Below are 57,671 nucleotides of genomic sequence, written 5' to 3'. Positions count from 1 at the left end.
TTAATTGATTTTGCAGAATATAATTTAATATTTTAAACAGCACAGCATGTCGTGGAATATTATTTAACTAAAGAATCGGCAGGAAAGGATATGAGTAGCGAGCGTTACATTTGAATAATTAAATGTAATATATTTAATTTGTAAATACGAAATAAAATATCATTTCAAATAAATATACTTTTCGCGGTGTTGACGAATTCACGGGAGGTATATTTGGTGGACCAACTAGTGTAATTGAACCTATTGCGCCAATCCCAAATCCCCACCAGCTCTTTTTATTTTAAACAAACTGTTTTGCGAGGCTAGTAGTCGCAAAAATCAAATCCGAGCGTTACGAGTGCCAAGGATATATTATTATAAGTATAAGTTAAGGTAATACCAGAACTTAGAAACACTTGCTTGGATTTAACAAGCACCTGATTATTCGTATTTTCTGGAGACAATTCTTCTACTGAGGGAGCAAAATGAATTCCTGCTGCAAATTCCTGCGTTGAATTATTCCCGCTTGAAAAATAGCGGTCAATTGTATATTCAGGAAAAGTAATATTAAGACCAATATTGGTTAAGCCCGATGTCGCATTTGAAGGCAGTCCCTTTTCTAATGATTATATTGTATTGTGGCGTTTTTTATATGACAAAACGCGTTCTCCCCTCTCTGGCTTTCAGCCATCTCTGCCAAAGGGAGAGAGCCGTATGGCGTATAAACTAAACACGAATAGTTAAGTTATTGAAGATCAATCAAAAATCATTTTGATCGATCTTCAATAACTTTAACGCAGATGCGGCATATTCTCGAACCAAATTCCAAGTATCATCTAATTCGAAACTCTTATCCGTTTTATACTCTTCGATAGTAAGGTTTAGTTCTATAAGATTATTACATTTCAAAATTTGTTTGACTACCTCATAAGAAATAATTTTTTCATCCATCAAGTCCGGCAACCACCGAAAGGCATCATCAAAGTCTGAAATAACCTCATCAAAGACATCTACAAACTCAGGTAAACCAAATATTTGTTCTTGATATGAGCTTGACAATTGTTTCAAACTATCAATCAAAAGTGACAATTTATTCGCTATTTCGGTCTTCATGGTATAACTTTTATTTAACCAACCAATATCATATATAATTTTTATCAGGCAACTCTATTGGCTCTCCTAAAAGTACTAATAACTCCTTAGCTTGTTCTCTAATTCTATTCCATGAAACATGAGTACCAAACTGATCCTCATCAAGATCCTTCAAATCAGATCTGCTTGCTGTAAAATCAATCATATTATGTAATCTTAATAATGATGCAATTTCCATGTTTGAAAATCTACCATCTTCTATTAGTTCTGGTAAGTGTAAGAATGCATTATCAAAAGTATCTAAAACCTCAAATGGTGCGTCCACAAAATCTTCGAAGCATTTTTTTTGGATACCAAAAGGCATTGCCAATAATTTAAGGCTTTCGAGTATTTTCCTATAAAAAAAATCTAAATGTTCCATATGTGATATCCTAAACAGGATAGTTAAATTTTCTTTCTATGTCTCAACACAGACCATTCAATACCTTGCTCATTGGCTGCAGGTTGTTCCAGTTTATTATAGCTAATATTTCCAAATAAATCAAACATCTGATAAAATGGTTACCCTTAATGATTTCATAATTGTGGCAAATTTATTAATTTTCCTATCGTCGCTTTTGAGAAAAAAGCCAATCAAACAAACCAGGTTCTTCATAAGCCTTTGTCCAGCTGTTGTGTTTAACGCCCGGATATTCTGTATATTTTGGTGTTCCGTTCCATTTTTTAAGTGCATCGATCATCAACCTGGAATATTTCACATCGTTCACATCATCTTGATCACCATGAAAAGCCCATATCGGTACTTTATAGATCAATTTGGCTTTAGCCGTATCTGATACTGAGCATATCGGAACCGCCGCTGCAAATAGATTTGGCCGGCGAATTAAAAAATCCAGAGCCCCTTCTCCCCCCATGGAGTACCCTGTGACGTACACGCGCTTGCGATCAATGGGAAGACTTTTAATCAGTAAATCGAGCGTCTCCAAGGTTAAGGCCGCACTCGGTGTAGCCAGCTTCGTCGTCGCTAAACTTGCCGGAAAACCCGGAAACTTCACCCAAACATCCTTCTTATTGCACTGCGGTACCAAAATAAAACAAGCATATTTAGCCCTACCCTGGTCGTCTGTTAACCGTTTAGGCACCCCAATCAACTGAGATTCATTATCACTACCACGTTGCCCGGATCCATGTAAAAAAACAACAATCGGATACTTCTTGTGCTGATCATAATTTAAAGGATACAAAAGTCGGTAAGGCAAACTGTCTGCTGCGCTGATAAAAACATCTTTTCTGTAATCCAAAACATGCTGGGCCCTTATAGAATGGCTAACAAAAATCAGGGTAAATAGTGTAATGACCTTCATTCTTTTCTTACATATTTTGTGGTAAAAACATGATCCTGCACTTGATTGGTATATTTTTCTACCCATTCTTTATAATAATATTCTGCATATAAAGTTTTGTCTTTAAGTACAAATTTTGCAAAGGGCTTACCAATCTGGGGAACTTTTTTCAGGCCGAAAGTTTCTCTGGTTCCATTGTCAAATTTGCAATCCATATCCCTCGCCCATATCATTTCAAATTCGGTATCGCTTATTTTTTTCACGGGATAGAAATACACGCATTGGCCGTGGTACTCAAAAGCCAGCGAGGATTCGCCAATATTAAGCACCACCATATCGTTTTGCCATTTACCCGTAAAACCTATTTGCTCTTGAATACCGCGCACAAAACTATCATAATCAAAGCCCTCCATATAGTTTATTTTCCACTGGTTATTTTCTTTAACGGCTTTAATGTTATACGGTGTGCCACCACTGCCATCGCCCCAGTTGTAAAATATACCTTTATCTTCTGCCTGTAAGTGCATAATGTATAGCTTTGTTAAAAAATCATCCGGTACATCCTGGCAGTTGCACCAGGGGTTTGCACCATTGCCAAAAGGTGGCAGTTCGCCAATGATCCATTGCAGGGTGCCATCTTTCATTTTCGCATCAATCAGCAAGGCAATTTTGTTGTAGTTGGAAATAAAGGTTGCTGTGAAAAGCCCCGAACGCTTTATGTCCTGGAGCTTTTGCCTGTGCAAATTCAGGTCAAGGCCTGCATATACCGTATCGGTTGTTTCTTTTTGTAAGGGGCTGAAGAAATCATCGTTGTTACCGGCTTGGTTCCACTGGTAAAGGTTTTTGGTGAGCTGTAGCAATTCAATGCTATCTTGTGCAGAATAGGGCATTGACTTTTGGGGCACAACTGCAGCATCCTGCTTAACCTGCTGAGGCGATGCGGGCTGCTTATTTTTGCCGTTTTCATTACAGCTAAAAATTGTGAGGAGTATAAGGGGAACTAGCCAGCAAAATTTCATTTCCATTCTCATTTTGTTATTGCTTTTTACTTAGCCAATCAATATCCAAAAATATTTGTTCAAATTCCGTGTTTTTATCACAATTGTGAGATAAAAGTAGAGACCGAGCTTGCGCACCGTCATGATGCTCATTTTTTTGCATTACATGAACGAGGTGAAATGGAAATTGATTTTGAACGCTACAAAGCAGATACCCCCTCGCTGTTATATATCCATCCAAATCAGGTGCACCGGCCATTTCAAGTTGGAGCAGATGTGGTAGCTTACATTTTAGCCATAGGCAATGAAAGTATAATTGCACAGTACCTGACCCTATTGGAGGGAATTACGCCGACAAAACCCATACCATTGGATGATCGTAATTTTGCTGATCTGCGTCAGGCGATGTTGTTGTGCATCAGCCTATTTGAAAGAAAAAAAGACAGGCTCCATAACTCCGTATTGAAAGACAGTTGCAATGCATTTATCGGGCTCATCATTTCCCAATATTTGGAAAGCTCCGCCCCTGTTGATAAACTTTCTCGTTTTGATATGGTAACCCGATCCTTTAAAGTAGCACTGGAGCTGCATTTTCTAAAAAAAAAGCGCCGGGCAGATTATGCAAATGAGTTGAATATATCCATCGCCTATTTAAATGAATGTGTGAAAAACACAACCGGATTGCCGGTATCGCAACACATCCGGCAACGCCTCATTTTAGAGGCCAAACGTTTGCTTTACCATTCCAACAAATCGATCAAAGAGATTGCCATTGAATTGGGTTACGACGACTATGCGTACTTTTCCAGGTTATTTAAAAAAGCAAGTGGGATGACCGCCCAAACATTCAGAAACAAAAACCGCGATTAGTCCAGTAAGCACATCTTTGCGTCCTTTTCTCTAAAAGTACTTTTCCCGTTCTTTGGCATCAAACTTCAACATTATGCCAAGTGCACCTAAATGGTTATAACGAGAGTTTCTGTGCTTAAATACTATCATTGACAGCGGCCCCAGAGATGAAAAAACGGCCATTCTTATCCGTGACTGCACTGATGTTCTTGCCTTTTACCTTAACTGTGGCACCAGGCAATGGCTTATCTGTTTCATCCAAGACCCTTCCCGAAACCTCGAACCACCAGCCTATTTTCAAAAGTATCGGATCGCTATCGTCTTTTTTAAAAGCAGAACGACCTGTATAAAACACAAAGCCAATTAGTCCAACATAAATCAGACCCCAGATTGAAAATGCATAACCTGCAGGAGTAAAATAATTGAAATATTGATCTGACACCGTTTTCATCGTATTGCCATTTAACGCTCCGGTATTGGAAAGATAATTAACCGCAATAGTGATGATCAAGGCCATACCATTGGTCAAAGCAAGTATTTTTTTCATCGTTCGTTTGTTTAATGTATGCAATAGGTTTAACTAGGAGTGCCAGACCCCAAGCATAACATCAAAAGAGGCCATTAGGTTTCCAGATTTACGCCGTACTTATTTTACAACCGATACCGAAGTTTGATATTTCTTCCTATGGCTTTCAGTAATCCCGGATGATCGCTTACTGTTTCATCAATCGCATCCCAATCTCCCTTTGCATTGCAAACAAGCTGGTAGTCTTTGTCATTTAAATTAATGTGGATTGTACTGGTATCTTTTGTGATCCCCTTGGTGAGAATCGTGTAGGTATAGTCTTTTTCATCAAAGTTGATGCGCATAGGTAGATTCATAGTCAAAGTATAGCGTTGAAAATGCGCTTTTATTGTACGTAATGCGATAAAGTAACAGAATTACAATGATTTTCTTCGTACCGAAACCCATATCTCATGTTGCAACAGAAGACATTTATTTATATACTTGCAATAGACAAATCATACCGTCTATAACGCAACTCAAAACCAAATATGAAACCCCATCAACCGCTCAGGCTATTTCTAACCAAACGCTTAGCCTTAATAAATAAATTATGAGAACTCAACAAATGTTATTAGCATTATTTTTGCTACCTGTTAGCCTTTTTGGGCAATCTATTAAGTTTCCATTGGTATCCAGTTCAGAAGATCCCACAACCATGATAACCGAAATAGAAACCACCAATCAACATACCATAGTCTCTTTTAGACATGTAGGTGCAGAAAAAGGCAGTTGGATACAATTGAATAAAAGCATGTATTTACAGAATGCCAAGGGAGAAGAAAGATATAATTACGTCCGATCAGAAGGGATTCCATTAAGACCAGAGCGTTTCGTTGCTACAAAAGACAATCAGGAAGTAAATTTCAAAGTATACTTTGAAAAATTAAAACCAGGCACTCAGGAAATCAATGTAATTGAGCGGGCACGATCACAGGCCGAATTAAATGACGGGGTTAACTTCCTGAATTATTTTAGCGTAAACCTAAACAAGTCTAAGCTGGAATTGGCAGATCATAAGGTATCTAAAGTCGAGGTAGTGGTAACTCCACCTCCTCCGGTGCCGGTGGGAACTGACTTTTCAAGTTCATTTGTTAATGGAGAAGCAGCAAACTTCGGCCCGGCATTAAAAGATATGTATATGGGTATGTTTACCGCACAGCTGAATGTGTATAGCAATCCTGCAATTATAGATCAGCTTGCCAAGAATATGAAAAGCTATTATGACGCATTGATTAAGGTAGGGTTTTCTGCAGATGCTGCATTGAAAATTATTACTTCTAAACCTTTGGTTTCGGCAGGTGGAAACTCAAACAATTAGGAAGTACCTGATTTAGCTATCAACCCAACAAAAGCAAGACAACAGAAAAAAAAGCGGTGAATCTCAATGATGCAAAAGGATTTTATCTCTTTCAATCCTATGCAAACTTAATTTTCCACTTAGATCGCCAACTAACTTACGGTTTTCTGGCAGCTCAGCCACGTTATTGTTTTCTTCAGAATTTAGACGCAAATCATAAAGCATCCGGGATTTAAATTTTCCTTGCTGATCAAAAAATTCGGTGTAGGAATGCGTTTTGGTGATGATGGTCTCGCCACCCAAGTTCGTTCTGCTGTAAACAGCTTCTTTGCCCTCCAGCTCCGGATGATCCAATAGCGGCGCAAAACTCCGCCCCTGCAAGTGAAAGGGGTTAACCAATTCGGCTAGATCACATAAAGTTGGATAAAGATCCACTGATTCCACCAATCCATTTTGACGAACATTGCTTTTTTTACCAGGGACCTTCAAAATTAAGGGAACCTGTAAAGCGTTTTTGTAATTGACGCCTTTCCCCCAGAGGCCATGTTCACCCAATTGCCATCCATGATCACCCCAGAGCACCACTATCGTATTTTGAGCTAAACCGAGATCTTCCAGCTCATTCAGCAGCCTGCCAATCTGGCTATCTACATAGCTTACACAGGCATAATACCCATGAATGAGTTTACGGGCTAAAGTGTCTGGCAAAGGTCCATGCGCTGGAATTCCATAGTAGAACCTGAGTTCGCCGAAATCCGGCGCAGACACGTCAGGTGCACCTTTGGGTTGATGTGGATTTTGAGCCAATTTGATTTCTTTCTCATCATATAGGTCCCAATATTTGGCTGGAGCATTAAAGGGTAAATGAGGCTTATTAAAGCCTACAGCTAAGAAAAAAGGGGCGGACGAGTTTTTAAGTTGCTGAAGATTTTCTATCGCCCGGTCTACAATCCTCCCATCTTCGTAAGTTACATCAGTTACATCTGCCCGTTCAAACGGCACTCCTCTTTTTGGAAGATTTTTGTTATTCCTTAGCGCAGTATCTTCGGCTGCTGCTGCATTTAATTTTTCAAAGATTTTGATCCCCTCCTGCGTTTGATAATCCCATTGGGTAGTAGATACCGATGGCCGCCAGATTTCATCCCAACTTCCCTTTCCATCTTCAAAATTATTGTAAACTTTTCCTAATGAAATCGTTTTATAGTTATTGTTCCGAAAAAGCATTGGCAAACTCACTACTCCAGGAACATCCACATCCTGGGAACAATTCCAACGGTCAAACCGGGTTCGGCTCGCATACAGACCACTCAGCAAACTAGCTCTTGAGGGACCGCAAACGGGATAATTCACATAGGCCTGGCTAAACAATTGCCCCCCTTTTGCCAGCCGATTGATGTTCGGAGAAACAATTTGCTCCCCATAACAGCCCAACTGAGGACGTAAATCGTCAACCATGATGAATAGAACGTTTGGCTTCGATAAACTTCGGTTTACATGCTGTGCATGCAGACAAATATGAGCAGTGAGCAGGATTAAAATTATGGACGCTTTCATTTTCATCTTATATCAAAGGAGGCCGCACATGTATATTGGCTTTTTTTGAAGAATAGATCTGTCCGAGTTCCTTGAAACCAGCTATGATCTTTGGATTTTCCACCCCTTTGCTGAGCCGAAACTCAACATCAAACATCGCGCGCAGCATCAAGATCCTCCATCGCCAGGATGTTTTAACGTTTCTTGGCAGATCAAGATCAATGTCACTTAAAAGCTGATATGCGCGTTTAGCACCGAAGTCATTTTCTGGTACGGTAAACCTGGTTGGCGCATTTTTAACCAACTCGTTATTCACCATATTCAGTCCATGGTTTTTTTCCATAATGTGAATGGCCTCAATGATGCGGTCTGCATGGTCAATAGAAAAGTTGAAAGCTACATATTCCCTAAGGGCAACACCAACGGGCTCCTGACTATCCCAGTAAAACCTGCTATATAACACTTTGTTTAAATCTTCAAATAGTCCCTCCGAATACAAATATCCGCCTGCTACTTGATCTTTTATTGGACTCCAAAGGTCTTGAAACCTCTGCGGAAGCGGGTTGGCCCCAAATCCACCCCATGGCCAGGAATTCCACATGCTGATTTCAGGAAAATTCAATAAAGGCAAATTTCCGGGAACCGGATTGTTCATCAGATATTTTGGAAAAGTTTCATGAGAATCGGCCATGATATAACTTACCACAGGCTTTTCCCTGTTGTAGGCCTTGGCAAGACCTGCCCATTCTCCTTCGTCTACCGCAATGTCAAACAACCAGGTGGACTGGATCGTTTTCAGCCCCGGAATTTTCTTTTGCGCTTGTTTGGTAATCCTGTTTGTCATTTTCAGAAAGCCATTGCTACCCCATGGTGTACATTGATCACAGCCGCAGCCGCCCTGATCATATGGCCATAAGCTCAAATAATCTACAGCCACGCCCCGCTTTATGAATTCATCCAGCTCCTGGTCAACCTGCTTCAAGATCAGCTCCGCTCCACCAGGTTGCGAAGGACAAATCTCAACGCCATATTTACCTCTTAAATTAACTTGCTTAGGCGCTTTTGCCCTCAAATTTAATGGACTGGAAGCATAGCCTTCATTGGCAAGCATGGTCAGCATGGTTTTCATACCCACACTTTTTCCAGCTTGCAGGAGCAGTGCTAACCTGTCGATCATGAGTTGAGCTTCGGCATCCCTGATGCCATTATAATGATGCATATCAAACCATACGGCGATGCCATTATAACCCCAAAATGCCAGGTCTTCAATATATTTGATCACTTGATCGATTGGCGCCTCATGATAGAAGTTATAGAAGTGTGTGGCAAAATAGATCATCCTGAATGGCTTTTCTGGAACTGACAAACCTTGCCAGGTACCCGGTGTAAAACCAGCTGTTGTTAACAAGGAGGTGTGCAGGAGTTTCCCCAATCCAAATAGAAGCCCTTTGTCATCACTGGCTTTAATCGAAATCCGATCAGCTTCCAGGTGTTCTATCCTGAAGGCCTCCAAAGGCATCGATTGCGGTACAGCGCGCAATTCAATGGTTAATGGATTGCCTTTCCCGGTTGAAAAATCCAATCCGGTACGTGTGTGAAGTTCCCGGTTAAAAATCCGGATCGCATTGTTCAAGATATCATTGGAACTGTTAAAGGTCTGGAATTTGATATTTTGATAAATCTTACCATCATATATACATTCAGAACCAGGTTTAGGTCCATGATGCTCAGCAACTTTGTCATTTGCAAGCAAGTAATCTGCCGTCAAGCTGGCTGCCCCCAGCAATGCACTTTTTCTTAAAAATTGTCTTCTATTGGTCATACATTTTTAGCTATAAATACTGAATTTCATTTCCAGTTGTCGGTACGAAAAGACGAGGCCGGTAGTCCTTCCCGATTGTAAAGATTACATCCCTCCGGATTATCTGCCCAGGCATATCTGACCGCAACAGGAGCTGATATTTGATCACTCCATACCACAATCTCGTCATTTTCAATGCTGGCATTGGCCCATACAAACACCTGATCAGCTCCTGCAATTGCAAAGTATTTTAATCCGGTACCTCCCCTTGCAACCAATCCGGAACCAATGTGGTCAAAACTGAGTATGATTTTGTTGCGGGCTACACGCATGGATTTATAGTCGGGACCAGAATATTCGAGTTCAGTATCCCCATAGGTGATATTCTGAGCAGCAAGTGCCAGGCGTTTTCCAACATCGCGTTTATTCGTTGGGTGTATATTCTGGGCCTCTCCGATATCGTGAATAACAGCCATCCCTGTATTGGGCTGCTTAAGGGCAACACGCTGGGCTTCCCTTAGTGCAGCCCAGTCACTTGATTTTGGTTCAGCTACTGCTGCATTAAAATTAGCAAGTTGCACAAAAAGGAAGGGAAAGTCTCCTAAATTCCACTTGGTGCGCCAGTCCTTGATCATTGCCGGGAATAACTCACGGTAAGCCTGATCTTTGCCCACATTTGATTCCCCCTGGTACCACAAAACTCCTTTGATAGCAGCAGGCAACAGTGGTGCAATCATCGCATTGTACAGCGCTGCAGGTTCGTCCTGCACAAACAAGATCCTGGCATAAGGAAAAGGGTCTTTTTTTTCACTGGACAGCGCCGACTGATAAAACCAATCACCGGGCTGTGCAATTGCAGTTCCTGCAGCTGTAACGACCACCATATCTTTTCCATAAACAACGCCCGTTTCTGTCCAGTCTATCTGCCCAGTATGCGTTACATGAATGGCCAGCATATTGTCTTTTGCTTTTAACAATGCGGCAGGCACTAAAAAACGATTATTCTTGAGCGTACTATCCAATTTACCAATCAGCTTTCCGTTGAAAAAAACACTGTCTAAATTCGCCGAATAGGAACAGTCAATCGTTAGGGCTTTGGTTGGATCCGGGACCGCAATTTCTTTTCGCAGCCATAACTTGCCGCTCAAATCTTTTCTTCTGGCCTCCAAAGCCGGAAAGTCCTTTAGGCCCTCAGCGCTGATCCAGGCTTCGATCCGGGTACCACCCCAACTGGAATTAATGAGCCCAATTGGCACTTTATATTTGTTATAAATATCCCTGGCAAAATAAAATCCAACAGCACCGAAACTGAAAATTGTGTAGGGTGAAGCAGCAACCCATTCACCCGCCCTGAGGTTGTGCTGTGGCGTATAACCAACGTCTTTTCCTATGGTCAGCTGCCGGATATAAGGGTAATTGGACGCAATAATATCTTGCGGGTATTTGTTATGGATGTCCGACATTCTCACGCCCATATTCGACTGCCCGGAGCAAAGCCAGACATCGCCAATCATGATGTCCTGAATGCTGATCTTATTTTCACCTTTCAATTTCATGGTGTAAGGGCCACCGGCCTCTTGTGCATCCATTTTCAGGCTCCAGGTTCCATCACTGCCACCGGTAGTCGTATAAGTTTTCTTATTAAAAACTATCGTTATCTGCTCTGATGGTGCAGCCCATCCCCATATTGGTATGGGAACGGACCTTTGTAAAACCATCCCATCACCTACCAGCGCAGGTAATTTGATATGGGCTGCAAGCGGCATACCAAGGCTACCTAAAGCAATAGCAGCTAATGTAATGCCCATGTATTTTTGGAATCGACGTTTCATATTTTAATCCTTAATTTACGCTAAATTGGTAGGTACCCGATCCAACTTTCAGTGCCACGTAAGCTTTATCGTTGGTTTCGGTTAGTTTAATATCTTTTATCGCCGACAAGGCTTTACCGGAGCTTGTTACTGTTTGCCCGGTACCTGCAGGCACATAAATCGTTGCCGTGGTATTTGCTGGTATCGTGACTTCCATACTGAATTTGTCATCGGTTAATTTCCAGGAAGAACTGAGTTTACCGTAATACGTTTCGAGCTTTGCACTGGCATGACTTAGTCCGCCACCCATACGCGGCTTAATGGAAATACTTTTGTAAGCCACCGAACCTTCACCGATGTTGATCCCAGCAACGGTACGGTACAGCCAATCGCCTATGGCACCATAGGCATAATGATTAAACGAATTCATATCCGGATTTTGAAAATTACCATCTTCTTTAATTCCATCCCATCGCTCCCAGATGGTTGTTGCACCCATTTTCACGGGATATAACCAGGATGGATAGCTTTCCTGCGTCAATAAGGTAAAAGCCACATCCAGATAACCAAATCGTGTCAGTACATCACACAAATAAGGAGTACCCAGAAAACCAGTAGTCAAATGATTGTTGTAAAGCCTGATGTTGTCAACCAGTTTTTTTGCCGCCTCTGCACGCTGGGCCTCTGGAAACAAATCGAAATTAAGTGCCAGAATGTACGCAGTCTGTGTACCAGAAGTAAGTTTACCATTCGGCGTGACGTATTCTTTAACGAAAGCCGTTTTGATCTTCTCCAGCAATGCCTGATATTTTGCAACATCCGCGGCTTTGCCAAGCACATTTGCCGCATTGATGAGCAACTGGGTAGAATGTGCATAAAAACATTGTGCAATCAGGTATTTATCCGTAACGGCCGACATTCCGTCAGGATCATCGCCAGGCCGGTAAAAAAGCCAGTCTCCAATATGAAATCCCTTATTCCATAGTGAATTTATACTGTTATCGTTCATATAATCGACCCAAGCTTTCATACTTGGATATTGGTCCTGCAGTATTTTTTTATTGCCATAAATGCAATACATATTCCAGGGAATGATGGTCGCAGCATCGGCCCAGCCGGTAGAGCCTTGTGATTTAGGCCCCAATACATTTGGGACCACATAAGGCACACTACCATTTGGCAATTGGTCGGCTGCCAGATCTTTGAGCCATTTGCTAAAAAAATTATCCACCCGCATGTTAAATGCAGCCGTATTGGAAAATACTTGTGCATCCCCTGTCCAGCCCAATCTTTCATCTCGTTGCGGACAATCTGTAGGTACATCAATAAAATTGCCTTTCTGTCCCCATTGAATGTTTTGCTGCAATTGATTGATTAGTGGATTGGAACACTCAAAACTACCCGTAGTTTTCATCGCTGAATATAGGGCTATCGCTTTTAACTGTTCTGGTTGCAGGGTTCCTTTAAGCCCTTCAATTTTCACATATCGAAATCCATAAAAGGTAAAATGTGTATCAAATGTTTCTTCAGCACCGCCTTTTAGAATGTAAACGGCTTCCTGTTTTGCGGTTCTGAGGTTGGTTGTATAAAAATTTCCTGCTTTGTCCAATACCTCGGCATGTTTGATGGTAATTTTATCTCCTGGAGAACCGGAAACTTTCAACTGCACATAACCAACCATGTTTTGACCAAAATCAACCACCTGCTCACCTGCAGGCGTTTTAAAAATCTTTAGCGGTTTTAAAATTTCATGTCTTTTTACCGGCTCATTAAGGGTTGCAATCAGCTTACTGTTGTCAAAATCAAACGTTTTAACAGCGTTCCAGTTTTTAGCATCATATCCGGGTTTACTCCAGCCGTTTTTTTCCAGCCTTGCATCATGAACCTCTCCATCGTATAGGGACGAAGAGATCAGCGATCCTGTGGATTGTTTCCAGCTTTCATCTGATACAATTATCGCCGAACTTCCATCGGTGTATTTGATCAACAATTGAAATAGTAAACCGAGTTCTGAACCAAAAATATGCTCATTTTTAGCTTCCCATGCCAACCGCCCCCTAAACCAGCCACTGCCCAACATAACGCCTACTGAATTCTGATTGTCCTTCAACAGGGAGGTCACATCATATACCTGGTATTGCAGCCGTTTCTGATAACTTGTCCATCCAGGAGTCAGATAATCCTCACCGATGCGCTGACCATTGATCCAGGCTTCATACATCCCATGCGCAGTCATGAAGGCTGTGGCAGAAGCTACCTTTTTAGCACTGGAAAACTCCTTGCGGAATATGGGGCAGGGCTGTTGTCCAGGGCTTTCCGCCGTGGTTTGCCTGATCCATTTTGCCTTCCAGTCTGACGAGTTTAGCAAACCCATTTGCCAGAAGGCGATGTCGCTCCATTCCGATACTTTTCCTGAGGCATCCCACACCCTTACCTGCCAGTAATATTTTTCGGCAGAGGACAGGGAAGCCCCGGGATAAGGAACGTGAACGGACTGAGCTGAAATCACTTTTCCGCTTTTCCAGATCAGGTCCTTTCCCTGAGCGAGTGTCGCTTGATGTTGTCCCACTCTTATTTCATACGCTGTCTGTACCAATCCGCGCTTGTTACTTGAAAGCTGCCAGCTAAAAGAAGGTTGTTTCGCATCAAGGCCAATGGGATTGGTCATGTTTTCACAAAGCAATTCAGCTACTTTCAGCTCATCAGCAAAGCCCTTACTAAAGGAGTTTTGAGCATACAACAACAGGAGCAAAAAGCTACCGGTTAACCCCAGGTATCTGAGCAATTGTTTATAGAACGGATATATTTTCATTAACTTATTTTTTATTGGTTAGTGTTCCCGGACAAATTATTGCACAGACACGGCGATCTGGTCGCTCGCGTCAATCTTCATGGTCACTTCCTTTGTTCCAAAAACATAACGGATCTCATCATTTTGTCCTAAAAACGGCTGTATTTTGGTTTTAACAGCCTGATCAAGAAAGTTGTCACTAAGTAACCAATAGCCGCCTGTACTGCCATCTGTAATCATCTGGGTGCCAGAACCGCTGTATTGGCTGCGAATTCCCAAAGGTGCAAGTTCAGGTGTTGACACTACGACCAGACCTTTCGTTTGTACTAAAGATTGTACTGCCGAAAGTGTAGTTGGACTGATCATCAGGCCTGTCAGGAAAGCGAGTTTAAGGGTTTCCAGGTGTTTTTTGGCAACATTCTGGTCAAACACGACTACCCCATTCATGGGTGCAAATGATTTATAAGGTGTGGTTGCCGGATAAGTTAACCAGGAGATACCATGTTCCGGAGTTGGAATTACTCCCTGTGAAACCAGGTTCCATATTTTCATCCAATTGTCCGAAGTCGCTGTAAAATGGAGGGTGTTTGAACCAAAAGGCCTGTCGGTTAAGCCATAAATTCCGGTAGATGGAATGCCAAAATCGGTATCATCAAATCTAATGATGGCAATCTCCGGCTTCACATCCCTGAAAGTATAACCGCGATGATTTGCAGCCAAATACTGATGCGTAAACCATTTATAAATATTGCCACGTTCACTTAATACGATGTTCTTTACACCGCCAGGACCAACTACCTCGCTATACAGGCTCCCATTGAAATTGATATTTTCAACGTACATCCGGTCGTTGCCCATCCAATAGCCAAACATCAGATTGTTCTTCAACGCCTGCGCAGAATGACCGGGATACACCCCTAAGAAATAAAGATCCAAACATGACCACAGTTCTGAATTGTATTGTAATGCCGCCCCCATAGCTATGGCAGCCCACATTGGTGCCCAGCTTTCTTTAAGTTGTTTGTAGGACACTGTCATTCCTGCTTTGGCATAGTTATGAAACAGTACAGGGAACACATGTTCGGTTAAAACATGCGGTGTTTTCTCTGCTTTGAGTTCATTGACCAGCGCTGTTGCATTGCTATTGACCAATGCGTCTGCCTGTTCAAAACTCAATCCATCGGTATTTCCCAGAAAAGGCATGTCCTGTTTAACACCATTGGTAATTATCCAGTTTTGATTGATCTGCATATGGTCAGCTTCATCGTACACTACACCTTCGAAAGCCTTCGAAAGGTTAAGAAGTTTCAACACCGCGGGTCTGAATGTAAATCGATGGTTATTATTTGGCCCCTGGAGCCAGCTCCAGCCAGAATCGTCTATCAATTGTGGAACAAAGTTGGAAACCTCAGTATTGATTAAATATTTTAAATTGTTCTGTTCAAAAAGTGCTGATAGGTCCTTCACATAATTTTCCTGAGCGATGGCCGATGCATGTGGTGCATAATGGTGTACCAGGAAATCTGCACCTAAATCTTTCATCGGTGCAATTAAATGACTGGGGATTGTCCCCAGCCAATAGCCGTCATCCCCTGCATCATCTACGCCCATGATGATGTCTGACTGTGCTTTAACAGTCGGTATTTCTTCTATTTCAGCCCCTTTAACGGATTTTTTGCAGGAACTAAAAATCAATGCAGCACAGGTAACAAAAACAAGTATAGCGCTGAGTACCAGATATTTTTTATCTATATTTTTCATATGCTTATAATTAGAAATTACCTTTATCTATGTCCCACCACAAACGTGTTCCTCCGATATCTGGTCCGCCAAGCAGCTGTACAGCCTTTGCAACTTCTTTTGCATTGACTGAGTACTCCAGTACAGGGAAGTTGAGTCTACGGATCTGTATTTTGGTGTCGATCCGGCCACCACTGGTATTATACACAATCGGGAATATCTTCGGATAGCCTGTTCTCCTGAATTCCGTCCAGGCTTCTTGTCCTTCCGGAAATAGCGCAATCCATTTCTGTGTCAGGATACGTTCCAGCTTTTGTTCATTAGCGACAGATTCATCCCATTTAATTGTAATGGCAGTAGTTGCGGCTGCACTGTTTTTGATGGGATTGATCGGATCGGTATAATCTGCGGGTTTACTGGTTGAGTTGTTAAGATAAGCGTCGGCCTGACCGCCAACGCCCCACTGTGCCAGGGAAATCCGGACACCTGATTCATATAGTTCTTTCGCAGTGCCACCCATATTCCAGCCACGTAATGCACCTTCTGCACGCAGGAGATAAACCTCTGCAGCGGTCATGAGTTGTGCTGGGGTCTCAAAGACAAATGAAGTTGTCGAAGCCTTAGAAAAATTGGTATAGATAGCGGGTGATGAAGGTTGCGGGTCGTAAAAACCACCACCTCTTACACCTTGGTATTTTCCTGGAAATGCAACTGAAGGGTCGAAATATTTACTCAGTCGCGGGTCATTGTAGCCCGTAAGAAATGACTCCATAGAAGCACCCATGCGTGTACAATCCCATACATTAGTAAATATGTTTAACGGATGCACTGTGCCCGGACCTACTACTTTCATGTTTTCTTCATTGATGGTCAGTACACCACCATTGTTTGCATCCATCGCTTTCTCCGCTTGTAATTTCGCGGTTGAAGGGTCTACCTTCACCAGTCTCATAGCCAGTCTTAACCGCAATGAATTGGCAAATTTTAACCACCTGGAATAGTCTCCAGCATACACTAGATCGAATTTGGCGAAAGGTTTAGCGCTGGGAAACGCTGTCATGTAAGCTTTTAACAAGGTTACAGCCTGGTCCAGCTCAACAAAGAATTGTTTGTAGATATCATGCTGACTGTCATACACCGCATCAGTACCTCCCAAACCAAATTTACTGTAGGGAATGGGGCCATAAATATCAGTCACCCGGTGCATTCCTTCTACCTTTAAAATTAAAGCTATGGCCCAGAAATCCGGTGATGAAGTTTCGGCACCACGACGTTTGATCTCATTGATGGGTCCCATGACATTGTTAAATCCAAAATTGAAATAACCAAATGAGCCCCAGGCATCCAGCAAGTTATAAGTCGTATTGTTACTTGCGCCCATTTGTGGCAGGGCGAGATAACCAGAAAATTGATCGCCGGTCAGGTTTTGCGCAAGCTGCATGTTTACAATACTGGCAGGATCATTGGCGTAAATATTTTTTTGTACCTGAGGAAAAAAACCACCGATATCATTGAAATCTACATTCAATTCCTTATCCGAAATTGCTACCGGATTGGTATTATACATTTCAAAGTTCTTTGTACAGGATACCAGATGGCCCACAAAAAACAGCACGCCGAAAAGAACAGTTGTGCTTTTGGTGCTATATAAAAAGTTAGTACGTTTCATCTTTCTTAAGTTTACAGTAAAAAATTATCCCTGATTAAAAGCCAACATTTAAACTCATACCAAAACTGCGGGTAGCAGGCGGACCAAAAACGTCAATTCCAGAAAACCCGTTGCCAACAGAATAGGCAAGATCAGGATCAAACGGTGCTTTAAGGTACAGATAGGCGAGGTTTCTAGCAACCACCGATACCCTTACATTCTTCACGTAACTGCTGATTATTTTCGATGTAAACAAGTTATAACCAATCGACACTTCTCTGATCCTGGCATTGGTTGCATTGAACATATAACTACTGGTAACCCCATATAGCGCCCTTGGGCTAATTTTGGTAACAGGTTCACCGGTAACGGCATCTATGCCATCAATATCAGATCCTCCGTTAAGTCTCGCGTCTCCGCTAGCTTTGGATACCCCATAAGAATCCAGGGTTTGCTGGGTGAGTGACATCACCTTGCCGCCAATTTTTGCATCGACCAGGAAACTCAATGATAATTTCTTATAGCTGAAGCTGTTGTTCCAACCGATGGTAAACTTCGGGTTTGCGTTACCCAGGAATTCCGGTGCACCAACCTTTTGCATGGGCAGACCACCTGCACCGATCAATATTTTTCCATCTTCATTTTTTTGAAGTGTAGTACCATAAATGTCACCATACGAACCCCCAACTTTCAGAATAGACAGGTAAAAATTAACATCATCCGTTAGCATGAACTCGTCAATACCGTCGGCCAGTTTGATTACCTTATTTCTATTGGCTGCGAAATTGACTGTGGTTGTCCATTTTACCTTTTTTGAAAACTCCGAATCAAAACTCAGCATCGCTTCAATTCCTGAATTCTGAATATCGCCACCATTTACAAAACGTTTGCTGTAGCCGGTACCTGGCGGAACAAATATGGAGAAGAACTGATTGGTTGTATTGGTTTTATAATAGGAAAGGTCAAATTTAAGTTTGTCTTTCAGAAAGCGTAATTCTGTACCCAGCTCCAGCGCTTTTGTCTTTTCAGGTTTCAGATCTGTAAAAGGAGCAGTCGTATTAAAGGTAATTACCCCACCACTGTTCAGCCCGTTTAACGGGTTAGTTACGTATACAGGAACGGAATTGCCCACAATAGCATAGGAACCTCTGAACTTTGCAAAGGTAATGGCAGTAGGTAGTTTGACCAGACTGCTTAAAATAATGTTACCTGCTACAGAAGGATAAAAATAGGATCCGTTTGGCGTAAAGCTCAGGTTGGAAGACCAGTCATTTCTACCGGTCACATCCAGATAGGCCCAATCCTTATAGGAGAAGCTAAGGCTGGTAAATGCCGCTTGAAGCTGTTGCCTCATTTCCGGCATCGTATTGAAACTTCCGGTAGATTGCATGATGTTTTGAATGGTAAATTTGTTGGCTACATACAGTCCTCTTGAAACAAATGATTCGCCACTGAAGCGGGTATCCGTAATACTTGATCCTAAAGTACCATTGAATTTGATTTTCCCAAGTGATTTAACATAAGTCAATATCGCATCTCCATAAAGTTGCGTGGCTGTAACGTTGCTCAGGATGTAATCTCCATTGGGTGAAGCTAAACCTGCAATGGTTCCGGCATAAATTTTGGTTTCACCAACAAAATTGGTACGGTCCATATTTCCACGCATCTGAAAGTGCATGCCGGGCATCACCTCATATTTTGCCGAGGTATTGAACATCGTTCGGTGTCTTTTGTCTGTATTCGTGAACTTGTTGATCAACCAGTATGGGTTAACCTGCAACACGGAAGAATTAAACGGCCAGTTCTGCACATCCAGTTTTCTTTCCGGGTTGTAAACAGACCAGTTCTCTTTATAAGGTGTAAAATCCCGGCCACGTGGAAACAAGTACAATCCGGTCAAAGGATTGGATGTAAGGCCCAATGCTGGTGAATTATCCGTTTGCTGTATAATGAAACTCAGATGGGCATCCAGGCTAAGTCGGCCGTTAAGGAAACTGGCCATTTGCCGCACATCGAAATTGTGCCTCGATAATTTATTGTTGGGGAGTATCCCATTGGCAATGGTATTGGCATAGGTAAAGTAATTGGTTGTTTTTTCAGAACCAGATGAGAACGAAATGTTATTTACCATTGTTTTTCCGGTGCGGAAAAAATCACCTACATTATCCTGTGCTTCTGTGATGGGAGCACCCCAACTGTCTTCCGAGGTAATGGTTGTCGGGCCGAACGAACTTTGTAATTTAGGGGTATAGGCCGCTTTGTCTGCCGTAAAACTCGAAGAAAAATCTATTTTGGATATCCCCGAACGCCCCTTTTTTGTGGTAATCAAAATTACACCATTTGCAGCCTGACTACCATAAAGCGCTGCACCTGCAGGACCTTTTAAAACATTGATGCTTTCAATGTCATCGGGATTGATGTTTGAAATGCCATCTCCCCCATCTCGTCCCGAATAGGTGCTGTTCACTTGCTCCGTAGATAAATTAGCTAACGGAACCCCATCTACGACATACAAGGGCTGGTTACCTCCCGCCGCAGATTTATTTCCCCTGATGACCACTTTAACTGAACCACCCACACCTGATGCACTGCGATTGATTTCTACGCCCGCAATTTTGCCAGAAAGGTTATTCATGAAATTGGTTTCAGGAACCTTTTTCAGTTCATCACCAGAAATTTTCTGGGTGGAATACGTAACGGCTTTGGCATCCTTTTCGATCCCCAGGGCAGATACCACAACCTCGTTGAGTGTTTTATTGGATTCAGCCAGCTTAACGTCTATCGTTGTGCGGTTACCAATGCTGATTTCCTGGGTTTCAAAGCCCGAATAAGAGATGACTAAAGTGCCGTTGGGGGCTGCTTTGATGCTGTATCTACCGGCCGCATCGGCTGCTGTTCCGGTAGTGGTGCCTTTTACCTTGATGCCGGCACCACTAAGTGCCCCACCCTTGTTGTCTGTGACAATTCCTTTGATCACAACCGGTTCCTGAGCAAAACAAAAGAGCGTACTTCCCAGGAAGCCTATCAATAAACAGAGCGCCCTTAGGTTAAAATCGGGTAATTTAAATTTCTTGTGCATAGTGGTTAGTTTTAGTTGATTTGGTTATTGTTTACCCCTGATTCATAGACATCATTTCTATGCTTTCCTCGAATGATTTGTGCTCATGTACCATCCCCATCAGTACCCTGGTGATGCCTGCGGGATCGGCGTGCTGGATGATATTTCTTCCATACACAATCCCCGAAACGCCTTGTTGTATGAGTATTGCAGTACGCTGAAGTATCTCTTCATCTGTGGCTCTTCCTCCACCTCTAACCAACACAGGCGTTTCCCCAGCAATCTCGATGACACGGTGATATTTATTGACATCGTCACAGGGATCGGCCTTAATGATATCAGCACCTAGTTCCACAGCCTGTCTCACCAATGGAAGTATCTTTTTGAGGTCGCCATCTACCTGGTAGCCTCCCTTTTCTGAATTTGGCCTGAAAACGAGTGGTTCAATCATCAAAGGCATTCCATAATGGTCGGCTTCGGTTTTAATTTTAATGATGTTGTCAATGCATTGCGCGGTGACTTCCGGGGCGCCCGGAATGCTAAATAGATTGATGCATATACAGGCTGCATCAGCCCTGACAGCCTGAAGAATCGGCTGATCAATCATTTTACTAAAGGCTGTTGAAGGCAGCTCATTTCCATACACATTGGCCACATCGGTACGCAACACCAGAGCAGGCTTTGTTTTTCCGGGCGTCCTTTGCAGGTATTTAAGTTGTCCCGGCGTAAGTTGAATGGCATCTGGGGCAGCGTCTATGATGATGTTGACCGCTTTTTGCATGTTTTCTATTCCCTGAAGAAAAACATATTCATTAAAAAACCCATGATCAACGGCTACGTCGAAACATCTTCCTGAAATGGGATTGAAAAGTCTGTTTAGTCTGAATTGTTTCATTTTATTTTGATTAGGAACTTGTTAATTCAAGCCTGGTCTTATTCCCACAGCTTGTTTATTTCGTTAATTGTTTCATCAACCAGGAATGCACCTCCATCGTGTCCAACCGGAGTGGCCATCGCGCTGTAGCCACCACCGGCTAAAGCCCTTTCTGTTGGGAGATAATCTGCATAATCACAACTCAATTGCACTACAAATGTCTGCGGGGCCTTACTACGACCTTTTATGGCAAAGCCGTAATCCACAAATAATTCAAAAGGGTTCGAGGCGATGGCAATATCTCCAAGCCTGATGATGTGCAATTCGGCTTTGTAAAAAGATCCCGGCTGATGTTCGAGGTATTGCTTTATGGCGATTTCCTTTTTTCTAATGATGCCATAGTCTGTATTTTTATTATCCCAGGGGCCATAGTCTTTGATCTTTTCATTGGCTTTCATTTCCGTTAAAAACCTATTCCAGGCGGTATCGGGTGAGCTTTTGTCCTCCGGCTCCCTTGAATTGATCTCATTTACGGTTTCCAGAGCAGCTTCATACTCCTTTTTACTGACTGTTCTGAGGGGAATGTTAAGGTCTACAACCCGATGCTTAAATACCGGTGTGGTACAAATGTGCTGCCTTGCTTCCTGATATTTTTCTTCAACTGCTGTTGCCAGTCGTTTACCGATTTCAACCATGCCAGGTACATCCCACATATTGGGTTCTCCGGCACGATAGCCCCGGGGCAGGTCGCGGGGTGAAATATCACCAGCCGCGCCACACTGTGGCAAAAGGTATATGTTTTCTGCAATACGGTCTTTCAGTTGTTTTCTGACTTCGCTCCAGTAATCTGCAGAAACGTAATATTTGGATTCAGTAACCTGGGACGGGCAGGGTACATTCAGCACAATTCCGGTAAGTTGTTTCTCGGCATCCCAACAGAAAAGCATATCTACACTGCTATCCGAAGCACCTTCGATGCCTGTAAAGTCGGCTCGATCTGTTGCACCGTACATTTCAGTAGTACCGTTTGCATATTGTACCCTCCTGTTGTGCCCCACTACCGCATAACCCAGGCTGTGGCTAATACCCGCTGGCTTTCGGGCTTTCCATGCCTCAATTACGGCAATACTTATTTTATCCAGCAGCATCTGGGTATATGCGGTTCCCTCTGCAGGTTCAGGTGCAGAATGTGTATGGGTTGCAAACAGAAATAACTTTTTAACATCAAGTTCTGGTAATAGTGGCGCTACGATTTCCCGGAGTGCATCCTGTAATGCTGTGGTGGAACAAAGCAGATCCATGGATACCATGATGGCTTGTTCCTGATCAGATTCCATGGCACAAACGGTAATCGTAAGTGGGCTTTCCACATAGGTTGAGATTCTTTCGTAATACTGTCCGAATAAAGATGCAGGGCCTGCTGGTGTGATGTCTGCCGTTGCCCAGCCAATTTGTATGTTGTGATTTGTAAGTGTCATGTTTGTTCAATTGTCAATTTGAATAACCAAATTCCTTTTCTACCTCGGCAATAGATTCTTCAATGATATCCAGCCCGAGCATGGCATACTTTTCGTCCATAATCAATGGAGGAGACATGCGTAAAATATGTCCGGCAGGTATCCAGGCCAGACCTTTGCGAAATGCTTTTTGATACACCAGTGTACCGGCCTCTTCAAATGGCTCTTTAGAAATTTTGTCTTTCACCAGCTCAATCCCCAATAAAAACCCTTTCCCTTTAACATCTCCGATAATGGGATGTTCAGCCTTCATTTTTTCCATGCGCTGCATCATTTTTGCGCCAACCACACGCACATTTTCAAGGATATTTTCTTCTTCTATGACCTCTAATGAAGCCAGTGCTGCGGCGCATGCCATGGGGTTACCGCCGTAACTTGAAGAACCGGAAATCTTATCCAGCGCATCGGCATATTCCTCTTTAACTACCAGTGCAGTAACCGGAAATCCATTGCCAAAAGATTTGCCGAAGGTTACAATATCCGGCGTTACATCCCAGTGACTTAGTGTGAGCCATTCGCCCGTTCTGCCCATCCCTGCAAGCACCTCGTCATCAAAAAGCAGCACGCCTTTTTTATCACAAAGTTGTCTCAGTTTAGGAAAGAAATCGTCTGGTGGAAATATCGATCCCGCCCAGCCCTGAACTGGCTCCAATATAAATGCCGCCAGGTTTCCAACAGTAGATTCTTGTATAAACTGTTCGTAAAAACTAATGTACATGTCGGTGTCAATGGTGCCATCTGCTTTTTTCCACAGTGGTCTGTAAGGATCAGGACGGGGAACCATATAAAATCCAGGTGCACGTGTAGGTCCATAGCTATGTACATCACCCCTGATCATCTGACCGCAGCTTACTGCTGCCATAGATTTGCCATGAAAATCTCTAAAACAAGAAATGAATTCATGTTTGTTTTGAATAGCCCTTGCCGCACGGATACCTGCTTCAACAGCGGAAGTACCATCACTGAATAGCTGAATTGAGTTTAATCCGGCAGGTAAAACATCAACCATTTTTTCCAGTAGTTTTTCTTTCACAGGCGTGGTAAAGTCATGGATATTCATGAGTTTTTTTGCCCAATAGGATACGGCTTCTGAAATTTTAGGATGACAGTGGCCCAGGGATGTTACGTAAATACCAGAAGAGAAATCGAGGTAACGGTTACCATCCGAATCTGTGAGTGAGATTCCAGATCCTTCTTCAAAACAAACAGGGAATAGTTTGACCTGAGTACTTAAACCACTGATATACTTTGATGCATTGGCATGCATTTTTCTTGAAACAGGTCCGGGTGTTTCTGTAATCATGTGTGGAATGCCTTTGGCACTTTCTTTCCACCAGTTTTTTGATACGGTATTGAGTTCTGTTGTGATCATATGAATTGGGTTATAAATTAAAATACGGTGATATTGATTTCATTGGTCATGGATTCCCAGCTGTCCAGTTCCTGGTACATGTCGTTACAATAAAGATTGTTCCTTCCAGCAATACATGCATAATGTAAGCTCCGAAAGGCACTTTCGCCTTCAAGAATTGCAGTCAGGAAAGCAGCGGCTGCGGTATCACCTGCACCAGATGCATTTTTGAACCTATCGGGATCTACCGGGTAAGCATCACAGTGCAGCGTGATGTGATTCCAGTTTTCGGTGTCCAGCTGTAAATCACCTTTTTCATTTACAGCCGAAACATCGCCAGTGAAAAGATAAGCACCACGATGGGCCATTTTAAGCAAGAGGATTTTTACCCCCAGGCTGATCATCTGGCTACCTAAGCTTTGTATGGTTTCCAGAGGAATAAAATCTATCATGTCATTTTCATCTGCTGCAGCAGCAATACGGTGATATTCCTCTGGCATCATGATGTTAAGCAGCTCTTCAATACTGGGAACAAAAATGTCTGTAAACGGGAGTACTTTTTTCATAATTGCAGGCCAGTCGCAATGGCTGCCTTCGCTTTGCGGATCTGGTAAACTGAGGTCAAGTGAAGTTACCACACCCAATTGCTGAGCTTCGGAGAACAGACTGTGCAACTGGTTCCCGTTATTGACAAAAAAGTTTTTCAATAATGGCGGATACCCGAAATGAAAAATTTTACTTTGTTGCATGACTTTAAAGTCAATGTCACTCTTGCTGAATATTTCATTGCAGCCCGGCGATTCCAGGAATATCCGGTCTACCCCGGGAGGGGCTATCACGATCCCAAAAGCGGTTGAAGCATGAGGTAACATTTTGATCCCGGTAGCGATTTGATAGCGTTCTAACCAGTCCTGAATAATTCTACCCATAAAATCATTTCCTGTAAGGCCATTGAGGTACACCCGCTTGTTGAATTTTTTGAGGGCAATTCCAGTATTTGCCACCACACCACCCAGGGACAGTTGCAAACCGTCTATTTCTGTGAGTTTACCAGGTTTCAATAAATCATGAAGCGGTACGTTCTGTTGCGTCTTTTTAAAATCAGGGATTAAATCAATTCCTAAATAGCCGGCCACCATTACATCCAGTTCTTTCTCTTTGTTCATACGATTACAGCTATGTTTTTCAGGTAACAGAAATCACTTAAGGTTCGCAGATGATCACCATAGGCAATGATGTAATGCTGTCCGGATATATTTTGTGTAAATTCTTCTACCGGTACATCAAGTTCCACCTCCAGACTTGGTAATTGTGGTGCGGGTTGATCCCAGCCAGCTTCTTCCCAAGCCCTTAAAGTTGCCATGCCGGTGGTCATGTGCATGGTATACCGACCTCCGGTATTTGAAAGTCTGGCCAGTGTAAGCTGACCTATTTTCATGGTAGATATGTTCAGCATTCCGCCACTGATCTGTCCAAATGCTGCTGAAGTTACCTTTATCTTCCCGTCTACAACCTCTTTAGGCACATAATCAGGAACACCAATCAAAACGCTGGTTTCAAAAAATTCATAGAATTCGAGGTATGCTGCGCATTGTCCGGTAAGGTGTTTAACAACAAGTTGCGTAACCGCGCCCATCGCATCATTTTCAGGGATGGTACATAAATTCATTTCATCCGAAAGCAGCATGAAAATAAGTGCCGGAGGGAAACTTAATATTTTTTTCATCCCGTCTACATCCTTTAAGGATACGGCATCAAATCCATTTTCTTCAGCTATTTTTTTGATGGATAAAAAATATCGGATTCCTTTTTTAAGAAAATCACCATCAACAGGTTTCGCAAAATCCCAGTTTCTTTTAATTCCTTCCAGTACTTTTTCGATTTCAGCATCTTCAATTTGCTCGCTGAGCTGAAGCATCTCCAGCATTTCAAAGAAATCTATCTCTGTACCTATAAGCGATTTTAAAGAAATTCCTTCGTACAATGTATTGTATAATTTCATGTCACGATAGCCCATCATGCCTACCCTGGTGTGCTGCATGCTTTTGGCGGCAAATGCGGCCGATGCAAATGCCTTTATTTTATCCAGTGGCGCTGGTTTTCCGATGATGTTGTATACGTATCTGAATTTGTAGCCCAAATCCTCAAATACTTTGCGCAATGCAGTGGTACCTGCCTGTGCAGCTGTAGTTACAATACGTCCGTTGTTCATATCGCCGGCAAGCCCCCATAAAATCATCGGTTTGTCTTTGTATTCGTCAGTGATGGCTATGACCGCATGCGAAGGAATCCAGCCCGCAATACAAACGATCAGCAAATCAAAGTCTGCCGCCTTTAACGTGGTCAAAGCCTTTTTGATATCCGCTCCTTTTTCGTCATCTGTAACGGTGTCTACAATCAACAGGTTCATCCCAAGCGAACCAATTTCCTGAATGGCTTTTGAGGCCATTTCTTCTATTAACGCTTTCGGAGAATTGATCTCCCCGAAGCTGACAAATGCAGCCTTTCTCATTGTTTTATTCATGATCTTTTATTAAGGTCTAATGTTAGTGGTTACTATTTTTTTAAGCTCTGCTTCCAGAAATCGCCGATTTTTTCAAGACTTAATCCTTTGGTTTCCGGCACCATTTTCCAGCTGAATATGGCACAGGCTGTACATACACCAGCAAACAGCAGGTACATACCAGCAGTATTGTTATACTGATGGTGGAACCATTGCGTAAGCATGGGGAATACCTGGGCGATGAGGAAAGAAGAAGCGTATAAAAAGAAACAGACAATGGCCAGTGCCTTACTGCGTATGCGGTTTGGAAATATTTCGGATACAATAACCCAGCTCAATGGAGCAAAACCAAGTGTAAAGGCCCCTGTTCCGATAAGCATCGGAATTAACGTAGCCAAAGGTGGCAGGTTCCAGTAAAGCACCATGGCCATAATCAAGTGCCCAAGTGCCATGCCCGAAACACTACAGATCAGCAATCCGCGCCTGCTAAATTTATTGATCAGGGGAAAGGCAATGAATGTGCAGATGAAAATAAACAGATAAATCGGGATGGAACTCAGAATGGCATTTGAACCAATACTGATCCCAGCTTCCTTTAAAATGGTAGGCGCATACAATAGAATCATATTTACGCCATTGATTTGTGAAAATATCATTAGGACAATGGCTATAAACAGGGCAGTTTTCATTCCCGGCAGGAACAATTCACTGAATTTTCCCGATTCCTCATGCAGTTTGTCCTCAATTTCTTTGAGCTCAATTTCCGCCTTTTCTTTGCCGTTAATCTTGGTCAGAATCTTAAGGGCTTCAGCAATTCTCCCTTTCTCAGCAAGCCAGCGTGGGCTTTCAGGAATCAGCAGCAAACCAATGATCAGAAAAATAACGGGAACTGCCTGAGAAGCAAACATCAACCTCCAATCACCTGAAAAGGAAAGGAAATAACTGACAATAACAGCCAGGTTAATGCCGATTACGTTAGACAACTGGTTTACATTAACCAGGCGCCCACGCATGTGTGCCGGGGACAATTCGGCAATATAAATTGGCGAAGACATCATGGCGAGTCCTATACCAATTCCGCCCCAGAAACGCCAGAAACAAAGTATTTCTATGGAGGAGGCTACAGCACATCCGATTGTTGAAATCATAAAAAATAATGCGGCCAGCATCATTGTTTTACGCCGACCGATCTTATCTGCGAACCATAGTCCGATTAACGGTCCTGTAATTGCGCCCAATACCGCACTACTTACGGCAAAACCTTTCATTGTAGCGCTAAGCTTAAATGCATCTTCGATAAATAATAGGGCACCAGAAATGATCACGAGATCATAGCCGAATAAAAAACCACCTACAGAAGCTACAAGGGTTATCCCATAAATATAAAAGAGGCTTCTTTTCTGATCCTGTTCTGTTTGTTTCATACTTAAATTATATAATTGCTTACGGTTCGGTTGATATAGATTGATTAGTTGACTACCAGGGAAGCTACCGCAGGTATATAGGTCCAGTTCTTTGTGATGCGCAATAAACTTTCGGGGATAGTAGCGCTGCTTCCTTGCATGATTCCCTTCCACAAGCCATTTTCTTTAACCAACGCTATGTCCATCCGTTCTGGAAGTTCAAGTTCAAATGTCCCTGTACTGAATGATTTTAGTCCGCCAAAGGCCAATGCTTCAGGCAGTCCCGATTTGTTAAGCCGGATGCCAGCTATTCCAATCGCATCAATATTTACTTTTTTACCATGAATCTGGATACTCATCTGAATAGGATCACCTGTTACCTCTTTTTCTCCTGAGGCTATAATTACAGTGCCATCAATGAGTTTGACCATGCCATGTGTTTGCGGCATCATAGATGGCGCAAAGGCGCCCATTCCGCGCATGACAGCTGGCGTTTGGATGGGTGTGTTTTTTGCTTTGAGCAGACTGATGATCCGATTGACCGAATTATTTTCATCACCATATTGCATTGATTTTGGAAAGTATTTGCCATCATCTACCTTATTTCCATTAAAATCCATGGTTTGTCTGCCCGTCCTGAACAATGCAGTTTTGGTTGCTGCCGCTGCTTTTCTGAAAAAAGAAGCTACGCTGGAATGGTCATTTTCCGGACCATAGTACAACACCGCGTCGTATTGCTGCGGACCATATTGTATTTTGCCATTAACACCTATTTTTAAAGCGCCATTTACAATTTCACTGCTTGGAATGAGATCAGCATAGTAACCGGATTTCCATAATTGATCGGTAACCTTAACCCCGGCATCGGCGAACCCTTTTTTTGTAGACCAGTTTAATGCAGATGGATGTCCAAATACCACGGCTACGCGACAATCGACAGGCGAAGCGGAGATGTAATTGAGCATTTGGATCCTCGACTCTGCTGTCATGAGCCTCCCTTTAAGTAAATCGATAGAAGAATCGATAATTTTCATTGGTGTTGGGAAAGGTGGGTGATAATTTAGACGACCGCCTCCCAGCACCGCGACCCATAGATCTTTGGAGTAGGTTGCTAATTCTGCACTGTAGAACATGTTATACCATAGCGGACTCTGCCATTTTTTTGTTAATGCAGTGCGCACGCTATACGGGGTGGCCTCATCTGTCTGAGCCAGATCGCGTTTGGCACGCCACCAGCTTAAACCATTTTTAAAAACCTCACTGGAATCTGGATATGGAAACCAGGTGGGATGTGTTGCCGACACTGCAGTGGCTCCAAATGTTTCTTTGATGGCCTGGTAATAATCCGTCTCTATCTCCGCATTGCGAAGAAAATTCATTTCCATGTAGTGATTGATGGCAACGGATCTTTCAGTTTCTTTCCCCTGCTCGCCCCAGGCCATTAAAAGCATGTCTTTGAGCAGGTCATGGCCAGGACGCCTTTTTTGATATACTTTTGCCATGGCGGCAGAATACCACAATTCGTTAGATGGAGGCGCAATCCTTCCGGGAAAGCCCCATTCGTCTTTAGCTGCGCCGGCCAGCTTTGTATCTGCGTATTGATGGAGTATTTCCCGCTGATAGGAAAGCAGGTGTGGTGCAAATACGTCTGGTGTATGTATGGTTACAGCGACCAGAACACAGGCAGTCAGTCTTTTTCCCTGTAGATCAATCGATATTTTTAATTCATGCTGATCGCCGGATGCGGTGCTATTTCCTGTAATGTCTGTCACTGTACCTGATTTAATCAGGCCATTTTCTTTTTCATAAGCATATACACGCAGCAGTTTGCTATTTAAGGGCGCATAAGGATTGCGACCATAGGTATAGTGATCGTCAAAAGCGGGCGACTTTACTGAAATGCCTGTACTTTCGTTTTCTTTAAGCTGAATTTCTTTGAGCAGCAGGATCTCCTGCAGTTCGTCTGGATAAGTGCTTTTAAATTTCTCCCTTGCTAAACGCACATCCAGATCCATAATCAATCCCATACCCTTGCGATGTGAATATTCAGCAGCTTTTTTGATTTGCTGATGTACTGCCGGATCAGTAAGTTCGCCAGGAAAACGAATGCTGGCAGTAATGAGTCCTACATGCGAATGCTTTTCATATAGATCAATAAAGCGTTTGTATCCTTCAGGAGCAAACTCTTCATCCATCCAGAACCAGCATGCTACAGATGGCCAGGCTGTTTTCATCCTATTATTTTCCTGACCAGGTAGCTGTACCTGTGCATAACGGGTATCCTTTATTTCTTTGTGCTGGGCAAGGAGATCTGAGCTGGGCACAAACAGTAGCATATTACCAGCTATCAGCACATTAAGCCATTTACAGGCGGAAGTTTTAAATAATTTCATTAATTATATTTTTTGATGGTTAACCCATGAATGTTCATTAGCTGGATGTTGATTCCATATTTGGTATATCAAAATTATCTTTAAAAAGAGCTTGCAAAAACTACCATATAAACCAATAATGACACTGTATTTGCAAATTAATAGATGAATGTGTAATTTGTAACGCAATAAACACGCATTCCATGCAACCGAAACTTGAAAAGATTTCCTCTAACCTACTTTCTTCTCTTGCTGTAAAAAGAGAAATCACCCCTTATATGGACTATCCTTTGCACTATCATCCGGAATATGAAATTATTCTGGTTGAAAAGAGCAGAGGTATCCGCCTAATGGGAAACCACGTTGGACATTTTAATGATGGCGACCTGGTTTTTATCAGTTCCAATCTTCCCCATGTGTGGAAGAATGATAAGGAATACTATCAGGGCAACAAGGATCTAAACGTTGATGTATTTGTAATTCATTTTAGAGAAGATGCACTTTGCGATGGTTTCTTCAACCTGGCTGAACTTACCCATGTAAAAAAGCTCTTTGCTTTGGGCAAGCAAGGGATTCTGATCAAAGGGAAGGATCATGAGGTTATTGCCAGTTTAATCAGAAAAGTTTATCATACTTCAGGATTTGAACGGTTGATCACATTCCTTCATACGCTTGACGCATTTGCCAATGCTAAAGAATATGAACTGCTATCCAGTCATGCCTACGCTGAGTCGAATAACAATACAGAAACCGAAAGGATCAACTTAGTCATCGATTTTTTAATGCAAAATTATGCGACTGAGGTCAGTCTTGATCAGTTAGCAAGTCTGGCTAGCATGAACAAGTCGTCATTTTGCCGGTATTTTAAATCAAGAACTCATAAAACATGTTCTCAGTTTTTAAATGAGATCAGAATTACACATGCTTGTAAGCTATTGATCAACACCGATATGGCGATATCAAATGTTTGCTACAAAACCGGATACAATAATGTATCACATTTCAACAGACAATTTAAACTGATTACTGGTTCCAGTGCAAAGGCTTATAAAAAAGAATTTCTCAAAAATGTTTAGAATTACACAGGTTTATGCTTGCTGGTCCTGCTTTAGAAATCCGATTAGTGCCAACTCTCTTTTACGATTCATGCTTTCGGTAAATTCGTTGTCCCAGGGATAAAATCCTTGTTTAGTTTTTTGGCCCAGCCTATTTTCAGCCACTAAATTTTTTAATATCTGAGGTGCCTCACTGGCATTTGACAAATCTTTAAATAGATAATCAGAAATGGCTGCAAATACATCTAATCCGCCCATATCAGCCGAAGCCAGGGGGCCCGTAACTGGCAGTCTACGTCCAATGCTATAGGTAACTGCAGCATCTATATCCTCTTTACTGGCTACGCATTGTTCCAAAAGATGTAATGCTTCACGTAAAAGTGCTGCCTGAAGTCGATTTCCAATAAATCCCATGATCTCTTTTTTAACGACTACTGGTTTTTTACGCATTTGCTGTAGTAAATCTATAGATCGTTGTCTGGTAACATCACTGGTATTTGCAGCGCCAACCACTTCTACTAAGGGAACAAGGTGTGCAGGATTCCAGAAATGCAATACAATAAAACGTTCTGAATGAACCAGGCCTTCTGCAATTTGTGAGGGAACTAGTCCTGATGTATTGCTTGCAAAAACAACATCTGCTCCGCAAACGTTCTCCAGCGATTTGAAGAGTTCCTGTTTAAGCTGCAAATTTTCAGGGATAGCTTCTATGATAAAAGAAGTGTTTGATACGGCTTCATTAAGCGTATAGCTTGTGGTGATCCTTTGCATAATTGATGGTATTTCTGCTTGTTTTATAAGCTCCCCATTTACCAAAACATCCAGCTTGGCCATAATCCCTGCCAATCCTGTTGTGGTTTCTTCAGCATTCAGTCCATACATCGTAACTGGCAAACCCGCCCATGCTGCATTAAGTACGATGGAGTGCCCCATAGTACCACAACCTATAACAGTAAGTTTTTCTGATCTTTTCATTTGTATATTTGGTTTAGGACGTAATGATATAAAAAAAAGTCTATTTGATTTTATTTATATCTTCATATAACAACAATTAGCGCAATATGAATCTCTTTTCCAGACTACCATTACAACTTACTTTGTCCGCGCTTTTTAATATACTTATAATAGACAAATCATACCGTTTATAACCCAAACTATCAATCCAACAAAAGCCAGATAACATAAAAAAGAAGCGGTGGATGATCCTCCGACCACTCACCGCTTATCTAAATTAACGCCTTTACTATGGGCATTAATCTTTTATTATCGCCTCGTTGCTGATCCCGATAACTTAGGCCGTGTGTAGGTTCTGTTGGTCTAACGACTAATTTATTTGGCGTTTACAATAATGACATCTTCAATTCTGGTGGTATACCTTCGGGATAGAAATTCCTGACGCATCGCCCATTTTTTTTCGTAACCCATAGTGGCATAACGAATGGTATCCCGGCCATAAGATTTGTTCAGCTGATCCGTTGCCTGAAGGGCCTGCTGTATTTTCTTTCTCTTTGCCATGGCTAGGGGCTCAAAAATGGCGGACTGTATCTGACTGTCCCGCCGTAAGTCTCGTAGCTCTACTCCTACTTTTTGGTAACGGTAGCCCTTAATATAAATTCTACGCAATCCTTTGACCGCCTCCTTAATTAAGGTAGCTGTATCGTTAGTCGGGCTTGTCAACCAGATTACTGTCTCCTTCGCATAACGTTCTGAGGGTTCCACAAACTGGCTGGTTTGCGCAAAGACCATGAGTTTCGCTGCAACAGATTGCTGTCCCCGCATTTTAACAGCGGCATTGGCCACATAACAAGCAATTGCCTCCTCTAGTGGGGCAAGCTCAGTGATCATGCAGTTGAAAGACCTGGCTGTAGAAATTCCTTCCTTATCCGGCCGCTCATATTCCATCAAATTGTTCAGGTATTCAACAATTCCCAAAACGTATTACCTGGAGAAAGAAGTGTTACACTAAAAAATGAGCTGGCTGCAGGGTATAAAATTTATATATCTGATCTTAAAGAGAGTAATATACGATTGGAACAGAAGGTGGCCCAACTTGAAACGGAGCTTAGAAGTGTGGTTGATAAGTTGTAAACATCCTCTCCCGATAACAAGAATAGCCTTGGCAATGCCAAGGCTATTCTTGTTATCGGCTATTTCACAATAAATTTAGAAACGGCACAAATATTTGTAAAATCTTACAATATTTTAGTTTAAAATCACCAATTGTATTTTTAAATTAAATATTTATCTTTTTGGTTATTAAATAAAGTTTATATAGGTTTGCTTGAAATGTAGTTTTTTTAAATGAATTGCGAATGAAAGCACCGCTAAAAGAAGATGCCGTTACAGAATTCAAAAGTAGTTTTACGGAAAAAGCTATTGAAACGCTCGTGGCCTTTGCAAATACAAAAGGAGGTAAGGTCTTAATTGGAATTGATGATCAGGGTACGCCTTTGAAAGGATTTACAATTGGAACGGAAAGTATCCAAACCTGGCTCAACGAGATAAAAAATAAAACACAGCCGAGCATAATTCCAGATGCAGAAATCATAACATATAACGATTCAAATGTAGCGGAGCTGTCCATTAAAGAGTTTCCGATTAAACCAGTATCTTTTAGAGGCAGGTATTTTAAACGCGTAAAAAATTCTAATCACCAACTAAACACCTCGGAGATTAATGACATGTATATGCAATCGTTGCAACTCTCATGGGATTCATATCCCTACAACAAGGCACTTTTTGAGGATTTAAACGTTGATAAAATCCGTTTGTTTATGCGTAAAGTTAACGATGGCGGTCGTTTTGTTTTGCCAGATGATCCCTATGAGGCCTTGACGATTTTGAAAATGGTTAAGGCCGGCGAAGTCACCAATGCAGCAATGATCTTGTTCTCTAAAGAAAATCTCTTTTATAATGTTCACGTAGGCAGGTTTAAAACACCTTCATTCATCATTGACGAGCGAATGATACGCGGAAATCTATTCGATGTGGTTGACGAAACCCTTAAGTTTATCAATTCCCATTTAAAAGTAGCATTTGAAATCACTGGAGTTACCACCCAAAGAACAGAAATATTTGAATACCCCATCGCTGCAATTCGTGAGCTGGTTTTGAATAGCGTTATCCATCGCGATTTTTTAAGCCCATCTGATATACAAATTAAGATATTTGATCAATCAATTACCTTTTACAACCCAGGCAAATTGTATGGAGATATTTCTATTGAAGATTTAAAAAAGGATGCATATACCTCTAAATTGCGGAACAAGCTAATCGCTGAAGCATTTTATCTAACTAAAGATATAGAGAAATATGGAACTGGTTTTTTCAGGGTTCGTAAAGAGATAAAGCAATACCCTACTATGACTTTTAAGTATCAGGAACAAGTTGGCGGTTTTGTTACTGAACTGGCATATAAAGCGCAGAAAACATCAACCCTTATTCCAAGTGACACTGTAAATGACACTGTAAATGGCACTCTAAATGACACTGTAAATAAGGATAGATTAAGCGTGATTTTAGAGGAGATTTTCAAAAATAATCACGTGTCAATTGATGATTTGGCAAAGACAATTGATGTAAGCAGGAGAACCTTGATCCGTGACCTTGATAAATTAAAGGAACAAGGCCGTATTAGTAGAGTTGGATCAGACAAAACAGGATATTGGCAAGTTAGCATATAATTTGTAATACCATTTGATCTTGGAAAAAAGTGGTTTATCCTACTACTCAACAGCACTATGTCAATCCAATATGAAATCATTTGAGGAACTCGTTAATACAGATGACCCAGGCTGGCCCCTGGTGTCAGAATGGATTAAAACAGCTAAAAATAAAATAGAAGTTCTTCCTGCTGAGCCACCCAATTGTTATTTATAGTTTTTCGAAGATGGATGCGAAACTCTTGGTCCATTCTTTTCAATCCATAATTTTAATTCATTAAGTACAATCGGAGAGAATGTCTGATCAATTGTACCATATTCATCAGGTAAACCAGTCACGCTCTCCTGAAAAAGATGGTTTAAATGAGGAATTTCCAAAATATTAAAATTCCGATTTTTAGCAATTGTTAATGCATCCTTTATCGCTTTCAAATTTTCCTTGGGTGGGACTTGCAAATCATTACCACCATTAATTGCTAGTACCGGACATTTAATTTTTTTAAGGGCAATAGAAGGATCAAGCTTAATAAAAGAATAGAGCCATTTGCCTGTTAACTGTTTGACAAAAAAGCTACTGTATTCTTGCATGCTCATCGTGCCCTTCTCAAAAGAAGGAATGTCATTCCAAACCAAAGCCATATACTCGCTTAATTTAGCTTTGGCCACTTCGGAGGTACTGCTTGCTTTAATGATTCGATATGCCCCTTCTATAAAATCCGTCGATTTTCTAATGTCGTTAGCATTTATGGCAACGGCCTCCATCATTTTCCTTTTTTGTAACAATAAAAGTTGGTCACCAGAAAGACCAGAACTGGCAAGCAAAATCACCAAATTTATATCTTTGCTGTTCGCGGCTATTAATGAAGCGATGATGCCACCTTCACTATGTCCAACTAATCCAATTCTGTTTTTATCGACTCCAGCATTTGTCTTTAAATATGCTATTGCAGCAACAACATCCGTGGCAAAATCGTTAGTTGTTGCAGTTAAAAAATTGCCTTCCGATTTGAAGACACCTCTATCATCAAATCGTAAAACTCCAATCCCATTTTGAACTAGATAATCTGCTATTACCAGAAAAGGCTTATGCCCCATTATTTCGCCATCTCTATTTTGTGGCCCGCTGCCGCTAATCAAAATAACTACAGGAAAATTCCCGTTTTTGCTGGGCAAAGAAAGGGTCCCAGCTAAGGTAATCGAATCCTTTTCATTTCTAAAAAACACATCTTGAGAAAAACCTCTATATGGCTTAATTGGCTCTTGTGATCGGCGTTGTTCTAAAAGAGCTCCTCTTGACAAATCCATATCATATGATTTCCCTCCCTGCACAAACTTGCCAATAATTTTATTTCCTTTAAAAATACCTTCGTATAAAATCCCTAAATCCGAAGCATCAAACCTAAGCGTAGAATCTTCAAAGGTCGTCTTTTTTATAGCTATTCCCTTAACGCCTTGTTTAGGGATATCCATTCTAGAAATATAACTTTCGGATTTTTTTTCTATCTGAAATGAAAAGCCCAATTGAAAGCTTTCCGTTTTTATTGTACCATTCCAATCACCAACAATATCTTGTGCGTGAGTAATCGAAATTGAGACAGTTGTTACTAGTAACAAGACCAAAATTATTTTATTCATAGATTTTTTCTTTACTTAACATATTTGTTGCTATCAACGGCGTGATCTTAAATAAGATTCAGTAATTAAAAATGTTAAAATAAAAGTTAGAAAAGTAATTCGTCCATAGAAATCCTCTCCCTGTTCTATCCAAACCAAAACAATAGACATAAGATGAAGCTCGCAAGTCTACCTGACTTAAACTACCGTTATTTTCTCTTTCAAATATAAATAGTTTCTCTTCTCTAGCATTTCTTGTGAAGAATGTCCAACCTTGGGGAAGTATATACGCGATGTTTCCTTTCAGCAATCTACTAATATAAAACGGATTTGGCAAAGTGCTACCCATTAGAGATGAATATTACAACCAATCTGCATAACAACGAATTGTCCTTTTGTGCCTTGTCCGTCTAAAAACCCCGGTACCCTCCCTACTTCCATTTTTTGAGGTATTGCCTTCAACACTTTCAATCCAGTCACCTCTTACCCCAGCAATAATACCACAGTGTGCAATCCGTTTCAACTCTGGAAAATACACACCAAGCACCATTCCAGCCAGCGGATTCTTGGCAAGCCGATTTCCGGGGAATAACGCCGGGCTCCAGGCTGTGCGCGGCTTCGTATACCCCGCCTGCCCAAAAACCCAGGAAACAAACGACGCACACCAAGGTACTTTCTTGAGGCCAACATACGCATTGTATGTATCCACTCGCGCGCCACTATTTTCATGATCTTCCTGAACGCCAATTTCTTTTTCTGCGATAGCGAGAACCTTATTTCTTCCTTCGTTGGGGAAATGGATCCGAGCATGATTGGTATTTTGATGCGAAGCACCATAACTTATAATACTGCGGTCAGCACGCCAACTGCTGCCAATAACAGCGAAGTAAAGCAAAGCCAGAAAAATCCTAATTGTTGCCATGAGGGTAAATTTTTAAATTGTAAAACCATTGATTCAATTGCGGGTAAACCCATACTTGTCCAGAACTGCTGTAAAAGCCACCAGCATAAGCCAGCAACGATCATGAAACTGATCAGACTGATCAGGATCAGTAACCAGATGTTGGGGTCGATGTAGCCGGTTGTCTCATCGGCTCCGCGGATCATGTTGCTAAGCACCGGGCATAATCCAATGAGTAAGGCAAGTACCAGGTAAACAGTATAATTCCTGGATTTACCTTTCGTTGTATCGTATTTGAAGTGATTTCCCTGGCTCACTTCGTCCTTATTTAATTTTAAAATATTCATATTTAGTTTACTTAAGTGATGATTTAATTAGTGATAAGACGCTTAAAAAAGCCGCTTTGACCGGCTAACCAATCAAAGCGGCTTACCATTACACTACCGGCAATAAGCCAACATAAAGACTGTCAGATACCAGGTTCCTTTTCTTCACAGAGCTAAAACTGATGTAGCAATGAACGTCATCCAGACTGAAATCGGCTGGAATAGACATACTATACGATTTCGCAGATCTGGCCACAGCATCCCGAACAGATACAAAGCGGTCTTTAGCCGGATTGTAAATGAGTATGGTTACCAGATCCGTTCCATCAATCAGCTTGTCATCCTGCTCCACATGGTCCCAGCTAAACTTCACCTTGCCCCCGGCAATCGAATCGGCCAACACAGACTGTGCCATCAACAACTTACCTTTGCTAAAAATCAGCTTGGCATAGTTAAAGGTAAAATTTGGACTCAGACCCGTCACTGCAGACTTCAGGTGCAAGCTTACCGCTTCGTTCATCGCGGTCGTAATTTTAGCACCAGCTGCTGCGTAGCCATTATCGATCAAATTGCTGATGCGGCCTAAAAACCCCGTGACCAGGCCAAACTTCAATCGCTGGTCCTTTTGCGCCTGGCTTGGCGCTTTGCCACTGTTGCGAGGTAAGGCACGGATGGTATCCTGACCGCGGTGATAAGCGCCTACTACGCTACCTGTTTTGTTGGCGAATCCACCGAGGATTCCCTGTTTAATAATTCCCATTTTTTTAAGATTTAATTGTTTATCATTTTGTTAACTCGTTGTTTCCAGCGCTTGCTTTGCTAAACTTCCCGGGATAGCTGCTCAGATATCAAGTACAAAAACAACAGGACAAAGGAATGGAAATTATAAACGTCCCGCCAGTGCGTTGGGTGTCACACCCCCCACTACAAAAGCATCAAAATCCCGCTCTAAAGTGACTAGAACCCATATTATTTTTCTTGTAATTTCCATGCTATGTTGAATTCCATAAACTGCCGGGACATTTTTTCAGCCAGTCCACAAAGCAAATCCACCAGTACATCACTCCGGTCCAAAAGATCAAAGGCGCTGGTATGTGTTTCCATATTCCAGAAATCATCATAACAATCCCCTTCCAGATCGACCTCTCCTGTCATGACTAAACAGGCTGCAACTTTAGGGATATAACATATGCTGACGTACAGAAAATCAACATCACATAAAATCTGATCATATTTGACTTGATCCAGTGGCAACAAATAGCTGTAAAACAGATTCTGAGCCAGTTCTACAGCAGCAACATTTGCAAAAGCCTGCTCCTCATTAATCTTGGTTAACCGAATCCAATCGCCCATAACTGCGGCAATCAGATCTCTGGTCTGAACCAAACATTTGACAATAGGCTCTTCAAGATCGTTCAATAAATCGAATTCCTCCGGTTTCAACGCTTCCGGATCCAGCTTACCTTTCCATTCTACAAGTTCATTTTGCAGGGCGAGCCGCATACTCAGTTTAATCAGTTCTGATTGCATCAACGCCATTACTATAAAATTTGCGGCAACCATTGTCGCCCTGTCTTGATTTTGGGTTTTCATTTTTCTAAGTTTAAGTGGTTATAAATTGATCGTTTAATATTTTCAGCATACGCATGAGTACCATGCGTACCGTATTGGCAGTGCTTTGCACCACCTGGTTGTACTTACCTTCCAGACTACGTTCAGAAATTCCTTTCTTGCTGGCACCAGGTGTCTGGAAATGTTTGGCAATAAAGCGAATCAGCTGGCTCCTCGGGCTTCCGTTAACCACCCCAGCAAGGATCAGTAGTCTGAAAAAGTAAGCGAGGGCATCCACGCTTAAAGAAACACAGATTTTGTAGTTTGAAACCGCCGCATCTGATGCAGGATCTGGAGCTGATACAGGCCGCACCTTGGTCAGATATTTGATTTCTGCCTTGATATAACTGAGCATAACCTGCCTGATCCCTTCCTGTCGCGGGCTATAAGCAGCTGTTTTGAGTTGTTGCCAGCCCCGAAACTGCTTTTGGTAGGCATACAACAATTCATACTGCTCCTGCACATCAAAAACCGAGGCAAGAGCATTTGCAATCAAGGTTTTATGGTAGCGAACATGTGTTGCATTGTTCAGGTTATAATACACCAAATGCTCGCGCAAGCGCTCATCCGCTTCTTTTTTTTCCGTAGTTTTGCACAGATTGGTTAACGATTCCTGTAAGCCCTGCACATAGGCCAATCGATAATAAGTGCAACTATCAGCAGTTAAAAAACCGTTCAAACTTCCAATAATCAATTGCTGCAAAGCTTTGTCACTGCTTTTAGCTTTCAAACCAGCTATTAATAAATCCATATGGTTTGACAATTTTTCAACTTCGGCTTTAAAGCCACTTGCCGGCATGGCCAAATCCAGGTTAAAATAATCGGAATATTGCTCCTCAATACCCTGCAAAAGTTCCGTTAAACAAGTCAGCACTGCCTGGTGTAACATCGCCATGCAAGCGGGGATATTCTGATAAGCCTGTAAGGTATCTATCAAAAAAATGGTTTCCCGCTGGATCTGCCGGATGTGCCGGTTTACCAGGTTTGCTTCCAGTGGACTGAATACCAGGATCCCCATCACCTGAAACATCTCCCTGCTAATCTCGGGCAACTCAGTTAACCATTTTTTAATTTCTGCTGGGCTAAGAACTTTAGCAGATGGATTTAAGGTATTGACCACCAAATCCTGAAGTATCGTTGTGGTTGCTGTCTTCATATCCCGCCTACCCTTCCTAAATATACACTGTGGGCGATCCTTTTCCTGTCCAGCGAAGTCACACTGACATACACTTCCAATGCTTTTCCGATAAACCTGGAATCAAATTTAAACAGGCATTGTTCCGAATTTCTCTTCGCACCACCGGTAAAACCGTCTGTTAAAGCCAGTTCAGGACAGTACAAGACCAACATTACCTGATCGTCAAAACCAGTTCTGGGATCGCTACCATTATCCCAGATTAACTGTATCACCTGTTCCCCAACCATTTCCATTTCCAGGTTAAGCAAGCCGGGTAAATTGCCTGCACTGATTACAATTTGTGCGTAATCAACCACTAAATTTGGGTACACGCCAGTTACTGCCCGGTGATACATGATGGAATAGGCTACATTAACGGCAGTTTTCTCAATCGCCAGGTGCTGAAAACCAATACCCACATAAGGATGAAAAGGGACCAGTAACAGGTTCACAAATTTCATTTTTTCCTCGTTTGCCAATTGCGCGGTCGTTCTTTTGCGCTTTTTTTTCTTCTTCTTTGGCGATTCCCGTAAATACGGGATGCCATTCCAGGTTGCCCCAACCACGGGACCCAATTTTCCGGAAATAGGACCGAAAATTCCTTGCTTCATTTTTGCCATTTTACATGGGTTTTAGGTGAACAATATTTAATTTCTTCGCTCAATGCTCAACTTGGCTGGCACAATCACCAGTATAAAACAGGAGTCTTAAAGGAGTATTCAAGGGGCCCATGAGTCCTACCCAACTCCTGTTATACCCTTGTTATGTTCCTGTTATGTTCCTGTTATAGTACCAGCGCTATCGAAGGATTTCCCTACGCTAAGTACAGCCGAATCGAACTATAACCGATTGTGAACCAAATGTATATTGGAAAATCAAAAAAGCAGCTGATTTGAAAATGTGTGACCGGATTTGACCGGATTTGACTGGATTTGACCGATCAAATGACCGACTTGCCTATCCCAGATCTGGCGGTCAAGTCCTTTTCTAAGCGCTGTAAATTCCTGATCCTGATCACCTGCTTTATTGATATGTATTACGTATTTATGTCATGACCATCATTTTTCATATCCTGTTCCTTTGCGATCTTTGTTACAATGGCACTAAGGCCATGATCAATTCAGACATGAATCAGGAGCAAAATCCATTAGCAGTATTTGAAAAAGAAGCCCCTAAAGTGGCTAAAGCATTTGACCAGCTTATTGACGCGCTAAAAGAGACTAGCGGCTTGGATGCGAAGACGAAACAGTTGATTTATATTGGCATAAAAGCTGCCCTGGGAGATCCAAAAGCAATATATTATCACGTCGCTATGGCGAAGTCGCTTGGCGCTACCCGTGATGAGGTCAAAGATACCATCTTGATTACGCTTACCGTTTGTGGGTTAAACGGTGTGAGTACATGCCTACCCATCGCACTAAAGACCTACGACGAATCTTAACGCATGAAGCGTATTTTCTACTTTTCCGGCGATCTGAACTGGCTACGATAAAGGGTTACTAACGGCCTTTATTCATCTTATCATGTAGCATTCTTTCCAGATCTACTTTCAGATAATAGTCTTTTTTTCCTATACGCCTGGATTCAATCAATTGCAGTTTGCGCCAGCGGTATAAGGTACTGTCGCCAACTTTAAGCATTCGCTTGGCATCGCTATTGTCCAGCAGCAAATCTTCTTCCTGGTTTCGAACGGGCAATAGAATTTTCAGGTCTGCACTGATTTCAAGCTGCACACGTAATATTTCCTGCAATATATTTAAGATTTTTAAGAGCATAATCTGAGCACATCTTATACGCTACTCAGTTTTATAGCAAATGTAACTATAGCTGTTACCATAGTCTTTTAGGAATTTGTCATGTAATAATTTAGCTGCAGTTTGTGCTTCCAGGATATCCCAGGAGCCAAAGCCTAAACGAATGCAGTTAACGCCACGCCCCAACAGATAACCATCAGGATGATAAGGAATTTGCTGCCCGGATTTTAAAACTAAATCCATTGACTCCTGCAAATTCCGGTCACTTGGAAATTCAATCCAAAGCGATAACCCACTTGATGGTTTCTTTAGTTTTACACCCCTGCGTAAGTAATTGTCCATTTGTGCCCATGCTTCCTCCAAATGAACTTCCATTCCCCGCTTCATCCGCTTAATGTGTTTCCATATTTTTTTACTGTTCAAAAGATTGGTGATTGTTTTTTCTATTAGAATATCCCGCTGGATATAATTTCGAACTGGTAATGATTTCATCAGCGTAATGAAGTCCTCAGCAGCTACAATTGTTCTGGTCTGCTGCATGTAAGGCGTTAACAAACTCAATGCACCCAGATAAATGACATGGCCATTGTGATCATATCTAACCAATTCTTTGAAAGGTTTGGTCTCGTACCAAAATTCATGATAATCATCTTCCTCAATGATGTAAAACCCGTATTTCTTTGCCAGCTCTACCAGTTTTTCACAAGCCGGAGCCCCAAGGGTTTGACTTGCAGGATAGCTACATTGAGGACGGATATATACGGCTTTAACTTTTTTACGGCTCAAAAATCTCCTGAGGTTTTCGATAAACCCAGGTCCAAAGCCTTCCAGGTCATAACATTTAACCTCACATTTATTTAGAATCCTACTGAGCAATATATCTCTTGGTGAGGTATTGATCACCACATCTCCTGGTGCTAAAGCAGTATTTAACACACGTTCAAGACTTTCCTGTCTACCAATGATTACCTCTAAGCCAGCAGAACGGATCGCAAATCTGCGCATGACATTTAACTGTTTCAATATTGCTTTTTTTAGGTCTGAGCCCCGAAAATCGATCATCTGATCTATTTGCTTTAAAGTTTTATACCGCTTAACATGATCGTACATGAAATCATAATGGTGCGACACCGGAAAGTATTTCGGGCTTGGTGTATCAAAACCTATAGCCGTAAAATTTACTTTTCTCTCCGCTTTCTCACGCCTGATCCGTTGTTCAATGTTTAATTTGACAGGCAGCTTCTTAAGTTGTTTGGCTGATTCATATATTTTTTCATACCCGGGAAATGTTTCAGAGACAAATGTTCCCTGGGCCACTTTGATATAGATCCAGTCCTCTCGCTGAAGCATGCGGTACACGTTACTCATGGTGTTCCTGTGCACGCCCAATTTCTCAGCCAAAACACGGTAGGATGGCAAGCGTTCATCAGGCATTAAATCGCCTTTTGTAATGTGTTCAGTGAAAAACTTAAAGATTTGTTCTGCGTAATGGCCTTCAATGAGCGTATCTAAGGTCCAAAAATTTTCATCGTGGTTTTGCATAGGGATGCGTTTTTGTTAAGCGTGATTTGGTTAATTCAACCTAAAATACTCAGAAAAATCTCTACTGACTTAATATTTCTAACTGGCACATTCAAATATGATACTGCTGGCACAATAATTTATTAACCTGAACTCCTGATATTTGAGCCAATCATTTGATTAAATCTAATCATCCCATATTGTTATGCACGGCTCAGCCCAAGAATTAGAATCCTACAAGCGAGAACTCATTCTCCAGTATTTGATACCAGCTTTTGGTAGCCTGGTTAGCTTCTATGAACAAAAAATTGAAGATATCGTAAGCTGCTGTCACCTGCAAAGCGTGATGAGGTTACAACGACTGGAAACTCCTGGCAAGGCGCTGATGGGATTTTTGTGGTTCTCTATCGATGCAATGTCGCACAGCTATTTTTACGACCATGAAAAACAAAAAGCATCTGGCACCATGATCTATAAACGGAGACAATTCATTTTCAATAGTGACAGTTTGCTATATAGCTTAGACAGGTCTGACTATGTGCAAATTCTAGAACCTGGCGAGGTGTTGTATATTGGTTATCAAGACCTCTTATCACTGATGAGTAAGTATGCAGATATTAATCAGGTGATCAGAACACTTGCAGAAAAACAAAGTACCTACCTCAGGCAACACATGGCTTTACTTCAGATCAAATCATTAGAGCGTGTCAGACGCTTTCGGGCGGAGAATGAAGCCTTCTTAGAGTGCTCCAGTCAGGAAATTCAGGCTATACACGTCAATTTAGGGCTCAGAAATTACATATACATGATCAATAAGTTGAAATAGTAACCAGGCATAATTGCATCATTAAAGTATGCAATAATGCATGTTAAAACTATGCAATATTGCATAACGCGCAATATAGCTTCGACTTTACCTTTGATTTAATCAATCGCTATTGTTATGAATCAAATGAATTTGACTTCCGCTTTGCAGGGTTACCCGCAACTAGATCACACTGAGTTTTTGAATGAACTTGATACACCTTATACCTGTGATGAATATTACATCAAGGTAGATTTTGACCAGCTGGTCGCTGAGCGGGTGATTTTCATTTCCGGGATTTTATCTCAATTGACAAATTTGGTTGAGGCTGTCATTCCTTACCTGGTTTCACAAAAAATATCCTTCAACCTGGTGAAAAATCAACAGGCAGCTAAACTGGTTTTGAATGCTAATTTCGGTGAACAGCACATTGGCAAACTAATTTTAATTTACCTATCAGCAGACATAGACCAGGATGAACTTGTAGCGGCTTTGGTTATCCTCACAACAGACTTCAAAGGCCCTGCTATCCCGGGTCATCAGCATATGGGCGGAACAGTATATGCCAAACAGCAGGATCTGACCTTACCAGTAAATACAAAAAAACAGGTACTAAACTTAAAAGGCAATTGTCTGGTCACTGCTACCTTAAAGCCAGATCCTAAAGGTGATGTACTTAAGGGTCTATATTTAAATAAGTATTTGTTTCCTACAAGCTGCGTCATCAAACAAGGACGATACTGTATGTGGTCCGATGAGGACGGCAGGGACATCCAGGACAGGCTTAAATGGCAGTTCGAGGTACACACCAGGCTATCTGATCTTGTCAAGATCCCAAAGATCATCGCCGAATTCAAAGAAAAAGATGATCACTATCTTATCATGGAATTTATCAAAGGCATACCTTTTAACCAGGTATTGGAGGATATTTACCGGTTTAACTGCTGGCTCAGCTTATCTGATCGGGATAAATGGGTCTTATTGGATTTGTTACGGGATGTTTTTGAAATGGTTTGCCTGCTACATTCGGCAGATTATGTCCATCGCGACCTTACACCGGGGAATTTTATGCTCAAAAAAAGTCGTCAACTGTTCATGATTGATCTTGAACTTTTGTATGACCTTGAATCCAATTTCCCTTCACCTGCATTTAAACTAGGCACTGCTGGTTTTATGTCTCCAGAGCAATGGATGGCTCAGGTGCCTACCGTAAAAGAGGATATTTATGCCCTTGGTGGTTTTATGATCATGTGTTTTACGGGGCTGGCACCCGCTAAATTTGAGTTAGAAAAAAGTACCCTGTTGTCACAAAGACTGACCGAACTGAAAGTAGACGCACCTCTGATCAAGTTAATCCTCCATTGTGTACAAAACGATCCGGGTCATCGCCCGTCAATCGTTGCACTTATCCAAATGTTTGAAGAGGCTGTTTCACTTTTACCTTTTAATCGTTAAGTCATGATACGTTCTGATCAAAAAAATCGTGTTTTAAGTGTACGTCATTTGTTTGTTCAGACAGTCGCCAGCTTATACATCCTGTTGTTCCTGTATGCAGCTACCAGTAAACTGGCCGACTTCGGCACTTTCCAATTACAAATGCGTAAGTCTCCTTTCATTACCGCTTACGCAGCGGTATTGGCCTGGCTTGTACCCATGGTTGAAATTGGTATTGCAGTGCTCCTCATTTTTCCAAAAACCATCCTGCCGGGGCTGTTTGCCAGCTTTGGATTGATGACCTTATTCAGCTTATACATATTTGGGATTCTGCATTTTTCACAGGAAATCCCATGTAACTGTGGCGGGATTATATCTGCCATGAGCTGGGATCAGCACCTGGCCTTCAATTGCGTGTTCTTGCTGCTGGCGATCATTGCCATTGTACTAAAAAGTGATCCTGTTAAAATAACGGACTTGAAAAAGTCTTCATGATATTCTGTTGCAACCTGAATCAGGGGTAAGCCGAAAACCTGTAAACCATTAGAGTAGGCATTCACTTAAATAAAAAAAACATGAAAAGATTATTTTTTTCCGCTTTGTTGGCAATAGTTGCTATTGGCGGTTCATTAACCTCAAAAGCTGGTGCTGTATATTTTGATGCAGACAGTAAGGAAATTGATTGTACTGGTACCGGTGCTTTATGTAGAACTGCAATTGGCCCGCAAACCCTTTGGTCTCAACCAGATCAACAAGGAGCAGTATTTCAGTCTACAAGTTTAGACAACAGTAATAAACTGAAATAATCATTTATAAGGCTATCCTATATTCAGGATAGCCTTAGTTATAAAATTATGAAGAAGAAAATAATTTACTTGCTACTTATCATTGCCATATTTGGAATAGGGATGTATTTTATGGTAGCTCTTAACGAAAATTCGGATAATGGGTTTGATAGAAAAATGGTCAATAAACAGCTTAGAATTCAACATTCGATCAAACTGGAACACGATATATTTTTTTCCTGGAAACCAGAAAGAGATATTTGGATCAGCAGTCGCCACCGCCCCCTGGATTTATTACGATTGAACAATTCACTGGGAGTAACTGAAGTTAAAAGTCTAAAATTGCCAAATGAATTCAATTCCAATCTACATAATCTTAATTTCAGTCATGTTGATTCATCCATATTTGTTGCAAATGAAGTCGGGCAGATCGCACGCTTATCTTCGACCCGAAGGAAAGTTTTTAATGTCAAAGCCATATTTGACAATCCGGTCGCGATCTCAGCCAATTCGATTGCCGTAAGATTATTCAAAAATTCAAAAAAAGGAAGTTATACCGAATTGTGCAAAATTGTACTGACAAATAACGGACAGGTTAAAAAATCGTTTACTGTGCCCAAACAATTTGATGGTATTTTTTGCTCAGACGGCTTACTTCAATATGATGAAGACTCGAAGCGGCTATTTTACATGTATTACCGCAGGGGTAGCTTTCTTTGCCTGGATACCAATCTAAATTTACTGTATAGTGCAAAAACTGTGGATACGATTAATCGCGCAAACCTTAAACTGATTGATTCAGAGAGGACAACTGCAAATGGAAAAGTGACAAAAGGAAGGACACTAAATATGCCTGGAGATCTTGTTAACATTTACTTTTCTGTATTTCAGGATAAACTTTATTTGTATTCGGGTGTCCGCGCAAATAATCAATCTTTAACTGATTTCTTCCAGAACAGCACTATTGATGTCTACGCTCTGAACAACGGGAACTACCTCTACAGTTTTCTAATGCCCAAACATACAGGGCTTCTATTGAGGCAGTTCCATGTTGAAAACGACAACCTGATTGCACTTTACGACAGGTGTATGGTTTCTTTAATTACTAAACAGTAAAAGATTAAATGGGATCAGGAGCTTCAATGGCCTCCTTTACCAATTTCATAAAACTTTCCTTTGTAATGTTCCCATTGAGTTTTTGAATGATATTTCCATTTTTATCTATTAAGAGCAATAACGGCGCATAGTTAACATTATAATGTTTAAAAAAAGGATGATCAGCCATCCTCAGCGGCATATCAGAAACATTAACATATTCCGTGGAAGTAAAGCGCTTGCTCGCGATCCCACGTTGCCAATCCTGTTTGGTCTTGCCGTCAAATATGGAAAGGACAACGAAATCTTTTATATTTTTTAATTCCGGCCACAAATTGGCTTCAAACCAATCATGGAACATGACACAAGCTCCACATCCTTCACCCCAAACGTCAATCAAAAACACTTTGCCTTTCAAATCAGCGGGTATAAATCTATTACCTTTCAAATCAATAAATTCACCTTCAAAAAGCTTACTTCCTTTTTTAAACAATAAATTGGTTGCTATAAACTCCCTACCCAATGGAGAAATTAACGAAGGTGAAGCGTCTTTGATTAAAGAGTCAAAAACAGACACCTTATAATTGGTTGAATACCCCCCTCCTGTCAGGAAGAATTCACATAATAACCTGTCTTTTATTTTGATATTTTCAGCATATCCTTTGACAACATCATACAAACCTTTCATGTCTACGGTGCCATTTTTTTGATTAAAGAGCTTACCGTACCTCAACATCAATAACAAATATTGAAAATGCCTGTTGCTAAAAACACTAGACTCAGCAGACTCATCCAAGAATTTATGATCATACGCATTGAAATGGTCAGTAAGAATGTGCCGGCTCAGGGTGTCATTCTTGAATACATTCCAGTAATGCATCAAACGATCTGCCCAAATGATATCATAATTGGCATAGTGATACCCAATTACTTCCTTCATTACCTTACCAATTTTAGGATCAGCTTTAATGATAAGTTGGTATTTGTTTGAAGTTTCATGTTGCAGGATACTGACGAGCGATTTTAAATTGGCAGAAAGCGCTGCTGACGAGGCCCCTTTTTTTATATTTGGTAGTGCATTAAAGGTAGTTTCTTCAATTTTTGTAAGTTCAGCTATCAATTTATATTTGGCAGATCCATTTCCACTGAAAACAAGAGAATCTTTTCCTGTAGTTTCATAAATATCCAATTTTACCAAATCCCCTGGTGTTGCATAATAATTCCCAATTAGTATTGCATTCCCGGCATTGATTATCTGTACTCTATAATTCAGCAGGTTGCATTTTAATGGTAATTTAAAAATGAACTCATGTTGTTTAGATATTGTAGGTAGATAGTCAACAGAATTCTCCCAATAGTTGGCATTTGGATAGGCCCATATGGCCAGGCTGTCAGGGATTTTTTTCCTCTGATAATGAAATTTAACAATAATGGTGGAATGATTGGATTTTAGCTCCTGACTATAGGCTAAACATTTGCACATGCAGATCAACAGGAATATTAGTTTCAATATCTTCATCATTTCTTAATTCTATATATATTGGCAATTGCTTGCGGATAATCGTCGTTTAAATTCTGTTAATTTAGATTTGGGTTTCTGTTGATTTCATCTGCTGGCAGTGGATAAAAAACATCGGTGTCCTGCCAGCCCATTTTGATCGGTGCAAGTACGGTACTCGCTTGATCAGTTCTTTTAAGATCCAGCCAACGATGGCCCCATTCACTAAATAACTCCGTTTTTCTTTCTTTCAAAATGGCCTTTAAGAGATTCGTCTGATTGATACCGGGATTCAGGTCCCTAATCAAAAGTAATCCTGCCCGCCCTCTTATTTTATCTAAATCAGCTATTGAACCGTCTAAATCATTTTGTTTAGCTCTAGCTTCCGCGCGAATGAGGTACTGCTCTGCAAGTCTTAGAACCATTGAGTATTCGGACACGGTTGTTGATGACCTTACTTTATATTTGAAAGGATGATACCAGGTTCCTTTGGTGTTGCTGAAGCTTTTAATCCAATTTATTGGTCTTTTATCATTTGACTCAAAACCACTGGTTGCAAATGATTGCTCCAGGGTTACATTGATTGGTGTATTGGTAAGTATAAACATGCCCCCTTCTCTGGTATTGGCATTGGCCGTAGGGAATAATTGCCAAATGGCTTCACTACTATTCTTTAAAAACACATCGTTTAGTGCGGGAAGACTGTATTTACCGGATTTTGCAATCACCATACCCGCATACTTCTCCGCATTGATCCAATCCTTCCGGTATAAGTAAACCCTGGCCAATAAAGCTTGTACTGCTGAAAGATTTGGTCGAACCTTTTCTGTTGAAGGATAAACATCAGTCAATAAACCCTCGGCGGTTTTCAGGTCAGTGAGTATCTGACTATATACTTTATCTGTACTAGATAACGGAGTCAATCTAGTGACTCTATAATCCGTAGTGAGTTGTAAAGGAATGTTGCCAAAAAGATTGGTCAGATAAAAATAAATGAATGCCCTTACAAAGTGTGCCTCCCCCTCAATCTGGGACTTAACCGGTGGAGTTACGCCGCTTTTTGCAGACAAACCTTCCAGTATCGCATTAGCAGCAAAAACATTTTGGTAAGTACCCAGATAAAGTGATTTAAGGGTGCCATTGGTTAAGCTGACCTGATTGGTATAAAATTCTTGAAGTGCTGTGCTGAACCCGGTTAATTCATCTGAAGAAAGTCCAGCTATTGCCGTTATACTGTTGTTGCCCCCACCTGCATATCCATTACCGGCCATACTAGAATAGATGCCCAATATAGCTGCAGTAGCCGTTTCATCATTCTGGTAAACGCTTTCTTGTACCAGACTTGATTTAGGTGGATCAATATCAAGAAATTGTTTACAGGAGCATAACAAACAGCTCAATAGTATCAATAAATAGGTTATATTTTTCATAATAGATTCTTAAAAAGTTACGTTTAAACCCAATGCCCAAGTTTTCAGCGGAGGCAATGTGTTCATGCTTTGAGTCTCAGGATCCAGGCCCTTATAATTGGTGATGGTAAAAAGATTTTGTCCACTTAGAATCAGATTTGCCCGTTTGATATTGACTTTAGATAACCATCGTTCTGACAGCGAATAAGAAAGAGCGATCGTCTTTAATCGGATGTAGGATGCATCGCTAATATTGAGGCCGCCGTATGCTCTGGCATTTTCATAGGTAGAATCAAAAGCGTCGTCCGTGCTAAATCTTTGGATAGTCGCATTTTCTCCTGGTTTTCGCCACCTGTCAAACACGTATATTGACTGATTAGCAGTCGGATAGTCGATGGCACTCCATAAACCAGGGGTTGATTGGCTGGATGCGTAATTGTATCCATTCTGTTTCGTAAATCCTAAAAGGAAATCTAAGTTGAAATTTTTATAGCTTACTGAATTTTGAATGCCCCCGTAGAAATATTGACCTACGAATTTATGAAGATACCTATCCCTATCATCCAATAATCCGTTGCCATCATGATCTTCTATATCATAAAGGCCGGTTTGACTGTTTACACCTCTCAAATTGTACACTTTATAAATTGAAATTGGCTGGCCGATGATGAAATTTTTGGCATCACTTGATTGCTCAATATCCGGATAGGCAATTAATTTGTTTTTGGGGATTGTCAGGTTTATTCCGCTCGACCACCTCCAATCATGTCCATTAAGGATTTTAACATTCGTAAGGAATTCCCAGCCTGTATTCTGAACCAATGCAGGTCTGTTTGCCCGGACAGTCAAACTGCCCGTACTTAGCGGCAAGGGATCACCGATCAATTGATTACCTGAACGGTTTCGGTACCAGGAAGCCTCTAAAGATAATCTATCATCAAACAGCCCCAGTTGTAATGCAAATTCCAATTTTCGATTTGTTTCCCAGGCGAAATTTGGATTTCCGATATTTGAAGATGAAGGAATGATGGTGGGTATTCCTTGATAGGTAGCTGAGGTATTGTACAATTGCAGGTAGCCGTAATCCGGAATCTGATCATTTCCTGTAACACCATAACTTGCCCGGATTTTTCCAAAGTTTAAGAATGACATCTTCTCTTTGAGGAACTTTTCTTCAGAAAAGATCCAGGCGGTACCTATTGCACCAAAATTGGCAAACTGTTTATCGCTCCCAAACCGACTTGAACCGTCCCTTCGTGCGGTTAAATTCAGGTAATACTTATCTCTTAAACTATAATTTAAACGTGCGAAAGCGGCGATGTAACGATACTGACTATATGTTGCCAGCTTATTTACAAGGCTTCCGGCTGCACCAATATTCTCAAGCAATTCATCACTCGTAAAATTGGACGCCTGTAATGACCGTAAGTCAACAGCATTCTCCTGAAAACTCATACCAATCAAAGCCACTAGATTCCCATAAACTAGTTTTTTGTTATAATTTAGCTGAGGCTCGGCAATCCAGGTATGATTATCCGTATTAGAAAATGTAGCAGTTCTGTCTGCGGGCGTTGGACTATACGCTGGAGAAATGTAAGCCAGGGGGAGCTTACTAAATTCATTCGTTTTAATCAGGTTATATCCGGCCGAGGTTTTAAAGACTAAATCAGGTAAAACTTTATAACTGACAATTATATTTCCAATTAGATTATCTGAATTGATGGTGTTTTTTGCAAGCAATAAAGACATTGGATTACGGTATACCGTATTTTGTGCCCAATTAAGTTTTCCATATTGATCATATGGATCTGGCGCATTTGGTGCAAGTGTAATGTAAGTCGTTAAATCAGTTCTAATTTGATTGTTGCTATTATGGTTATAATTTGTGGTAAAGCTGACATTCAACCTTTTGTTTTCTGAGCCAAAGTTTAAACTGGATTGCAGACTGAACCTGTTGAAGCTGAAATCACCGGGATATACGGTTCCTTCTTTAAAATAGGTTCCCCCCAGTCGATAATTTATGTTATCAGAACCGCCACTAAAGTTTAAAGCTGCATTACGAGTTGCGGCAGTTCCCCCGATCAATAGCTTTTGCCAGTCCATATATTTATGCTGATCCCAAGTTCCATTGATATCGTAATCCAGAGAAGTTGGTGTCTTTCCATCGTTTTTTAAAGCTTCATTACGCATTTCTAAATACTGTTCCGTATTTAAAAGCTTAATGTGACTGGCTACTTTACTGATACTTTGCGTGTATGAAGCATTGATCTGAGGTTTGCCACTTTGACCATGTTTTGTTTTAATCAGGATTACACCATTTGCGCCCCGAGAGCCGTATATAGCTGTAGCATCTGCGTCTTTAAGTATCTCTATACTTTCTATATCGTTTGGATTGATCATGCTCAAAGGACTAGCCCCTGTTGTGCCCAGAATGTTACCAAAGTAACTATCAGAAACCTTAGCCGATGGAAAAGTCACGCCATCGACAATATATAATGGATCGTTACCGACCTGGCTATTGACACTGCTTCTACCCCTGATCTGCACATTAAAACCGCCGCCCGGCACGCCTGTAGTTTGCGTAATCTGTACGCCGGGCACCCTATTTTGCATGGCTTGCAGCGGATTGCTGATGGGCTGTTTTTCTATTGTAGCAGCAGTGATTTTCTGTATGTTTCCTGTACGGGCACGTTCGGAAACGGTGTAATAGCCCGCGTTGATTTGTACTTCCTGCAAATTTCGATTTTCAGGATTTAGCGTTATTATTAGTGCTTCCCTTAAGGGAACCTCTATTTCGACATCCCTCGTTTTGTGACCCAGATATTGGGCCGACAGGATAAATTTACCCTTTGGAAGGTTCAAGATGAAAAGCCCCCCTTCAATGCTTGTTACCGATTGGTTGATACTGTTTATTTTAATGACTACTCCTGAAAGTGTTTCACCAGAGGAAGCAGAAATAACCTTTCCGGTTATGATTTGATTTTTTAATTGCGGCTTTGTTGCATACTGGGCTCCCACCTTTAAAATTGGGCAAAGCATGGCCATTACGATGATTTTTATCGTTTTAAACATATTTGATTAGAGTGTTAATGTGCTAGACGCTGATCACAATAAGCAGCACAACATGGTAAGCGCTTACCATATGACCACTTAATGGTTGTCAGAAAAAGTCTGTGGGAATTTTATGGATTAATTAAATTAAAATAGCGTACCTAATGTGGTGGGGAGATGATGGTGGAATAAATGTTTAAGATACAGCGTTTTTGAGTTTTCATATTTTTCAGTTTTGATATGTTTTTTAGAAAAATACTTGAGCTGCAGAAAAAGAAAAAAGGGCCGCCTTAATGCTTATTCTGCGAGGATGGCGTAGGACAGCCACCGCTTTCGCGGCTGAACACAGAATAAAGCAGGCGACCCAAATCCTTATATTACCCAAAGATAACATAGGAATTGAGTTCTACCATACTCTTGTGCTCAGAATGTCCTACTTTCCTCACAAGATCTTCGGTAATAACTTCAACATCTAATTTAACAATAACGTCATTTAATTATATAACAATCCTTTAATGACGTAAATATACATCATTATATATAATAAAAGATATTTATTTAAATTTTTTTTTTCGCAGGAATTCCCTTCACTCCGAATAATTTAACGGCTTCATTGATCCTGGTTGATGGATTTTTTGAATCCATAAAAGATTTATTTAAAACCGCCATAGCGATGCTAGGGCTATTTCCTACAAATCACTCATACGAATTTCACCAAATTTTGTTAACAAGAAAAATAGTTCTTCCAGTTGTTTGGTCAGTGACATCAAGATCACATTACGCATCAATTTTTTCCCAAAGGCAGTATCTTTTTCAGATTTCATTGCAACCAGACTATAAGTTCTTGCTAAAAGGTCACAACATCTTTTTTTAAGTGCAAACTGTTCATCAAGCACCGTATTTGGATCTGCTACCAGGCGCATTCTGATCAAGTTTTTAATCATCGAACTGGAAGTTTCTATGCGGTCTACTTCCTCATCGGCTTGATAGGGTAAATCTTTTTCTATAACATCTAATAGCGAGTCAAAATAATCTAGTTCAGTCATTTGGGTTTAAATTTAGTTAGAAATTGTTGTTAAGTTAAATACGTCACTTTAAGATTGCAAACTTCGCTACATTTTGGCCAGGTTGACTTGCTATTTCTGTATTGAACTCGCTCTTTTAGAAAAAATCCAGATAATATCTACCTGAATAATTCATTTATTTTCATGTTTTCATTAATCACTTCAATTCTAAAACGCCTGATTAGATGCTGTCAAACTATTTTGTTTCCTATATTTTTTTATTGACCGCTGCAAATAAAAGCAATAAAGCCAAACTGCTAATGATATAATAAAAGTTGCCACAAGATATTTCACCGGGAAAAGAGGCTTAGTAGTAAGATCAGTGAAATAGTAAATTAAACATATGAAAGAAAATGGAGCAGCAAAGCCGCTCATCCCCATTATTCCCGCAGATATCATTTCTTTGGCCTTAAGATTTTTCATAATATTTAGGTTGGTTTAGCAATTATTTAAAACGAACAGTTATAATCCATTGGCATCCTTAGGTATTTATTGAAGGTGGTCCTTCAACTTTTTTCGTGGTCATTCGGCTTCAGGTACATGTCCGAAAGGAATATGCCTGCATTAGCCGCAATGATTTTTTTCGGATAATAAAGTCCCTGACTACATCTGCACCATTCCTTGCGTCACGTTGTTGACGATCTGAATCTCCTTATAGGCAACCTCCTCTTTTTGTGAACCAGGAACATCGTTCTAAATCTCACAGTGGAAATTCTATTCACAATACTTTTGTAAATCCTGAATTGTTGTTGTTCCCATGAATTTTATCGCTCCAGGTATTATTTTGCCAGCTTTATTAAAGACGATATAACTTGGGAAAGCGCTTTTCCCAAATAAGGTCATTAGTTCAGTAACGAGTTTTTCATCTACAAAAATATGCGTACCTGAAATTTTCATTTCAATGATTTTATTTTTCCACTTGTCCATCGTTGAACCTGAACTTGTACAGATATAAATGAATTCGATTGGAAGATCATTAGCTTTCTTTTTAAGCGCTATACCAGCTGGCATATCTTGAATACATCCTCCGCACCAAGTAGCCCAAAAGTCTAAAACAATTACTTTGTTTGCATATAAGGTTTTTAGTTTGGTCAAAAAATCTCCTGAATTCATAGATTTTATCACAGAGAGTTTTGCTCCAATAGGAAGTTCACCTATTGCAGTACCGATTACTTTGTCAGAGTCAACTCCTTTGATTTGCTTCACTATATCATTTACTTTATTCAGCCTATTGGCTAAAGTATCGTATTCTTGCTGAATTACAATTTTGCACCACGGAGATTTAATTGTTGGCAAGATATCTTTTATCATGTTCTTAAATTCTACTGGATCATCGTTTACCATTTGTATCTTTAAAACATCAGCATATGGATGACCAAAAATCTTTTCTAGTTGCCTGGCCTCACTTAGGGTCGTTTCTTTGTCAGCCAACTTAATTAGATGATTAGAATATTTAGCAAACTTATATAAAGAGTTTAAAAACGCCATTCCCGAGTTGGAGGTTAAATAGACCTTATGTGATTTAATTTTATCCCATATTTCTCGGCCTGGTTTTCTATCAGTATATAAAAAGTGATTAAGTAAGTTGGCGTAATACTCAGACAAAAATTCATTTTCCAGAAGTAAATGGTATTTTGAATAACTTTGTTTTTTAAAGGCCTTTTGAAATTCTTTAAACTCATATAATAGAGCTTCTATTTTTGCGAGATACTGAGAGTCGCTGATTTTAAGATCCGACATTTTTTCCAAAATCCTGCTTTTAATATGATCATTAAAAAGATTCGCCGATGACATGAAATTTATCAGGTCAACATCAGGTCCATCAAATTTGACTGCATCTGCAGGTACGCTCTTTTTTTGTACTTTTAAAAAATCTACTTTAATTGTCAGGTTTTTATTTACATAAATTGCTTGATAGTAGTTTCCAATGCGCAGGAATATTTGTTGATTAGGCAATGCATTAGCTAAAGTTATGTTGAATATACCGGCATTATTGACTTTAATGAATTTTTTCTCCTGATACCTGGCGGAAGGCAGAACCAAAATATAAAATAATTGAATTTTGGAGAGTTCTGTCGCTGTGCTATTTATAATTTGACCTTTTATAGTGGCAGGCTTGTTTTTTAGAAACTCGGAATTGAATGAGTAATCTGTTACTGAGGTCTGATTTACTTCGGTTTGACTATAGCCAGAATTTATCCAAAGACCTAATAATAGTAATAAAAGGTTGCGCATAAAGTTTGAATTTAGTTTTAAAACATTAGAGTTTCGTTTTCTTCGTTAAATTCTAATGTTTAAATATGTAGTTACAACGATACTATTGACATGCCGAATCTAAGAATAATTACAAGATTATTATTTTTGAAATGACATATCTCAAA

At 40.9% G+C, this 57,671-nt stretch carries 48 protein-coding genes; 10 read left to right on the top strand and 38 right to left on the bottom strand.

Translation table 11 applies throughout. The features are described 5' to 3' along the window. Positions 1–738 precede the first annotated feature (738 nt). From IM797_RS21485 to IM797_RS21470, 4 genes are all read right to left on the bottom strand, one after another. The gene (locus IM797_RS21485; RefSeq protein ID WP_194129253.1) at positions 739–1,092 is read right to left on the bottom strand and encodes a hypothetical protein; all 354 of its coding nucleotides are present in this window, start codon (positions 1,090–1,092) and stop codon (positions 739–741) included. 28 nt (positions 1,093–1,120) lie between these two features. Next, the gene (locus tag IM797_RS21480; RefSeq protein WP_194129252.1) at positions 1,121–1,492 is read right to left on the bottom strand and encodes a hypothetical protein; all 372 of its coding nucleotides are present in this window, start codon (positions 1,490–1,492) and stop codon (positions 1,121–1,123) included. A 184-nt stretch (positions 1,493–1,676) separates the two neighbouring features. Next, positions 1,677–2,435, bottom strand: coding sequence for a dienelactone hydrolase family protein (locus tag IM797_RS21475; protein ID WP_194129251.1), 759 nt, complete (start codon positions 2,433–2,435; stop codon positions 1,677–1,679). Beyond that, positions 2,432–3,439 (bottom strand): hypothetical protein, encoded by a 1,008-nt coding sequence (locus IM797_RS21470; RefSeq protein WP_194129250.1) that lies wholly within the window; start codon positions 3,437–3,439, stop codon positions 2,432–2,434. Before IM797_RS21470 ends, IM797_RS21475 begins: the two co-directional genes overlap by 4 nt. Positions 3,440–3,592: 153 nt before the next feature. Here IM797_RS21470 and IM797_RS21465 point away from each other — a divergent pair, with 153 nt between their 5' ends. Then, complete coding sequence (locus tag IM797_RS21465) at positions 3,593–4,282, top strand: AraC family transcriptional regulator (protein ID WP_194129249.1); 690 nt, start codon at positions 3,593–3,595, stop codon at positions 4,280–4,282. Between the two features lie 115 nt (positions 4,283–4,397). Here the strand turns inward: IM797_RS21465 and IM797_RS21460 are convergent, their stop codons facing one another. Both IM797_RS21460 and IM797_RS21455 read right to left on the bottom strand, forming a co-directional pair. Further along, positions 4,398–4,808 carry a carboxypeptidase-like regulatory domain-containing protein gene (locus IM797_RS21460; protein ID WP_194129248.1) on the bottom strand — a complete coding sequence of 137 codons (411 nt, stop codon included), beginning with the start codon at positions 4,806–4,808 and terminating at the stop codon, positions 4,398–4,400. A 104-nt stretch (positions 4,809–4,912) separates the two neighbouring features. Then, positions 4,913–5,143: a hypothetical protein gene (locus tag IM797_RS21455; protein ID WP_194129247.1), complete on the bottom strand. Its 231-nt coding sequence runs from the start codon at positions 5,141–5,143 to the stop codon at positions 4,913–4,915. Positions 5,144–5,379: 236 nt separating this feature from the next. Here IM797_RS21455 and IM797_RS21450 point away from each other — a divergent pair, with 236 nt between their 5' ends. After that, on the top strand, positions 5,380–6,147 hold the full coding sequence (locus IM797_RS21450) for a hypothetical protein (RefSeq protein ID WP_194129246.1): 768 nt from the start codon (positions 5,380–5,382) through the stop codon (positions 6,145–6,147). Positions 6,148–6,210: 63 nt separating this feature from the next. On the opposite strand, the gene IM797_RS21445 is transcribed toward IM797_RS21450, so the two are convergent. Genes IM797_RS21445 through IM797_RS21380 form a run of 14 tightly spaced genes read right to left on the bottom strand, consistent with a single transcriptional unit; the run spans position 6,211 to position 30,549 of the window. Continuing rightward, positions 6,211–7,680 carry a sulfatase gene (locus IM797_RS21445; RefSeq protein WP_194129245.1) on the bottom strand — a complete coding sequence of 490 codons (1,470 nt, stop codon included), beginning with the start codon at positions 7,678–7,680 and terminating at the stop codon, positions 6,211–6,213. A 7-nt stretch (positions 7,681–7,687) separates the two neighbouring features. Beyond that, positions 7,688–9,481, bottom strand: coding sequence for a hypothetical protein (locus IM797_RS21440; RefSeq protein WP_194129244.1), 1,794 nt, complete (start codon positions 9,479–9,481; stop codon positions 7,688–7,690). 26 nt (positions 9,482–9,507) lie between these two features. Next, complete coding sequence (locus IM797_RS21435) at positions 9,508–11,292, bottom strand: sialate O-acetylesterase (RefSeq protein ID WP_228099025.1); 1,785 nt, start codon at positions 11,290–11,292, stop codon at positions 9,508–9,510. A 10-nt stretch (positions 11,293–11,302) separates the two neighbouring features. Beyond that, complete coding sequence (locus IM797_RS21430) at positions 11,303–14,083, bottom strand: glycoside hydrolase family 78 protein (protein ID WP_194129243.1); 2,781 nt, start codon at positions 14,081–14,083, stop codon at positions 11,303–11,305. Positions 14,084–14,119: 36 nt separating this feature from the next. Beyond that, positions 14,120–15,823, bottom strand: coding sequence for a hypothetical protein (locus IM797_RS21425; protein WP_194129242.1), 1,704 nt, complete (start codon positions 15,821–15,823; stop codon positions 14,120–14,122). Positions 15,824–15,833: 10 nt separating this feature from the next. Beyond that, on the bottom strand, positions 15,834–17,471 hold the full coding sequence (locus IM797_RS21420; RefSeq protein ID WP_194129241.1) for a RagB/SusD family nutrient uptake outer membrane protein: 1,638 nt from the start codon (positions 17,469–17,471) through the stop codon (positions 15,834–15,836). A 34-nt stretch (positions 17,472–17,505) separates the two neighbouring features. Further along, a complete protein-coding gene (locus IM797_RS21415) occupies positions 17,506–20,529 on the bottom strand; it encodes a SusC/RagA family TonB-linked outer membrane protein (RefSeq protein ID WP_194129240.1) in 3,024 nt (1,007 codons plus the stop codon). A gap of 31 nt (positions 20,530–20,560) precedes the next feature. Next, a complete protein-coding gene (locus IM797_RS21410; protein WP_194129239.1) occupies positions 20,561–21,403 on the bottom strand; it encodes a class I fructose-bisphosphate aldolase in 843 nt (280 codons plus the stop codon). 38 nt (positions 21,404–21,441) lie between these two features. Further along, positions 21,442–22,860, bottom strand: a complete 1,419-nt coding sequence (locus tag IM797_RS21405) for a hypothetical protein (RefSeq protein ID WP_194129238.1) — start codon at positions 22,858–22,860, stop codon at positions 21,442–21,444. 13 nt (positions 22,861–22,873) lie between these two features. Beyond that, on the bottom strand, positions 22,874–24,271 hold the full coding sequence (locus IM797_RS21400) for an aspartate aminotransferase family protein (RefSeq protein ID WP_194129237.1): 1,398 nt from the start codon (positions 24,269–24,271) through the stop codon (positions 22,874–22,876). A 17-nt stretch (positions 24,272–24,288) separates the two neighbouring features. Beyond that, on the bottom strand, positions 24,289–25,416 hold the full coding sequence (locus IM797_RS21395) for a carbohydrate kinase family protein (RefSeq protein ID WP_194129236.1): 1,128 nt from the start codon (positions 25,414–25,416) through the stop codon (positions 24,289–24,291). Then, a complete protein-coding gene (locus tag IM797_RS21390) occupies positions 25,413–26,774 on the bottom strand; it encodes a hypothetical protein (protein WP_194129235.1) in 1,362 nt (453 codons plus the stop codon). Before IM797_RS21390 ends, IM797_RS21395 begins: the two co-directional genes overlap by 4 nt. A 32-nt stretch (positions 26,775–26,806) precedes the next feature. After that, positions 26,807–28,177, bottom strand: coding sequence for a sugar porter family MFS transporter (locus IM797_RS21385; RefSeq protein WP_194129234.1), 1,371 nt, complete (start codon positions 28,175–28,177; stop codon positions 26,807–26,809). A 44-nt stretch (positions 28,178–28,221) separates the two neighbouring features. Beyond that, positions 28,222–30,549, bottom strand: coding sequence for a hypothetical protein (locus IM797_RS21380; protein WP_194129233.1), 2,328 nt, complete (start codon positions 30,547–30,549; stop codon positions 28,222–28,224). 182 nt (positions 30,550–30,731) lie between these two features. Here IM797_RS21380 and IM797_RS21375 point away from each other — a divergent pair, with 182 nt between their 5' ends. Then, positions 30,732–31,604, top strand: coding sequence for an AraC family transcriptional regulator (locus IM797_RS21375; protein WP_194129232.1), 873 nt, complete (start codon positions 30,732–30,734; stop codon positions 31,602–31,604). A 12-nt stretch (positions 31,605–31,616) separates the two neighbouring features. On the opposite strand, the gene IM797_RS21370 is transcribed toward IM797_RS21375, so the two are convergent. Both IM797_RS21370 and IM797_RS21365 read right to left on the bottom strand, forming a co-directional pair. Beyond that, positions 31,617–32,558, bottom strand: coding sequence for a 3-hydroxyacyl-CoA dehydrogenase family protein (locus IM797_RS21370; protein WP_194129231.1), 942 nt, complete (start codon positions 32,556–32,558; stop codon positions 31,617–31,619). 354 nt (positions 32,559–32,912) lie between these two features. Then, positions 32,913–33,515, bottom strand: a complete 603-nt coding sequence (locus IM797_RS21365; RefSeq protein ID WP_194129230.1) for a DUF4113 domain-containing protein — start codon at positions 33,513–33,515, stop codon at positions 32,913–32,915. Between the two features lie 380 nt (positions 33,516–33,895). On the opposite strand from IM797_RS21365, the gene IM797_RS21360 reads away from it, so the two are divergent. After that, complete coding sequence (locus tag IM797_RS21360) at positions 33,896–35,266, top strand: RNA-binding domain-containing protein (RefSeq protein ID WP_194129229.1); 1,371 nt, start codon at positions 33,896–33,898, stop codon at positions 35,264–35,266. Positions 35,267–35,452: 186 nt separating this feature from the next. On the opposite strand, the gene IM797_RS21350 is transcribed toward IM797_RS21360, so the two are convergent. The 8 genes from IM797_RS21350 to IM797_RS21315 form a co-directional block, all read right to left on the bottom strand. Beyond that, the gene (locus IM797_RS21350) at positions 35,453–36,880 is read right to left on the bottom strand and encodes a S9 family peptidase (RefSeq protein ID WP_194129227.1); all 1,428 of its coding nucleotides are present in this window, start codon (positions 36,878–36,880) and stop codon (positions 35,453–35,455) included. Positions 36,881–36,938: 58 nt separating this feature from the next. Continuing rightward, positions 36,939–37,208, bottom strand: a complete 270-nt coding sequence (locus IM797_RS28785; protein WP_194129226.1) for a hypothetical protein — start codon at positions 37,206–37,208, stop codon at positions 36,939–36,941. 12 nt (positions 37,209–37,220) lie between these two features. Then, positions 37,221–37,781, bottom strand: a complete 561-nt coding sequence (locus tag IM797_RS21340) for a peptidoglycan-binding protein (protein WP_228099023.1) — start codon at positions 37,779–37,781, stop codon at positions 37,221–37,223. Further along, positions 37,700–38,107 carry a hypothetical protein gene (locus tag IM797_RS21335; RefSeq protein ID WP_194129225.1) on the bottom strand — a complete coding sequence of 136 codons (408 nt, stop codon included), beginning with the start codon at positions 38,105–38,107 and terminating at the stop codon, positions 37,700–37,702. The genes IM797_RS21340 and IM797_RS21335 overlap by 82 nt, the downstream gene beginning before the upstream one ends. Before the next feature lie 88 nt (positions 38,108–38,195). Next, on the bottom strand, positions 38,196–38,846 hold the full coding sequence (locus IM797_RS21330) for a DUF6266 family protein (protein ID WP_194129224.1): 651 nt from the start codon (positions 38,844–38,846) through the stop codon (positions 38,196–38,198). Between the two features lie 209 nt (positions 38,847–39,055). Next, positions 39,056–39,679 (bottom strand): hypothetical protein, encoded by a 624-nt coding sequence (locus tag IM797_RS21325; protein ID WP_194129223.1) that lies wholly within the window; start codon positions 39,677–39,679, stop codon positions 39,056–39,058. A 10-nt stretch (positions 39,680–39,689) separates the two neighbouring features. Next, complete coding sequence (locus tag IM797_RS21320; RefSeq protein WP_194129222.1) at positions 39,690–40,853, bottom strand: hypothetical protein; 1,164 nt, start codon at positions 40,851–40,853, stop codon at positions 39,690–39,692. Then, positions 40,850–41,485, bottom strand: coding sequence for a DUF6266 family protein (locus tag IM797_RS21315; protein WP_194129221.1), 636 nt, complete (start codon positions 41,483–41,485; stop codon positions 40,850–40,852). Before IM797_RS21315 ends, IM797_RS21320 begins: the two co-directional genes overlap by 4 nt. Positions 41,486–41,925: 440 nt before the next feature. Between IM797_RS21315 and IM797_RS21310 the strand changes: the two genes are divergently transcribed. Continuing rightward, on the top strand, positions 41,926–42,315 hold the full coding sequence (locus tag IM797_RS21310) for a carboxymuconolactone decarboxylase family protein (RefSeq protein WP_228099021.1): 390 nt from the start codon (positions 41,926–41,928) through the stop codon (positions 42,313–42,315). Between the two features lie 58 nt (positions 42,316–42,373). On the opposite strand, the gene IM797_RS21305 is transcribed toward IM797_RS21310, so the two are convergent. Both IM797_RS21305 and IM797_RS21300 read right to left on the bottom strand, forming a co-directional pair. After that, positions 42,374–42,649, bottom strand: coding sequence for a helix-turn-helix domain-containing protein (locus IM797_RS21305; protein ID WP_194129220.1), 276 nt, complete (start codon positions 42,647–42,649; stop codon positions 42,374–42,376). Between the two features lie 21 nt (positions 42,650–42,670). Further along, on the bottom strand, positions 42,671–44,170 hold the full coding sequence (locus tag IM797_RS21300) for a PLP-dependent aminotransferase family protein (RefSeq protein WP_194129219.1): 1,500 nt from the start codon (positions 44,168–44,170) through the stop codon (positions 42,671–42,673). Positions 44,171–44,411: 241 nt separating this feature from the next. Here IM797_RS21300 and IM797_RS21295 point away from each other — a divergent pair, with 241 nt between their 5' ends. From IM797_RS21295 to IM797_RS21275, 5 genes are all read left to right on the top strand, one after another. Next, a complete protein-coding gene (locus IM797_RS21295) occupies positions 44,412–44,975 on the top strand; it encodes a Crp/Fnr family transcriptional regulator (protein WP_194129218.1) in 564 nt (187 codons plus the stop codon). 117 nt (positions 44,976–45,092) lie between these two features. Then, positions 45,093–46,409 carry a protein kinase gene (locus tag IM797_RS21290; RefSeq protein ID WP_194129217.1) on the top strand — a complete coding sequence of 439 codons (1,317 nt, stop codon included), beginning with the start codon at positions 45,093–45,095 and terminating at the stop codon, positions 46,407–46,409. Positions 46,410–46,412: 3 nt separating this feature from the next. Then, positions 46,413–46,883: a MauE/DoxX family redox-associated membrane protein gene (locus IM797_RS21285; protein WP_194129216.1), complete on the top strand. Its 471-nt coding sequence runs from the start codon at positions 46,413–46,415 to the stop codon at positions 46,881–46,883. A gap of 80 nt (positions 46,884–46,963) precedes the next feature. Then, positions 46,964–47,194: a hypothetical protein gene (locus IM797_RS21280; RefSeq protein ID WP_194129215.1), complete on the top strand. Its 231-nt coding sequence runs from the start codon at positions 46,964–46,966 to the stop codon at positions 47,192–47,194. A gap of 48 nt (positions 47,195–47,242) precedes the next feature. Continuing rightward, positions 47,243–48,289: a hypothetical protein gene (locus IM797_RS21275; protein ID WP_194129214.1), complete on the top strand. Its 1,047-nt coding sequence runs from the start codon at positions 47,243–47,245 to the stop codon at positions 48,287–48,289. Between the two features lie 4 nt (positions 48,290–48,293). Here IM797_RS21275 and IM797_RS21270 read toward each other — a convergent pair whose 3' ends face one another. The 6 genes from IM797_RS21270 to IM797_RS21245 all read right to left on the bottom strand — a co-directional run bounded on the left by IM797_RS21270 (position 48,294) and on the right by IM797_RS21245 (position 57,525). After that, positions 48,294–49,790 carry a TlpA disulfide reductase family protein gene (locus IM797_RS21270; protein WP_194129213.1) on the bottom strand — a complete coding sequence of 499 codons (1,497 nt, stop codon included), beginning with the start codon at positions 49,788–49,790 and terminating at the stop codon, positions 48,294–48,296. A gap of 56 nt (positions 49,791–49,846) precedes the next feature. Beyond that, on the bottom strand, positions 49,847–51,196 hold the full coding sequence (locus IM797_RS21265) for a RagB/SusD family nutrient uptake outer membrane protein (RefSeq protein ID WP_194129212.1): 1,350 nt from the start codon (positions 51,194–51,196) through the stop codon (positions 49,847–49,849). A 9-nt stretch (positions 51,197–51,205) separates the two neighbouring features. Beyond that, on the bottom strand, positions 51,206–54,247 hold the full coding sequence (locus IM797_RS21260) for a SusC/RagA family TonB-linked outer membrane protein (protein ID WP_194129211.1): 3,042 nt from the start codon (positions 54,245–54,247) through the stop codon (positions 51,206–51,208). Between the two features lie 668 nt (positions 54,248–54,915). Continuing rightward, the gene (locus tag IM797_RS21255; RefSeq protein WP_194129210.1) at positions 54,916–55,272 is read right to left on the bottom strand and encodes a hypothetical protein; all 357 of its coding nucleotides are present in this window, start codon (positions 55,270–55,272) and stop codon (positions 54,916–54,918) included. A gap of 186 nt (positions 55,273–55,458) precedes the next feature. Next, positions 55,459–55,713 (bottom strand): hypothetical protein, encoded by a 255-nt coding sequence (locus IM797_RS21250; RefSeq protein WP_194129209.1) that lies wholly within the window; start codon positions 55,711–55,713, stop codon positions 55,459–55,461. A 291-nt stretch (positions 55,714–56,004) separates the two neighbouring features. Next, entirely contained in the window at positions 56,005–57,525 is a 1,521-nt protein-coding gene (locus IM797_RS21245) for a TlpA disulfide reductase family protein (protein ID WP_194129208.1), read from the bottom strand. Between the last annotated feature and the right edge of the window lie 146 nt (positions 57,526–57,671).

Origin of the sequence: Pedobacter sp. MC2016-24, from assembly GCF_015223055.1 — a bacterium.
In the GTDB taxonomy this organism is placed as follows: domain Bacteria; phylum Bacteroidota; class Bacteroidia; order Sphingobacteriales; family Sphingobacteriaceae; genus Pedobacter.
The sequence above is the reverse complement of the archived record's forward strand: the minus strand, read 5'-3'. Positions and strand labels throughout refer to the sequence as shown.

Excerpts from the sequence above, each read along its gene's own strand:
- IM797_RS21360 (WP_194129229.1), top strand. The coding sequence starts at position 33,896 with ATGAAAGCACCGCTAAAAGAAGATGCCGTTACAGAATTCAAAAGTAGT.
- IM797_RS21315 (WP_194129221.1), bottom strand. The coding sequence starts at position 41,485 with ATGAAGCAAGGAATTTTCGGTCCTATTTCCGGAAAATTGGGTCCCGTG.
- IM797_RS21440 (WP_194129244.1), bottom strand. The coding sequence starts at position 9,481 with ATGACCAATAGAAGACAATTTTTAAGAAAAAGTGCATTGCTGGGGGCA.
- IM797_RS21320 (WP_194129222.1), bottom strand. The coding sequence starts at position 40,853 with ATGAAGACAGCAACCACAACGATACTTCAGGATTTGGTGGTCAATACC.
- IM797_RS21330 (WP_194129224.1), bottom strand. The coding sequence starts at position 38,846 with ATGGGAATTATTAAACAGGGAATCCTCGGTGGATTCGCCAACAAAACA.
- IM797_RS21325 (WP_194129223.1), bottom strand. The coding sequence starts at position 39,679 with ATGAAAACCCAAAATCAAGACAGGGCGACAATGGTTGCCGCAAATTTT.
- IM797_RS21415 (WP_194129240.1), bottom strand. The coding sequence starts at position 20,529 with ATGCACAAGAAATTTAAATTACCCGATTTTAACCTAAGGGCGCTCTGT.
- IM797_RS21245 (WP_194129208.1), bottom strand. The coding sequence starts at position 57,525 with ATGCGCAACCTTTTATTACTATTATTAGGTCTTTGGATAAATTCTGGC.
- IM797_RS21395 (WP_194129236.1), bottom strand. The coding sequence starts at position 25,416 with ATGAACAAAGAGAAAGAACTGGATGTAATGGTGGCCGGCTATTTAGGA.
- IM797_RS21305 (WP_194129220.1), bottom strand. The coding sequence starts at position 42,649 with ATGCTCTTAAAAATCTTAAATATATTGCAGGAAATATTACGTGTGCAG.
- IM797_RS21425 (WP_194129242.1), bottom strand. The coding sequence starts at position 15,823 with ATGAAAAATATAGATAAAAAATATCTGGTACTCAGCGCTATACTTGTT.
- IM797_RS21375 (WP_194129232.1), top strand. The coding sequence starts at position 30,732 with ATGCAACCGAAACTTGAAAAGATTTCCTCTAACCTACTTTCTTCTCTT.
- IM797_RS21260 (WP_194129211.1), bottom strand. The coding sequence starts at position 54,247 with ATGTTTAAAACGATAAAAATCATCGTAATGGCCATGCTTTGCCCAATT.
- IM797_RS21485 (WP_194129253.1), bottom strand. The coding sequence starts at position 1,092 with ATGAAGACCGAAATAGCGAATAAATTGTCACTTTTGATTGATAGTTTG.
- IM797_RS21420 (WP_194129241.1), bottom strand. The coding sequence starts at position 17,471 with ATGAAACGTACTAACTTTTTATATAGCACCAAAAGCACAACTGTTCTT.
- IM797_RS21350 (WP_194129227.1), bottom strand. The coding sequence starts at position 36,880 with ATGAATAAAATAATTTTGGTCTTGTTACTAGTAACAACTGTCTCAATT.
- IM797_RS21280 (WP_194129215.1), top strand. The coding sequence starts at position 46,964 with ATGAAAAGATTATTTTTTTCCGCTTTGTTGGCAATAGTTGCTATTGGC.
- IM797_RS21270 (WP_194129213.1), bottom strand. The coding sequence starts at position 49,790 with ATGATGAAGATATTGAAACTAATATTCCTGTTGATCTGCATGTGCAAA.
- IM797_RS21410 (WP_194129239.1), bottom strand. The coding sequence starts at position 21,403 with ATGAAACAATTCAGACTAAACAGACTTTTCAATCCCATTTCAGGAAGA.
- IM797_RS21475 (WP_194129251.1), bottom strand. The coding sequence starts at position 2,435 with ATGAAGGTCATTACACTATTTACCCTGATTTTTGTTAGCCATTCTATA.
- IM797_RS21455 (WP_194129247.1), bottom strand. The coding sequence starts at position 5,143 with ATGAATCTACCTATGCGCATCAACTTTGATGAAAAAGACTATACCTAC.
- IM797_RS21380 (WP_194129233.1), bottom strand. The coding sequence starts at position 30,549 with ATGAAATTATTTAAAACTTCCGCCTGTAAATGGCTTAATGTGCTGATA.
- IM797_RS21470 (WP_194129250.1), bottom strand. The coding sequence starts at position 3,439 with ATGGAAATGAAATTTTGCTGGCTAGTTCCCCTTATACTCCTCACAATT.
- IM797_RS21445 (WP_194129245.1), bottom strand. The coding sequence starts at position 7,680 with ATGAAAGCGTCCATAATTTTAATCCTGCTCACTGCTCATATTTGTCTG.
- IM797_RS21450 (WP_194129246.1), top strand. The coding sequence starts at position 5,380 with ATGAGAACTCAACAAATGTTATTAGCATTATTTTTGCTACCTGTTAGC.
- IM797_RS21435 (WP_228099025.1), bottom strand. The coding sequence starts at position 11,292 with ATGAAACGTCGATTCCAAAAATACATGGGCATTACATTAGCTGCTATT.
- IM797_RS21460 (WP_194129248.1), bottom strand. The coding sequence starts at position 4,808 with ATGAAAAAAATACTTGCTTTGACCAATGGTATGGCCTTGATCATCACT.
- IM797_RS21370 (WP_194129231.1), bottom strand. The coding sequence starts at position 32,558 with ATGAAAAGATCAGAAAAACTTACTGTTATAGGTTGTGGTACTATGGGG.
- IM797_RS21405 (WP_194129238.1), bottom strand. The coding sequence starts at position 22,860 with ATGACACTTACAAATCACAACATACAAATTGGCTGGGCAACGGCAGAC.
- IM797_RS21465 (WP_194129249.1), top strand. The coding sequence starts at position 3,593 with ATGGAAATTGATTTTGAACGCTACAAAGCAGATACCCCCTCGCTGTTA.
- IM797_RS21385 (WP_194129234.1), bottom strand. The coding sequence starts at position 28,177 with ATGAAACAAACAGAACAGGATCAGAAAAGAAGCCTCTTTTATATTTAT.
- IM797_RS21335 (WP_194129225.1), bottom strand. The coding sequence starts at position 38,107 with ATGAATATTTTAAAATTAAATAAGGACGAAGTGAGCCAGGGAAATCAC.
- IM797_RS21255 (WP_194129210.1), bottom strand. The coding sequence starts at position 55,272 with ATGACTGAACTAGATTATTTTGACTCGCTATTAGATGTTATAGAAAAA.
- IM797_RS21400 (WP_194129237.1), bottom strand. The coding sequence starts at position 24,271 with ATGATCACAACAGAACTCAATACCGTATCAAAAAACTGGTGGAAAGAA.
- IM797_RS21300 (WP_194129219.1), bottom strand. The coding sequence starts at position 44,170 with ATGCAAAACCACGATGAAAATTTTTGGACCTTAGATACGCTCATTGAA.
- IM797_RS21430 (WP_194129243.1), bottom strand. The coding sequence starts at position 14,083 with ATGAAAATATATCCGTTCTATAAACAATTGCTCAGATACCTGGGGTTA.
- IM797_RS21310 (WP_228099021.1), top strand. The coding sequence starts at position 41,926 with ATGACCATCATTTTTCATATCCTGTTCCTTTGCGATCTTTGTTACAAT.
- IM797_RS21340 (WP_228099023.1), bottom strand. The coding sequence starts at position 37,781 with ATGGCAACAATTAGGATTTTTCTGGCTTTGCTTTACTTCGCTGTTATT.
- IM797_RS21275 (WP_194129214.1), top strand. The coding sequence starts at position 47,243 with ATGAAGAAGAAAATAATTTACTTGCTACTTATCATTGCCATATTTGGA.
- IM797_RS21390 (WP_194129235.1), bottom strand. The coding sequence starts at position 26,774 with ATGAATAAAACAATGAGAAAGGCTGCATTTGTCAGCTTCGGGGAGATC.
- IM797_RS21290 (WP_194129217.1), top strand. The coding sequence starts at position 45,093 with ATGAATCAAATGAATTTGACTTCCGCTTTGCAGGGTTACCCGCAACTA.
- IM797_RS21265 (WP_194129212.1), bottom strand. The coding sequence starts at position 51,196 with ATGAAAAATATAACCTATTTATTGATACTATTGAGCTGTTTGTTATGC.
- IM797_RS21480 (WP_194129252.1), bottom strand. The coding sequence starts at position 1,492 with ATGGAACATTTAGATTTTTTTTATAGGAAAATACTCGAAAGCCTTAAA.
- IM797_RS28785 (WP_194129226.1), bottom strand. The coding sequence starts at position 37,208 with ATGGGTAGCACTTTGCCAAATCCGTTTTATATTAGTAGATTGCTGAAA.
- IM797_RS21285 (WP_194129216.1), top strand. The coding sequence starts at position 46,413 with ATGATACGTTCTGATCAAAAAAATCGTGTTTTAAGTGTACGTCATTTG.
- IM797_RS21250 (WP_194129209.1), bottom strand. The coding sequence starts at position 55,713 with ATGAAAAATCTTAAGGCCAAAGAAATGATATCTGCGGGAATAATGGGG.